Origin of the sequence: Fenollaria sporofastidiosus (assembly GCF_943169635.2) — a bacterium.
Taxonomy (GTDB): Bacteria; Bacillota; Clostridia; order Tissierellales; family Peptoniphilaceae; genus Fenollaria; species Fenollaria sporofastidiosus.
On sequence record NZ_OW968186.1, the window covers coordinates 1,557,131 to 1,614,801 of the forward strand.

The following is a 57,671-nucleotide window of genomic DNA, read 5'->3' on the forward strand; positions in this document are numbered from 1 at the left end:
AGTATTTAAAACCCTTCCCCCTTTCTCCATTGTAAAAGTACATAAGTACAAAGGCACTCATCTGATAGAAGAAGCCATAGAAGTAACGTGTCGATATTCCTACTAAAAGGTTTTGGAACTTATTAAATCTCACAAAGTACATAAGGACTATCAAGATAACGCCAAACATATCATAGTCTGTTTTTAAAAACTTCGCTGCAAAGATGCAAAGAAGTACTCCAGCTATCCTTATTAATGGCTGATTAGCAAACTTTTCTATGATGATAAGTGCTGCTAGGCCTAAGAATAATGTGAAGAAAACGTTTTGATAGTTTGGATCAAAGACTACGTTCGAGCTTACTAAGTCGAATGGCACTTCTGATATAAGCGCAAAGATAAACAGTCTTAGTGCGTACTTCATTCTGTTTCTTGTATGTATAAAGCCTTGCACTATAAAGAAGCAGAAGAGTGGAAAGGCGATTCTACCTATCACTATCCTACCAATAAAGTGAATTTTATCCATCATTGCGCCTGTTACATATGAACCGGCTATGGTGATATTTGCCGCATTGATTATGTTTTGGTACAAACCCACTTCGAAGATGCCATATACCAAGTGGTCAACAAGCATCGAAAGTATGGCTATGAACTTAAGCTGTGTTTGATTAAGTCCCCAAACTTTTTTCTCTTCTAATAATTTTGTTTCTGTTTCCATTTTACTCTCCATAATTTAATTTGTTTATGATAGGAAAGCCATCTACTACTTCAATCTCGCATATCCTTGCGTTCTCTACTTTGAAATTGTAGTAAGCTTCAAGCTTGTCCACTACTATTGATAAGATTGTCTTGATAAAACCTTCATGCGTTATGACAACAATGTCCTCATTAAGTTTGGCCTTCTCTTTGTAAAAGTCCTCTGCACGCTCTCTTAGATCTGTGAATGATTCGCCGCCAGGAAACTTAAATGTGAAAGGCTCTTCAAAGCGCTTCTTCGTCTCTTCTGGATAAAGTTTTTCTAACTCTTCGAAGCTATGTCCTTGAAAGTCACCAAGGTCTATCTCTCTAACCCTCTCATCTACTTCATAAGTCTCAACACCAAGTAAGTCTGCTGTCTCTTGTGCTCTCAATAAGTTAGAGACTATGACTTTTTTATCTTTAAGCTCTTTATACTCATCTCTTAAAGTCTTAACCTGTGCCTTACCATTTGCTGATAGCTTAGTATCAACACGCGATGTGATCTTCTTTAAATTGTCTTCTGACTCTCCATGTCTTATTAGATAAAATTTCATATTACCCCCTCTAGATTATGAATAAAGCGATAGTCTCAGCGAGTTCTATGGATGCTCCCATAGTGTCACCTGTCGCTCCGTCTATCTTCTTAAGTGAAATGATGTAAATAATTATAAAGATAAGCGCCTCTACTAATAAGTATAAAAGCACTTTGTAATCATAAAGTATGCTTGCAATTATAATTACAAAGTTTGCAAAGTTTATAAGAAAGGTGCTTCTACTCTCTTTAAATGTTTTAAACAAGGTGCTACTGTCCGCGCTTTTAAAGTAGATAAAGGCATTCATGGCTATCAACTTTGAGTATATAAATACGAATGTATAGTCCCACTTGAAACCTTGCAATGCAATCTCTTTAAAAGCAAAAAACTTTGCTGCTAGGACTATGACTATGCTTATGACGCCAAAGCTGCCAACGCCTGGGTCCTTCATTATGGCCTTCATCCTGTCCTTGCTTCTGTTCGATAAAAAAGCATCAGCTGTGTCGGATAAGCCGTCCATATGTAGTGCGCCTGTTATGATTAAATAAAAAATGATGTTTAATAGAGCGACTAGCTCTGCAGAAATTTTATCACGTAAAAAAATGCTTGGAATAAACGTAAATAAAGCAATTAAAAAACCAATAAGCGGAAAGAAAGTAAGCATAGCCCCAATATTCTTCTTATTGAAGTCTATGCCTATATTTATTGGAACTCTTGTCATAAATTGTAAAGCTAGTATAAGTCCTTTCACTTTATCTTCACTCCTATGGATGCGATGACATAGTAAACTTCATCCGCGATTCTAGCAATGTATTGATTAATCTTGCCGTGTATGTCTCTAAAGAGCCTCGATAGTTTTGCTTCTGGCACAAGACCTGCACCTAGCTCTGAGGAGACTATAATTATGTCTGCATCCTTTTCTCTTAGTCTTTTGAATAAGGTTTCAAGCTCTTTAAGCACTAACTCTTCGACTACGGCAGCATCTTCATCTCTAATGTCCCTATCTTCCAAGTAATCAAAGAGTATGTTTGTAAGCATATTTGTTACATCATCAAGAAAGTAATATTTAGTCTTCATGGCAATGCACGCAAAATCTTTATAAGCTTCTACTGTTTTCCACTGAGTATTGCGCCTTGCTTTATGAATTGCAATCCTTTCTTCAAACTCTTTGTCAATGGCTTTAGCAGTGGCAATGTATGTTACATCGTCAAGGCCTTTATATATGTCCTCGGCGAACTCGCTCTTGCCACTTCTCGCTCCACCCATTACAAGCTTAATCATTGTCTTTATTCATTTCTTTTTCAAGATTAGCAATGTATTCTTCTGCTTTCTTTTGATTGTACTCTCTAAACTTATTGACGATGTAGTCGTATCCCTTTGGTCTATGAGGTAGTAAACAGTTTGAGCAGTCTTTTATACCTGCACTCATCTTGTAGTTGCCGCCGCACTCTTCCATTAGATAAAGTGGGCAGTAGCAGAACAAGCAGTTGAAGTCGTCGACATTGTCAACCTTATGGCATGGCATGTAGGCACACTTCTTGTTATTAAAAAATCTATAAGAATCTTCCATAATTTGCCTCCACATAATTAATTACTTCGTCTATGCTGTGCATAGCGTTCTCTTCTTCTCTTGTAATTATAACACAAATAATATTTGTTTGTAAACATGCATCAAGTTTGGCATCGGTGCCACCGACCTTGCCACTCTCTTTGCTTACTAAGTACTTTATATCGTAGCGTTTAATCAAGGCTACGTTTTCTTCGAGTGTGAAGGGTCCCATCTGCGCAATGATGTTCTTCATCTCTATGTGATTGTCATCGCACACCTTTATGCTCTCAGCACTTGGCAAGACTCTGTATATGAATCTGTTCTTGCCCCTCACCTTTTCAAAATCCTTTATCCTGTTCGAGCCTGTTGTGAATAAAAAATTTTCCTCTCTATCCTTTAGCGTGTCAATATACTTAAAGGCTGCTTCATATGATGGCACTCTGACTATGTTGTTCTTCTCTTCATAGTCCAAAATTCTTCTTGCATAACGAAGGTAGGCTATGCCCATCTCCTTAGCTGCCTCTGATGCGTTCTTTGTCACCTCAACTGCGAATGGATGTGAAGCGTCTATGATCATATCAATGCCGTGCTCCTTTATGAAGTCCTTGAAGCCGTCTTTATTCATCCTGCCCATGATTAAGTCCTTCGATGCATAGAGCTTCTTTCCGCTCTCAGTAGCAACAGATAAGTAGAGTTCGTACTTACCCTTAAGTCTTTCGTATATCTCTTCGCCTTCGCTTGTGCCGCCTATGATTAGTATCATAGCTTGTATCCTCTAGGCGTAATGAACTTGCCGTCCTTGATGTAGCTTTGACTGTTGCCAACTATGACAGTCGTGTTCATCTCGCAAAAATCATAATCCACCTCGTCAAGTGTACTTAGCCTGTAGTCCATGCCATCACGTAAGGCATTCTTAACCATGGCAACAGGTGTCTGCGCATCTCTATACTCTCTAATTATATCAAGTGCTTCTTTTAAATTGTTCACTCTCTTCTTGCTCTTTGGATTGTAAAGCGCGATAACCATATCAGCGTCTGCGCAGTTTCTTACCCTCTTAAGTATAAGGTCCCAGTCTGTTAGTAGGTCTGAAAGACTTATAAGAGCTGTGTCATGCATTAGAGGCGCACCAACAACGCTTGCTGATGAAAAAGCAGCGCTCACTCCAGGTACAACTTCAATGTTTATTGTCGGATCAATTTCATAAACAAGGCCTGCCATACCATATAGTCCTGAGTCACCTGTTGAGATGATGGCAACTGTCTTGCCCTTATTGTACTCATCAATAGCAAGCTGACATCTTTCCTTTTCGCCTGTCATGCCGGTCTTAATTATCTCCTTGCCACCGATGAAGTCCTCTACATAGTCAAGGTACTTTGTATACGCAACGATTGTTTGCGCTTCTTTGATCGCGTCTACCGCCTTAAACGTCATATTCTCTTTTGAGCCGGGTCCTATGCCCACAACATATAATTTATTCATTCTATATCTCCTCTGTTATTGAAAATGTTATTGAATCGATAATCTTCTTAGTTAATATAATCTTGCCGCCAAGTAGTTTAGCAGCCGCCTCACTAACTGCGTATGCACCTGTGATTTTCTTAACGAAGTCGGACTTCTCCGAAACATCCACCTCATTGAGTTCGTCTGCCGTATAAAAAATTAGCTCTCTATCATATTTTTTGCAAAGCTCAAGCAGCGCCTCTTCGTCCTTCTTTATATCAATTGATCCAAAGCGTTTTATCGCCTTTGGACTTATATTCATATCCTTAAGCACTTCATGAAAGGCTTCTTCAAGCACATCTAAGTGAGTTCCACGTCTCAAGCCAATGCCCATATTGTACTTTTTCTTTATAATGTAGAGAGTCTTTTCATTGTCTTGTGCTTCGTAGTCTTCGCTTTGAATTATGAAGTAGTCTGCTTTGCTTTTATCACTTGTGAAATTATCATAGTTAAAGTTAAAATCATTTGCCTTTAGATAAATTTTTTTATTATTTACTATGGCACCCATAATTATGGTAAGAGCTTCTCTAGAGCTATACGCAAAGTCATTGTCCCTTAGGTAAATGTCAAGAGCTTCGAGGCCTCTGTTGTCTGAGGCTGTAGTTATAACTGGCTCTGCACCTATAGTCTTAGCTATATCTATAGCTAGCTCATTGGCTCCGCCTATGTGACCCGACAAAAGCGATATAACGTGTCTTGCCCTGTCATCTATAACAAGGACTGCAGGGTCTGTGTACTTGTCCTTTATCAAGGGAGCAATCTTACGCACGGCTATGCCGCTCGCACTTATGAAGATGATGGTCTCAAGTGAAGACCACCTTTCTTCTAAGACTTTGTCAATATTTTTATCCTTATAAAAAATTTCTACATCAAAATCCTCTGCTATGGACTTAGCTATAGCAAGACCAGCTTCAGTGTAGGTGATTATAATCTTATTCATGTGCTTTTCTGTACTCAGTCGAGAAGCTTGGGTCGTAAAGTTTGCTTCTTTCGTAACGCGCGTTAATAAATTTACCAACAAGTATAAGTGCGTGCTTAGTAATATTGTGCTCCTTGGCATCTTTAACAAGGTTTGCGATATTAGTATAAATGATTTTTTCGTCAGCCCATGTTGCCTTATAAGCAATAACTACAGGCGTATTTGGATCTTCATAGCCCTCAAGTAGCGCCTCTTGTACCTTCTCTGTAAGTGATGCCGAAAGATATATCGCCATAGATGTCTTATGTTTAGCAAGCTCAGCAAGCTTTTCAGTCTCAGGAACCTTTGTTCTTCCTTCCATACGAGTGATGATTAAAGTTTGACTAACTTCAGGTAGTGTAAATTCTTTCTCTATCCTAGCGCATGCAGCTGTTGCACTAGTTACACCTGGTATTACTTCGTACTTGTAGCCAAGCATGTCAAGCGCATCTATCTGCTCTTTAATTGCTCCATATATGCTTGGGTCGCCTGTATGTAGTCTAACTGTGTTTAGACCCGCCTCTTCAGCCTTTATAAACTCTTCTATAACCTCTTCTAATGTCATCTTTGCTGAGTCAAAAACCTTTGCTCCTGTCTTTATTCCAGATAGTATATCCTTCGATACTAAGGAGCCTGCATATATAATTACATCTGCTGCGTTTAATAATTTTAGTCCCTTAACTGTAATTAAATCACTGTCCCCAGGACCTGCGCCTACAAAACTAATCATTCTTTTCACCTCTCACAATAATCACCGGATTCTCAGCTATCATCATCTCTAGCTTCTCCGCCTTAGAAACATTTACCATGTATGTGTCTATGTTCTTATAATTTTTCTTCTTTAGTAAATCTTTAAACTCATAAGCATTGTCAAAGATGATAAAGCTCGCAATAACTGTAAAATTATTATGCTCATCAAGCTTATCCATAATGCTCTCTAAATTTTTACCAGAACCGCCTATGTAGACCTTATTAAAGTCCACTCCGTCCATGCCCTCAGGTGCCTTGCCCTTAATGAGCTTAACATTATTAAGTCCAAATTTTTCAAAATTTTTCTTTGCTACAGCTATGGCCTCGTCATCTCTTTCGATAGTAGTGACCTCTTTACAAATGACTGCCATCTGACAAGTGACACTTCCTGTGCCTGTGCCTATCTCTAAAACTTTGTCATCTTCGCTTACGTCTAATAAGCTCACTATTGCATTTCTCTTTATGAACTTCGTCATTGGTACTTCGCCCCTGATGAAGTCCTCATCTTTAAACCACTTCATTTATAATAATCACCACCGATAAACTATTTTCTATATCAATGTCATCGTCTTCACCATAAGTTTTAATTACTTCACCGCTTTGCGATAAATTTGTGCCAACGATGTACTTTCTCTTTATGTTTTTCTCGTCCAAATACTTTTTAATTGTCCTTGGATTATTATCCTTGTCGCATAGAACTACAAGCTTGGCATTGTTCATTACAATGGTCTTGAAGTCGTCATCAAGCTCTCTACCATGTAGCGAATAAGTCTTTGCCTCATTCCAATTCACAAGGGTCTTGCTCATTAAGTATTGAAAAGCCGTTATAGATGGAATCACTTCGTCAATGGCTATGCCCTCACGCTTTAGATAGTCAACTGCGCCGTAGAAGGATGGGTCGCCTGATAATAATAAAACGCCTTCTTTAATATCTTTTAGATCCTTCACAGAGACTTCTTCTATGCGAGCGAATTCGTCCTCGAGCTCTTCCTTAACTCTTTTAAACGCATAAACTTTAGTAGCATTTTTAATCGCTTTATATGCCCTCACGCTCATATATTCACTTTTGCCTGGTCCTACTCCAACAACTATTAACAATCTAATACTCCTTTTTCAAACGAATATACTTTTACATCTACATCAAGCGAGTCATCTTTTAGGTAAGTCTTGACTCTCTTTGCACAGCCTTCCTCCATAGCACATAAAACATCTTTGTAGCCTGCATCATAAAGGTAGTTGTAGCACTTCTCAGCTGTTATAAATTCATCAACTTCTTTAATTACTTCATACGGCTTATTCATCATCGCAAGGTAATACACGAAGGCCTCCATACGCGTATCGGCGTTCTTTGAATGCGTGTTAAAGACACCTATCGATAACTTTGCAAACTTGCCTATGTGACCAATAAGAGTCATCTTTCTAAAACCGATTTCGTAAGCCATCTTTAGTGAGTCGCCAATGTAGTTACTAGTTAAAACGACATTTTCATTTATACCAATACTCTTTGCTTCTTTAAGGCCGTGACTACCCGGTGTAAGAACTATCTCCTTCGCACCCTTATCAAGATAAAGAGTTTTTATCTCCAAGTTTATGGTCTTTAGTAAAGCGTCCTCACTCATAGGCTTGACAAGACCTGTTGATCCAATTATTGATATGCCGCCTTCTATACCAATGTTTGGGTTGAAAGTCTTCTTACCGATTTCAACACCCATAGGCGTAAATATAGTAACGTCGGCTCCCTTATCTGTTAAGAGCTCAACCTCTTTAGTAATCATCTCTCTTGGCACCTTGTTTATCGCATACTCACCCTTCTTACCGAAGATGGAGTCATTAGTATAAATGCCAACGCCTACGCCACCTTTGATAATGACCTTGCCGTCATTTCTTAAAGATACTTTAGAGAAAATCTCTATGCCATTGGTCTGGTCTGGGTCATCACCTGCGTCCTTTATAACTGAGCTTATGGCATATCCATCACCCTTCTCATTAGAATTGATGGCGACGTTTATGCACTCCTTGCAAGGCAGTACTATGTCGTATTCACCTATAGGTCCATCTAAAAGGTTTGTAAGCGCTGCATGTGTTGCAACTGCTGCACAAGTGCCTGTCGTATAACCATATCTAAGGCTCTTGCCATCAACTATATCGTACTTATTCATTTTCTGTATAAGATATATAAAAGTGCGTTGATTATGGACGCTGCTACGTTTGAGCCGCCCTTGTTACCAACTGTCGATATTTGAGCAATTCCTACTTCTCTAAGTGCTTCCTTCGACTCAGCTGCTCCTACGAAGCCTACTGGCACGCCAATAACAGCCTTAGGATGAATTTTTTCTTCCTTGATCAGTTCTATGATTCTATATAGAGCTGTTGGCGCATTGCCTACTGAGTAGATGGCGATGTCTTCGCCTATAGTCTTATCTATGGCTTGGTAGCTTCTTGTTGTGCCTTTTTCCTTAGCAAGCTCCCTTACGTCGTCGTCCTTGATGTGATTAATGATCTCACAGTTAAGCTTTTTTAAGCTAGTTTCATTCACGCCTGCCATAGTCATCCTTGTGTCAGTATAAATCTTGGCGCCGTTCTTAAGTGCATCAAGTGCTTCATCAAGGAAATTATTTCTTATATCGATTATGTTTTTATAATCAAAGTCGCCTGTCGAGTGAATCATTCTCTTCACTATAAGCTTTTCAGTATCAGTAAATTTTGTTCCTACAAGCTCCTTGTCGATTATGTCCATACTTGTGTTTTCTATGTTCATAGGGTTGTTATCGTAATTATACATCCTTTTCACCTCTTAAACTATCTATCTTTTTATAAAAATACTCTTCATCTTGAACAAAGGAAATGTTTTGCTCGATTGCAACTATGTTATCATCTGCAAAAGAGCTTGTCCAAGTGTCATCTCTATATGGCTTTTCTACCTTAAATAAATTAAACTCGTTATCATTTAAGCTGCTCTTATGAAATTCTTGTGAATAAAAAATTTTATCCGTATCAAAGAAAAAATTCTTTCTAAGTGGCTTTAGATATGCATAACCAAAGTTATGAAGCCTCTTTTCGCTCACAGCCTTGCCCTTTATAAGACCAAGCATCTTGTGCTCATTAAAGCTTTCTGCTAAGAAGTATGTTGCCTCTCCTTCGGTAAATATCTTTCCTCCGTCTTCATAATATTTCTTTATGCTTGCTAATGATTTAGATTTTTCTATTATGTCTAAGTGATCTTTTAAATTTCCACTGCCGATATATAATAAGTCAGCTTCAGGCACTTCTTCCTCGTCTAGCACCGAAAAGTACTTCACAGTAAAATATTTTTCTAGAAAATCAATATTCTCTTTGTAATAGAAGTTAAATACCTTGTCATAGGCAATTGCCACAGTAGTCTTTGACTTTGGAAAATCTATTTTATCTCCTGTCTTTGCCACTTCGAAATATTTTAAAAGTTTCTCAAAATCAATTGCCTTTTCTAATTTCGCAGCTATCCTATCGAGCTTCTCATCAAAAGCCTTAATATCGCTTGGAAGCTCTAGTCCAAGATCCTTATCCTCTATGACAAAGTCCTCGTCAACTTCGATATTGCCAAAAACTTCTAAACCAAGTTCCTTCTCGACTAAGTCTTTGTATATTGCATAAAGCTTTGCATGCGTCTTATTAAATATAACGCCAACTATATTATCAGCGTAGCACATAAAGCCTTTTAGCTTTGCAATAAGTGAGAACATCTCGCCCTTTGGTGTAAGCACTAAAACTGTTTTTAGTCCCAAGGCCTTTGCGTTGGCATATGACGATGCCTCCATGGTGTTATATATGCCGTCAAGGTAGCCCATGACGCCTTCTAATACGCAGTAGTCTGCACACCCCATACCTACTTCAGTAGCGCCACTCTTTTGCATAAAGATGTCGACATTACCATAGTCCCCCTTCGATGCAAATGAGCCAAGCTTTGAATCGATAAAATCGGGCCCACTCTTAAGATACTTCACCTTATTATTTTTATTTGCAAGCAGTCTTGCTAAAGCTAAACTTATAGTTGTCTTGCCGCTATTTGAATTCATAGCAGCTATGCATATGCCTTTCACTTCTCTATCTCCCTTAGTTTTTCAAGTAAATAATCATTCTCTTCACGAGTTCTTATTGCAAGGCGCACATAGTCGTTACTTATGTTCTTGTAACCTTGCATCCTTCTTATTAATATACCCTTTTCAAGCATAATCTTATACATTTCTTCGTCACTATGTTTTTTTAATCTAAGCAAATAGAAATTGGCATCGCTATCACTCATCTCAAAATTGTCATAGCTCTTATATGCTTCTTTAAGTCTTTCTCTTTCGTTTTTATAATACTCTTTTGTTTTTGCTATATAGTCCTCGCTTCCCTTTAATAGCCTCGATGCTTCGTTTTGTATAAAGCCTATAGACCAAGCAAGGCTTAGCTCATCGTAGTAGTCCTTAAAATCCTTTGGTACATAGGCAAAGCCAAAGCGTACTCCCGGTAAGGCAAAGGTCTTAGTCATCGCTCTAAGAACAATCACGTCCTCGTCCTTAAACAAGTCTATGCTGTCATACTCATGCATAGTAAACTCTATAAAGGCCTCATCGAGTAAAAGAGTCGCGCCATGCTCCTTACAAATCTCTTGAGCTTTAATTAATTCTTCCTTCTTAAGCAGCCTTCCATTAGGATTATTTGGGTTAGTTAGTATAATTAGGTCGCCCTTCTTTAATATATCAAGCTCATCATAGTCAATCATAAAGTCTTTATAATTTATTCTAATCAAATCTTTTTTATAAACACTTGCTCTAAGCTCATACTCATAGAACGAAGGGTCAAAAATAACCACTCTACTTGCCCTGTATATCGCCTTATCAATTATCTCTATAGATCCATTGCCCAAGATAATGTTAGACGCATCACAAGCCAAATAAGTGGCTACATTGTTAATCGCTTCCCTCTGTTTTATATCAGGATAGACATTGACATAATCAAAGTCTTCCTTAATATTAGAGAAAAGTATTTCGTTCATATTAAATACATTGATGTTAGAGCTGAAATCTATGAGTTTTTTGTCATAATCATAAAAATTTGCTCCGTGCATAATTTACTTCCTTTTCTTTAAGTAGAATAGCGATATATAATCGTTATCCTTACGTATTTCGTCCTCATCCGTAAGATACATTTCGTTTGGCATCGATATCCTCTTAAAATATTCTGCTTCGTAAGTATCTTTAAGTTCTAAAACAGCTTCCTTGTTAATGGTGCCCTTAAGTATAACAGCTCTGTCAGGCTTTGCTGCCCTAACTAGCTCTGTGTTGTCACTTATCACAAGACTCTCGCCCTTTTCAATAAGCGGCTCTTTATTCATTGCACTTAATGCTACAAAAGATGGCATGCCATTAATAATATTTATATTTATCTTCTTATCAAGTATCTTTGTTAAGTTCATAGGTGTCGAGAAAACTGCTGCATCACCTATAGTTACAAAGCTTACGTCTCTATACTCTTTAAGCGCTTCTTCAAGTTTTGCCTTTAGCTCCCTATATAAAGCATCTGTAGCATTCTTCATGTCAAATGGCATCTTTATGATAGGTTTATCTTCTACATAGCTCATAACTGTGTCAAGAGCAAGATTGCGGCCTCTATTGTCAAGAACGAAGACAGCATTTGTATTTTTCAAAGTAAGTATAGCCTTAACAGTTAATAAGTCTTCATCGCCAGGACCAACACCAACTATATTTAGTAGCGGCTCTTCCATGGCCTTAACTTTTTCTATGCAGTCGTTTAAGATATAATCTTCTTCGCCAAGACCCTTATCTATAAGCTTCACTTCGTAGCCAAGCTTTTCTAGTTTCGACTTTATTGAGTCATCATCGTCAGGAGCAATGTCTTCAAGCATATGAACGCCTGAAACTAGCATGAATGGCCTTAGATATAAAGTTTTTGTGTCTTTAGCTAAATTTTTAACAACGCTATCAAGATCAAGATCACCCTCTATACTCATCATGTGATATTTATTGTTCTTTTCTCTAAAAGCTTCGTCAATATCTTCATATATCCTATCGGCTACATGATAAGTACCATGACCAACGTAGATGAACTCTTCGCCTTCATTTAATTTAAAGGCTGTCATGCCATCAATAAGCTTTGCTATATCCTTAGCGTTACTGATAAATGGAGTAGTAAGTCTGTTAGAAACATCTTTTAGCTTCTTATACTCTTTACCTGGAATGATGTTTGTCGAAACGACTCTTATATCGTTATATCCAGCCTCTTTCAATTCCTTGATTGCTTCGCACTCATTATTAAAAGACATGCCTTTCTTCTCTAGTATCTTCTTAACTATCCTAGAAGTAAAGCATATCTTTATCTCGCAGTCCTTAAATTCATTTTTAAAGCCACTCACAAACTTGTCAATGACTCTTTCGTGTTCTCTAAGCCTTGTTGTACCAAAAAAGCTTAATAGTATTGCCTTTTTCATAAATTCCTCCATTATATGTACACGAGAGGAAAAGAAAAATAGGAGAAGCGCGCCTTTTCCTCTCGTCGGTTTTTTGGAAAATAAAAATCCTTGAATAGGGGTATCAAGGATATAAAACATACATATTTAGTAAGTTTTTCCTTCCCACCGAAGAAGTAACTTTATACGAACGTTCTAAAGATATCCTGACTTATAGATCAACCTCATCTAAACCTTCCCAGTTTCCCAGTGGTATACATAGACTCGTCACTATTTACAGTAGCGGGGGCTGTGCTGGACTTACACCAGCTTCCCTTTATGGTGAACATTCAAAAATTACACATATATGATATCATATATGTGTAATTATTTCAAGTGTATTAATAAATTTTTTTATTTTAATATTAATTTTAAATATATAACAGCGATCACTAATACTAGCAAGGCTAGTGCCTTATACATCGCTTTTATGGTGAAATAAACGCCATTTTTATTTACTTCGCCATCTATGTCGCCAATATATGGTTTATCGACTATCTTAGAAAAATATTTGTGCGGTCCACCTAAACGAATTTTTAAAAGTCCCGCTATGGGCGCTTCAAGGAAGGCACTATTTGGACTTGCGTGTGCATATCTATACTTAAAAAACGTTTTGCACGCGTAGGCGATGTTTTTATTGAAGATGTTAGTAATTAATATAAGAAGCGCACTTAATCTTGCTGGCACTAGATTGACTAGGTCATCTATCTTTGCTGCGAAAAAGCCAAGATCGCCATATTTTTCATTCTTGTAGCCCCACATCGAGTCCATGGTATTGATAAATTTATAAACCAGTCCAAGTGGTGTATATATCGCGATGTAGATAAGCGGTGCTATTACACCATCTGAAGTATTTTCGGCGACTGTCTCTATACATGCCTTAAGTATCTCTTCTTCACTTAGTTCACTTGTATCACGGCCAACTATGTAGGAGAGTCTCTTGCGTCCTCTCTCTAGCGAATGCGCTAGCTCTTTTACTACCATATCTGCTTCGAAGTGAAGTGAGCGTGCTGCAAGGCAGACGTAGACCATGTATGAAGTGTAGATTAGATACAAATATTTATTGATCTTAAATAATATTATTGCAAAGCATCCGAATAAAAATGCAAGGCTAATGTTGAATAATACTGAGACTAGTCCAAGCAGCTTCAAAAAACCACCTCTTGCCCCTGTCCTTCGAATTAATTTTTCTTCAAAGCTAATGACATTACCCATGACCTTAACTGGATGAAAAAAGTTATATGGGTCGCCTAAGATTAAATCAAGCACCACACCTATAAGTATGGCGATGAGCTTATAAGCCAAGTATTGCATTTAATTTATCTATGTCGATGGCTTCTTCAAATACTTTAGCTAGCCTATCGATTTCATTATTCATCGCATCGTGCTCTGCCATGTGAGCATTGACAGCCTTCTCATAATCATGAAGCGAGTCTTCGTCCGCTATCTCAAGCTTTGTATATGGTACTATGCCAAGACAGTCAAGACCTGTTAGCTCGTGAAGCTTTTTGATGCCCTCATCAAGTAGGCTCGCATCGCCCCTAAATTTATTGATGATGTAGCCTTTTATCCTCGCTCTATCTTTTTCATCAAGTATCATGTATGTGCCGTAGATTGATGCAAAGACGCCGCCCTTGTCAATGTCAGCGACGATTATTGCGTTAGTGTCCGCAAGTTCAGCCATGCCAGTATTTACAAAATCATCCTCAAGTAGATTTATCTCAGCAGGTGAGCCAGCTCCTTCTATAATCATGACGTCATATTTCTTCTCAAGCTCTTCAAAAACCTCTTTTACCTTCGCCTTTAGCTCTTTCTTAATCGAGTAATACTCCTTTGTATTCATGTGCTTGTATAGTTTGCCAAGTACATAAACATCGCTACCTGTGTCTGACGATGGCACTAGAAGTATCGGGTTCATGTACTCATCCGCCTTTATGCCTGCTGCGTAGGCTTGTATGGCTTGTGCATTGCTAATAAGTTTTCCGTCTTGAAGCTTAAATGAGTTTCTCGACATATTTTGCGATTTGAACGGACATACCTTGTAGCCCTTGTCTTTATAATATCTGCACATAGCAGTCGCTATCGTTGATTTGCCTGCTGACGATGTCGTGCCGTATATCATTATCTTTGCCATTTAAAATTCCTCATCATTGTATTCGATAGTACCTAAATCAGTTTCTATCGAGATTAAATTTTTCTTCCACTCTCTATATTTAGTCACTTCTTCGCCTATAGCCTTAACTAATATTGAAACGCCAAATATTTTCGAAGCTATGATGAAGAAAGCGTTTTGCTTGTATGAATTTGGATACAAAACTATAAGTAAGCCTGAAATTATAAATAGCATGTTCTTCTTCTCAATGCCCTTGTACTTACCATTGTAATAATCTTTAACAAGATCTAAAAAGTCATTGATAAGTTCTTGGTACTTTGCTAAATCAGTGTTCGTTTTGATGGCTTCGCCGATGTCACCAATCTTGTTCATGGCTTCATCCTTGTCGAAATTACCAATGTTCATGTCTTTTAAAAAATCAAAGTTCATATCTACACTCCCTTTTTTAATACAAAATAAAAATTCGATCCTTTGCCGTAACTGCTCTCTACGCCAAACTCTGCCTTGTGAAGTAAAAGCACCTCACGAGCGATATATAAGCCAAGGCCTGTCGCATACTTTTTGAGCTCATGGTTCGCGCTCGAGATGTAGTAGCGATCCCAAACCCTCTTTATGTCCTCTTCCTTAATGCCGACTCCGTGGTCAATAACCTCGTATCTAACAGCATTTTCTTCTTCTGTAATCCTTACAATAACGTCTTCATCCTCATTTGAATAGTTCAGTGCGTTTGATAAGTAATTATATATAACGCTTCTAATTTTTTTCTCATCAGCCATAACCATGGTATCGCCGCTCACGTCTAATTTAATTCTCTCTCTATTTTCAGCTGTATTTAATTTATCTATAATCTCCTTGGAAATGGCTTCAAGCGAAACTCTTTTTAATTCAAGTTCACCAAGGGCGCTTACGTTCTTTGATGCTTCAAGCATCTCGTTAATCATGCTGTTTAATCTATCTGCCTCATTGATGATGGTGTCAAGATTCTCTTCACGCTTTTCTTTATTATCACCCGTTATGTCCTTAATCATCTCAGCATAAGACTTAATCACGCTTAAAGGCGTTTTGAAGTCATGCGATACATTAGCAATGATATTCTCACGAAAGTCCATAGTCCTCTTTAAATCTGCATTTGCGCTCTCGAGACTCTTCTTAAGCTCCTCAATCTCTTCATAGCCGCCTTCTTCTTCAACAGAAAAGCTCTTTGTACCCAAAAATTTGGACGCTTCCGAAAGATTTTTGATTGGCTTAGTAAGCTTCTTTGCTAAAAAATATGATAAAACTAGAGCCAAGGCTATCGCAACGAGACTTATGTATAAAAGCTCTTCTCTAAGCATCTTTTTAACTGAACCATCTTCATCAAGATTATCAATAAGCTTCATGTATAATTTTGCGTTAACTGTTTCGTATCTCTTTAAAAATACTAAGTACTCTCTATCGTCATGCTTCTTGATATAGTCAACGCTATCTTCATTGCTTTTAACAAAATCTAAGTCTTCCTTGTCAAGCTCTAGTAAATAATTTGGGTACAAGACCAAACCATTCTCATCAAAAATAATTATGCCAAGTCTAGTCTTACTTGATACATCATTCAAAAACTTTACTAGATCTCTTCCAGTATAAGATGAAATTTCTTTTTCTGTATTTTGAATGAGCTCTCTCTTCTTTTGCGTGTATATTTCTTTGAAGAAAACTATATTAAATAGCCACATTGTTGATAGTATCAGTACCGTAAATATTAAAAAATAACTGATTAGCTTTGTGAATAATGATTTATTTTTCATCTTTTTTCTCCAGCTTGTAGCCATAACCGCGAACTGTACTTATAATGTCTTTTTCAGCTCCTAGAGAGTTCCTAAGCATCTTGATGTGTGTGTCGACTGTTCTATTGTCCCCGAAGAAATCGTAGCCCCAAACATTTTCAAGTATAGTCTCACGCGATAGAGCTATGCCTTCGTTTTGAGCTAGATAAGCAAGTAGCTCATACTCCTTTGGTGTCAAATCTAATTTTTTCTCATCAATATAAGCTTCTCTCGCATCAAAATCTATTTTTAAGCTGCCATTAATATATACTTTTGCCTTTGTATCGCTTACATGTCTTGCAAGTATCGCCTTGACCCTCGCCATGACTTCGCGCGGACTGAAGGGCTTAACGACGTAATCATCGATACCTATCTCAAAACCATAAAGCTTGTCATACTCCTCGCCTTTTGCACTAAGAACAAGAACAGGTATGTCTTTTACATCCTTAATCCTCTTGTAAGCCGAGAAGCCATCAAGCTTTGGCATCATTATATCTAAGATGATAAGGTCTATATCGTTATTATTAACTTTGTTAAGTGCATCGATGCCATCCACAGCCTCGATTACATCATAGCCGTTAATGACCGAGTACTCTTTGAGCACGTTTCTTATGTTCTCATCGTCATCAGCTATAAGTATAGTCGCCATATCATCACCTCTATCAATTTTTACCCTTTAATAATCTTTTTAAACAGCATATATATAAAAGAGCCTTGCGTTAACAAGGCTCCCGTTCTTATTTTAAACTGTCTAGGTAGTCTCTAAGCTCATCTATATCCAAGATGGCTCTTTCATTGTTGCCAAGTATAAGAGATGGTATACCTATACGACCCTCATCCTTAACTATATCAAACTCTTTCATAGTGTCTCTTGCCGCTAAAAATTTTTTCATGTTAGCAAGATTTTCTGTTATGTCAAGGTACAAGAAGCGTACCCCTGATTCCTCCATCAAAGCCTTGAATGGTCCGCATCCTGGTCACATAGGACTTCCGAAAACTATCTTCTTCTGTATTTTATTCATATTAATTCTCCTTTTTTGATGTAGTCATCTTCATTGTAATGGTAATGTCAATTTTTGTCAAGAAAAAAGAAAGATCCATATAGATCTTTCTTTATAAACTATTTTATTACTACTGTAAAAATTTTGTTCTTAACATATATTTCCTTAACGATGTTCTTGCCTTGCTTTGACTTTTCAAATAGCTCGTGTGCATAAACTTTTTCTTTTACTTCGTCTTCGCTTGCATCTCTATCAATCTCGATTGTATATCTAACTTTGCCATTGAATTGAACTGGTATCTCTATAGTCTTGATGATGGTTTTGTCTTCATCAAAGCTTGGCCAAGTTGATTTATAAAGTTCTGTATCGAAGCCAACCATCTCATTTATTTCTTCTGTTATATGTGGTGCGATTGGATAAAGAAGTGTGATATATGTCTTAAGCTCTTTTCTTGTGATGCTTCCCTTTGAAGTAATTTTATTAAGTAGCTCCATAAGTTTAGCAACCGCTGTGTTGAATTTTAAGTTTTCAAAGTCTTCTGAGACTTTCTTGATAGTGATGTGGAAGTCTTGTTCTAAGTCTTTAGAATAGTTTTCGTCGTCGTTTACTATATCCATCAAGCGATAAACTCTTTCAAGGAACTTTCTTGAGCCTTGTATACCTGTCTCTGACCACATAGCAACTTTTTCGTAGTCGCCCATAAACATTTCAAAAACTCTAAGTGTGTCTGCACCATACTCTTCAACGATGTCATCTGTATTTATTACGTTGCCTCTTGACTTACTCATCTTTTCTCCGTCTTGAGCAAGTAACATACCATGTGATGTTCTCTTTTGATATGGTTCGCTTGTTGGCACTACGCCTATGTCATATAGGAACTTGTTCCAGAATCTTGAGTATAGTAAGTGAAGTGTAGTGTGCTCCATACCACCGTTGTACCAATCAACAGGCATCCAGTACTTAAGCGCGTCCATGGATGCTGGTGCTGCAGTGCACTTTGGATCAGTGTATCTTAAGAAGTACCAGCTTGATCCTGCCCAGTTAGGCATAGTATCTGTCTCTCTCTTAGCAGGGCCGCCGCAATGAGGACAAGTAGTATTAACAAAGCTATCTATCTTAGCTAGAGGCGACTCGCCTGTATCAGTTGGTTCGTACGCTTCAACATCTGGTAATGTTAATGGTAAATCCTCTTCATTAAGTGGCACCCAACCGCATTTTTCGCAGTATACCATAGGTATAGGTTCTCCCCAATACCTTTGTCTTGAGAATACCCAGTCTCTTAGCTTGTAGTTTGTTTTAACAACGCCAACTTTTTTATCTTCAAAATATTTAATTATCTTCTTCTTTGCTTCTTCAACTGAAAGGCCATTTAAGAAGTCTGAGTTAACTAAAGTGCCTTTTTGCGTATCAGTGTATGCTTCTTTACTAATGTCGCCACCAGAGATAACTTCCTTAATCTCTTCGCCAAAGGCTTTTGCAAAGTCATAGTCCCTTTGGTCGTGACCAGGTACTGCCATGATGGCGCCTGTACCATAAGTCATTAATACGTAGTCTGATACGTAGATTGCAATTTTTTCTCCATTAGCAGGGTTAATGGCAGTAAGTCCATCTATCTTAACGCCTGTCTTTTCTTTAACAAGTTCTGTTCTTTCAAAGTCAGACTTTAACTTTGCCTTATTTTGATATTCATGAACTTCGTCAATGTTTTTGATCTTATCCTTATACTTTTCTATAAGCGGATGCTCTGGTGAGATAACCATGTATGATACACCAAAGATGGTATCTGGTCTAGTTGTATAAACTTTTAGCTTGTCATCAAGTTCATCTATGTCAAAATCAAGCTCCATACCGTGGCTTCTGCCTATCCAGTTAACTTGTTGTGTCTTAACTCTATCGATAAAATCAACTGTGTCAAGGTCATCTATAAGTCTGTCGGCATACTTAGTTATAGCAAGCATCCATTGTGTCTTAACTCTGTGTTCAACAGTGTGACCGCATCTTTCACAGTGGCCTTGAATAACTTCTTCGTTTGCAAGACCAATCTTACAGCTTGGGCACCAGTTAATATTCATTTCCTTTTTATAAGCAAGACCTTTTTTGAATAATTGTATAAATATCCATTGAGTCCACTTATAATATTCTGGATCAGTTGTGTTAATCTCTCTGTCCCAGTCGAAAGATAGTCCTAGTGATGTTAATTGATGCTTGAAGTGAGCAACGTTTCTCTTAGTAACATCCTTTGGATTCATCTTGTGCTTGATGGCATAATTTTCTGTTGGAAGTCCAAATGCGTCCCAGCCCATTGGGTACAAAACGTTGTAGCCTTCAAGTCTTCTCTTTCTAGCAACTATGTCAAGTGCTGTGTAACTTCTTGGGTGACCAACGTGTAGGCCCTCTCCTGATGGATATGGGAACTCAACCATCAAAAAGTATTTTGGCTTGTCTGAATCGTTTTCTGCATGAAACGCTTTATTGTCAGCCCAAATCTTTTGCCACTTGCCTTCTACGTCTTTATGATTATATTCTTTCATCTTGTCCTCCTAGAATTCACAGTGATGAACTGTTCTTGGGAATGGTAGGACGTCTCTGATATTTTCAATACCTGTTATATACATGATAAGTCTTTCAAAGCCAAGACCATATCCAGAGTGAACTACTGAGCCATACTTTCTAAGATCCATATACCAAGTGTATGAATCCATGTCAAGACCCATCTCATTGATTCTCTTTTCAAGCTTTGTATAGTCTTCTTCTCTTTGTGAACCGCCAACTATCTCTCCTATACCAGGGACCAAGCAGTCCATAGCAGCAACTGTCTTGTTATCTGGGTTGAGCTTCATGTAGAAGGCCTTAATATCCTTTGGATAGTCAGTTACGAAGATAGGCTTTTTGAATACTTGCTCAGTTAAAAATCTTTCGTGTTCTGTTTGTAGGTCCATGCCCCATTCAACTTTAACATCGAACTTTTCTTCATGCTCTTTTAGTATATCTATAGCTCTTGTATAAGTAACTCTTTCAAAGTCTGAGCTTCTTACGTGGTTAAGTCTATCGATAAGTCCTTTATCAACAAAATTGTTGCAGAACTCAAGTTCTTCTTTTGCATTTTCCATTACATAGTTAATAACGTACTTAAGCATAGCCTCAGCTACATCCATGTTTTGATTGTTGTCCATAAATGCCATCTCAGGCTCTATCATCCAGAACTCTGCAGCATGTCTTGTTGTGTTAGAGTTTTCTGCTCTGAATGTTGGTCCAAATGTATATATCTTTGAGAATGCTAAAGCAAATGTTTCACCTTCAAGTTGGCCTGATACTGTTAAGTGTGTTGGCTTATCAAAAAAGTCTTTGCTGTAATCAACAGCGCCTTCTTCTGTTCTTGGTGGATTATCGATGTCAAGTGTAGTTACTTGGAACATCTCACCTGCACCTTCAGCGTCTGATGCTGTAAGTATAGGTGTGTGTACATATATAAAGTCTTGTTCATTGAAGAATTTGTGTATAGCAAAGGCTGCTAATGATCTAATTCTATAAGCTGCTCTGAAAAGGTTTGCTCTTGGTCTTAAGTGAGCTATGCTTCTTAAGAATTCCATAGAGTGTCTTTTGTTTTGTAGTGGATAATCAGCTGTAGAGTCGCCTAAGACTTCTATCTCTTCTGCTTTGATTTCAAAAGCTTGCTTATTGTTTGGTGTAAGAACTACCTTACCCTTTACTCTTATGGACGCGCTTAAATATAGCTTTGATACTCTTTCAAAGTTTTCTAAGCTGTTGTCATAAACAACTTGAACACTGTTAAAGAATGAACCATCATTAATTTCGATGAAGCCAAATTCTTTTTGTGCTCTTAAATTTCTTATCCAAGCTTGAATCTCAACTGTTTTACCATCAAGCTCTTTGTAGCTCTTATAAAGTTCTCTAATATCCATGCCCTCACTCCTATTTATAATCTTCTACTGTAATACTTTCGATTACAACATCCTCTACAGGTTTATCATTTTCGTTAACTTTTGACTTTGCAATCTCATCAACTACATCCATGCCTTCGTAAACTTCGCCAAAAACTGTATGTTTGTAGTCTAGCCAGAATGCTCCGCCTATCTTTTTATAAGCATCGACAACAGCCTTTGGATAACCTTTTTCTTCTCCTGCTTCTTCCATTTGTTTTATAAGGTCATCTTGAACAGCTTGACCTTGCACTATAAAGAATTGTGATCCGTTAGTGTTTGGTCCTGCATTTGCCATGCAAAGTGCACCTCTGAAGTTTCTAGTCTTAATATCAAACTCATCTTCAAATGAACCACCCCAGATACTTTCTCCGCCAGTACCATTGCCGTTTGGGTCTCCACCTTGAATCATAAAACCGTTTATAACTCTATGGAAGATTAGATTGTCATAATACTTATCTTCTGCGTGCTTAGTAAAGTTTTCAACCGCCTTTGGTGCAACATCTGGAAGTAGTTTTACCTTGATGTCTCCCTTATTAGTCTTGATAGTTGCCACCTTGTCTCCTGCTTTAGGGTTTTGTAGCTGAACTAGTTCAGCATCATCAGTAGTAACTTCGCTTTCGCTTCTTTCTTTTTTCATTTCTCCCTCACCACCATTGTCATTTTTCTTGCTACATGCAGTTAAACTAAAGCACATAGCCATCACTAATAATAATAAAATTATCTTTTTCATAATTCCTCCTACTTAAGTATTCTTTTTTGACTAACTATATTTACATCCAAGTCTAAAATATTTTCCTTTATCACATCGCCTACATTGATAGGTGCTTTTGCGCGTAAATTAAATATTTCTTTTAATATTGCTTGGTGATAAATTTTCTTTACTTTTTTATCAGTCTTTACTGGCAAGCCTGAAACCATCTGACTATCTATCCTAATCTTACCATATACATAGTCATCTTCCTCTTGAAGAAGGCTCTTCGCATAATTGTAGCCTCTTCCGCAGCGATTGCCAGATATTTCATCGCCATTGATTCTTATCTTGCAACAAACTGGGCAGCATACACACTCTAATATCATGCAATCACCTTCGGTTCTATCTCTTTTTTAAGTATAAGCTTAAACCAAACATAGGCAACTATACCCTTAAGTATTGATGATAATGATATCGCTATCCATACGCCATCTAGTCCGTAGTATTTCATAAAGAATATTGCAAATGGTATACGCATTAGATTTAGTACTACTCCAGAGTATGATGGTTCTTTCGTCCTGCCTATGCCGTTGAAAAATCCTGTTACACCTATCTCTATAACCATGAACAATTGTGAATATCCAAGTATCCTTAAGTAGTCAGCGCCTGCTTGCATTGCTACTGGATCTTTTGGCAAGAACGCTGAGAATATTGGTCTAGCAAATACTATAAGTAATAAAGATGTTGCTGTACCAAGTGTCGCCATGATTCTCATCGACTTTTTAAAGCCAAGTATAATTCTATCATATGTACCTTTACCGAAGTTCTGTCCGGTAAAAGCAGTGTTTGCAAATGAGAAACCATTTGCTGTCATCCAAGATATTGACTCAATTTGCGAACCTATGGACATAGCTGAGACCGCATAAGCGCCTAGCTTTGTTAAGTAACCTGTTAGTATCATCGAAACGGATGCGTGGCAGGCTTCCATAAGTGTCATCGGCACTCCTAGTTTTAGTATATGTCTTGTAATCTCCGAAGGCACCTTCTTTAGATAGTTTACTCTAACATAGATTAGGTCGTTCTTAATGCCTATGAAGACATATATAAGAAAAATCACTAAAGTTGCAATAACTGAAGCTATGGCTGTGCCCATCGCTCCCATATGAAACACGAATATGAATAGTGGGTCTAAAACCATGTTTACTACTAATCCGATAGAGCTTATTATAAATGGTGTCTTGCTGTTACCCATGCTGTTAAATGTTGCTGCAAAGAGTGGATTTAAGAACATAAAGCCTAAGCCAAAGGCTATGGCTACCATGTATTCACTCGCAAGCTCTTGAACTGCCGCATCGCCTTCTTTGAATGAGTAGAGGCCTATAAGTTCATTATGAAAAATTATAAATATTGCAGCGATTGTCATGGAGATTATAAAGCCTAATCTAAAGCCACCGCTTATATAGTTTTTCGTGCTTTCCAGGTCGGATTTGCCAAAGCTTTGCGAAACACCAACAGATAGTCCCACTTGGCACATGATTATCAGTGAGCTAATCAGCCAAAGATATTGACCAACTATGCCGACGGCCGCAACCGCCTGTGTACCAACTTTGCCAAGCCAGAACATGTCTGTGATTTGATAAGACATTTGCAAAAGTGAAGTGCCCATAAGTGGTATAGCAAGTTTAAAAAGTATCGGCGAAATCTCCCCTTGTGTTAAGTCTCTCGATTCCCTCATCTATACATCACCCTGATCAGTAGTTATTATTACACCATTGTCAGTTAATACTAGTGTGTGTTCGAATTGCACACACTTGCTGCCATCCTTTGTTCTAGCAGTCCATCCGTTCTTGTCAAGCTTCATAGCCGCAGAGCCCATGCATATCATTGGCTCGATAGTAAAGGCCATGCCCTTAACAATTCTTGGTCCTTTAACTCCAGTATTGTAGTGGAACACTTGCGGATCTTCATGCATGTTCTTGCCGATTCCATGACCAATGAACTCTTTAACTATTGAGTAGCCCTTTGGTCTAGTAAAATCTTCTATGCACTTACCTATCTCGCCTATCCTAACGTTCTCGTCAACTATGCTGATAGCTTTGTACATAGCCTCTCTTGTGTGGTCAAATAATTTTTGATCCTCTTCAGAGATTTTACCTACTGGATATGACCAACATGAGTCAGCCATCCAACCCTTGTAGTTAACAACCATGTCGATGGAGATGATGTCTCCGTTCTTAAGAACAACGTCCTTACTTGGAAAGCCGTGGCATATCTCATCATTGACTGATGCACATATGGCAAATGGAAAGCCTTCGTAACCTTTTTGCTCTGGGTATGCTCCTTGACTAACGATGAAGTCATCAACAAAGTCATTAAGCTCCATAGTTGTTACGCCTTCCTTTACTTTGTCTCTTAGCGCATGATGAACGCTTACAAGTATCTTGCCTGCATCAATCATCTTATTAATTTGTTCTTTTGTCTTTAAATATATCATATCTTACTCCTTTTAAGTCTATTCTATTATTATATATATTTTAGCCTAATATGTCAAGAAGTTCACAGCCATATAGACACCTATAAACCGTGAACTTCTTAAACATAATTATATCTTATTAAATTATCTAATCCTCAATGTGTTTAGTATAGATATAAGTGTCACACCAACATCGCCAAAGACTGCTAACCATAGTGGCAATTGTATAAATAGTGATAGTATAATGATGGCTGCCTTAACTATACCTGTGAATATAAGATTCTCTAGTATGATCTTATTAACGAACTGAGATGTGTCAAATATGTTTACTATCTTTTCAATCCTGTCGTCCATGATAACAATGTCTGATGCTTCGATGGCTGCGTCTGAGCCAAGTGCTCCCATGCTTAGACCAATGTCTGCTCTCTTTATAACTGGTGAGTCATTTATACCGTCACCAACAAAGGCAACAAGTCCATCGTGACCTTGTTCCTTCTCAAAGAATTTTATTTTATCTTGAGGAAGTAGTTCTGCCTCGAAGGAATCAATGCCTAAGTCGTGTGCAACTTTTTGTGCGTATATCTTAGTATCTCCTGTAAGCATAACTGGCTTTATGTTTCTTTCTTTAAGTTCAGTAACAAGTTTCTTTGTTTCATCTTTAATCTCATCTTCAATATAAAGGTGAGCTATAAGCTTATCGTCAAGATATGTGTCTAAGACCTTGTACTCACTTTGCATATCGCTTGTAACGACCTTTACACTGCCGTATTTTGTTTCGGCTGCTACTCCATTAGAAAGGCTTGTGTAAGAAATGATTTCGTCTTTATCAATGTCTTCTCTCTCATCAACTATAGCACTTGATATAGGGTGCTTAGAATGATACTCTGCAAGTCTTGCTAAGTGAAGAGCCTTGCCTTCATCAAAATCAATTGCTTCAACATTGACAAGTTTGAACTTACCACTTGTTAGTGTGCCAGTCTTGTCAAAGCAGAATGTCTTTATATTTCTAAATCTATCTAAGAATTTTGTTCCCTTGAATAATATACCAATCTTACTCATCTTACCTATACCTGAGAAGTATGCTAATGGTACTGAGATGATTATAGCGCAAGGGCAAGATACTATTAAGAAGGCAAAGCATGTATGAAGTGCTTCCTTAAGCGGCATTATTTTTAATACTGGTGCAATAAGACCAATCATTGCTGCGATGAATACGACTATAGGTGTGTAGATTCTAGCAAATTTAGATACACTAGTTTCAAGCTTCGCTTTATCACTTTGTGAGCTTCTAACAAGCTCTTGTATCCTTGCAGCCGTTGAGTTCTTTGCAAGCTTTGTTGTTTCTATGATAAGGTAGCCTTCTTTAACGATGGCTCCTGAGTATACATTTTTATCTGCATCTACATAAACAGGTTCTGACTCGCCACTTATGTGGGCGTTGTCTACCTTAGCTTTTCCTTCAAGAACCACTCCATCTATGGCGATGGACTCGCCTTCACGAACTATGATTCTTGAGCCTATACTAACTTCAGATGGTTCTGTCTTAATCTCTTTACCGCCATCCAAAACAGTAGCGAAGACTGGTGACTTAACTATAAGCTCTTTAATCTTGTCCTTCGACTTATCAACTGCGATGTCACTAATGATTTCTCCAATTTGATATAGTAGCGAAACTAGTATTGCCTCTAGGTGCTCACCTATCAAGATGGCGCCGACAGTTGCAACAGTCATTAAAAACTCTTCAGCTAATACGCCATGTATAGCTCCTTTAATGCCATGTATAATGATGTCGTATGAGATAACCAAGTATGAGATGATAAAGAAGACCATCTTATATGGGCTGTCAATGAATAAATATGCTCCTAAGCATATAAGCGATACTAGTATCCTTATTAAAAATAGTTTTGAGAAGCCTTCCTCCTCTTCCTCTTCAGACTCGTCCTCGCCTCTTGTAACTAAGACATCTGGCTCTAAGTTGTTTACGTAGCTCGTAATCTCTCTTAGCACAAGCTGTGCATCACTTCCCTCTTTTACCTCTATGCTTAGAGTTGAGTTAATAAAGTCAAGGCTCGCACTCTCAACTGAGTCATGACTCTTTGCAAAGCTTTCTATCTTTTGTGCGCAGTTAGCACAAGTAAGTCCGTTTAAAATTAATTTTTCCATAGCTGCCTCCTCTGTGTCATATTGCATTTAATTAAATATATGCTTCATACGTTTTATATACAAACGCATAAACATATATTTATATATCAATATTAATATAACACATCGCTTATAAGAATGCAATAGTTTTTTTAAATATTTTTTCTCTTTTAACACTTTTGTATACATTGTTAATATGATATATGTTATAATTAAGCTATATAGTAAAGGAGGAAATATGCAAGAAATTATCGAACTGAAAAATTTAAAGAAAGCATTTAAGATCGGTAAAGAAAGTCTTCTTGTACTTAAAGGCATTAACTTGACTCTCTATAAGGAGCAAGCGATATGTATTGTTGGACCATCCGGTTCAGGTAAATCTACTCTATTGAATATGATGGCTGGACTCGAAAAGCCATCTTCGGGTGAAATAATTGTCGGCGGCATACACATTGAGAATCTTAATGAAGATGACCTAACAAAGTTTAGACAGCTAAACATTGGTTTTGTGTTTCAGTCGTATAACCTCATCCCTACCCTAACCGCACTTGAAAATGTAGGTTTAGGTTTAATATTTAAAGGCATATCTAAGAAAGAAAGAGATGAGCGTAGTGCTTATCTACTTGAAAAGGTAGGCCTAAAAGATAGAATGAAGCACAAACCAAGCGAGATGAGTGGTGGTCAGCAGCAAAGAGTAAGTATAGCTAGAGCTTTTGTAAACAAACCGAAGATAGTCTTTGCAGACGAACCGACAGGTAACCTTGATACTAAGACTAGTGTCGAGATTATGGAACTAATGACTACTATGACAAAGAAAGACAAGCAAACGCTTATCATAGTAACTCACGATTTAGAAACAGCAGTCTACTCTGACAGAATCGTTCACGTGCGTGACGGTATGATTGAGAAGGATGAAATGAACACAGATAAAAAGGAGGCACAATTAAGTGAAGAAGATATTTAGCATTTTATTAATTGCTATAATGATAATAAGCACCTTGAGTGTGAATATGTATGCAGGTAAACCAAGTGATCCAAGTAAACCTGGTGAAACACCAACACCAACACCAACACCAGCACCAGCTCCTACTCCAGTTGTTGAAGATGATTTATTTTTGGTGTCAACATCTACTGAAGAAGTGAAACCAGGTGATGAGACTACAATATACTTTGAACAAGATAATCCTGGTTACCGTAGATATTATAATTTTGCTGGCAATTATGAGATTTACTCAGTAAGAGCAACAAGCGATAGTCCTAATAACTGCTACGTTATTAATTCATACGGCGGGATCAATGGTGCCGAGGTAAGAGTCAGAATTCCTGAAAATGCCGAAGCAGGTACTTACAGAATCAGCCTTGTAGGTAAAGCAAAGCGTAGAGGCGACGATACTGCTTCACCTGTTAAAGTTGAGGGTGAAGCTTATATAAGAGTTAAGGAGGGCAGCCAAAGAAAGGCACAACTAAAGATTAACAGAGTTGATATCTTGCCAGATAATAACGTTGCCCCTGGTGGATCTTTAGCAGTTGGCTTTGAAATTGAAAATATTTCTGATATCTTAGCAAGAAACGTTGAACTAAATATCTCAGGTCTTGCAGAAGCAGGCCTTGCATTAAGAAACGGAACTACTACTCAAAAAGTTAGAAGCATTGAAGCAGGTAAGAAAACATATATTTATTATGAAATGAACGTCTCTAACACAGCAAAGTTTGGTTCATACGAACTAAAAACTGCTCTTAGCTATGAGAGTGAATTTAATAAAGAGACTATAAAAGAAGATACTTCTGTCTTTGTTAATATTGGTGGCGACGCTTCACAAAGCTCACAGCTAATCATACAAGACTTAAAGTTCCCTTCTGCAACTCTTGGAGTAAATAACACATTCGAAGTAAGCTTTAAGCTTAGAAACCAAGGTCAATCCGTTGCAAAGAGGATCAGAGCTACTGCTAAGAGCGAAGACCCAACAGGTGTTGTTTCAAGAACCGTTTCTGAAATACTTGTTAGAGACCTAGCTCCTGGCGAGGAGGAAACAGTTAGCTACAAATTCTTTACAACAAAGGGCGGAGCTACAAAGAACTACCCTATCAACATCAAGATTGAATACTTTGATGACTTCACCGATACAAAAGAGCCAAAGACTGTTGAACAAATTGCTGGAGTTTTCCTAAACAATCCAGACAATGCTGGCGATGGCAAGGACGCAAAGAAGTCAACACCAAAGTTAATCATAGACAAGTATGAATTCACTCCAAAGCTTCCACTTGCTGGAAACGAATTCGAGATGAATCTTTCATTCTACAACACAAACGCTAAAAAGGCTGTTAAGAATATTAAGATAGACTTAACAAGCCAAGACACAAGTAAAAGCGATTCAAACACAGCTGGCTCATCTGTTTTCACACCAGTTGACAGCTCAAATACATTCTATATAGGAAGAATACCTCCAAATGGCAAGGTTGAAAAGACTATAAAGATGTTTGTTGTTCCAGATGCAACAGCTAAAACTTACAATATAACAGCTAACTTTGAATATGAAGATGACGAAAATAACGAATATAAATCAAGTGAAAATATCGGTGTACCAGTATATCAAGAGTCAAAGCTTGATATAGACCCAATAAACTATCAAACAAACGCTATGGTAGGCGACAACATCCCTATCACTTGTAACTTCTACAACACTGGTAAGGTTACTCTATATAACTTCAAGGTAACTTTAACAGCTGACAACGCAACAGTTAATAACGGCACATACTACATCGGTAACTTCAACCCAGGCGGACAAGATGTTTATGAAGGCACCATCATGCCAAATGAAGCTGGTGAGTTAAAGGCTAAGGTTAAATTTACTTACGAAGACTCAACAGGCGAAGTTAAGGAAAAGGAAGAAGAGCTTAACATAACAGTAGAAGAAGCTCCACCAATGGATCCTAACGCTGGACCAGACGGTATGCCAATGCCAGATGGAGCTATGGGAGAGACTCCTTGGTTTAAGAAGCCACTATTCTATATTCCAGTAGCTTTAATAATCTTAGGAGCTATAGGCTTTGTAGTATTTAAAAAGCTTAAAAACAAAAAGAAAGAAAAGGATTTGAATATAGATGAAAACTAAAGATCTAATATTGATGAGTTTGAGAAATCTTAATAGACGTAAATTAAGAACATTCTTAACAGTATTAGGTGTAGTTATAGGCTCAATATCCATCATCATGATGATATCCTTAGGCTTTGGTATGACAGACTCAACTAGAAAGCAACTTGCTGCAGCAGGTTCGTTAACCCAAATCGACATCTACCCTGCCAATAGATATGGTGGCGATATGGATGAAGATGGCAAAAAGAAGCCAAAGACTGATAAGGTCGCAAAGCTTGATGATGCTACTGTCGAGATGCTTAAAAAAATTCCTCATGTAGATGCAGTTTTAGCTACTGAGCAGTTTTCAGCACAAATTAATGTCAAGAACCTACAAGGTTACGCTACTATCTTAGGTGTTGATCCTAGAGAGTATGCAAAGTTCGACATAAAGCTAGATAGCGGTAGACTTCTACAAGAGGGCGATATGAACCAAGTTGTTATGGGTAGAGACGTTCTTAGATGGCTAAGCAATCCGCAAAGGCCTCGTATGAATGGACCATCAAAAGATGAAGAAAGAGATCCTCTTACAACTAAGATGTTTCTTACTTTAGACACAGGTGGCAGCTACGACCCAGAAGGTCAAAGTGACGAGCCTAACAAACCTAAGCAAAAATACCCAATAGAAGCTGTTGGTGTATTTAGAGATGACGACTATGAAAATAATTATTACATCGTAATGCCGATAGAATACCTTAGAAAAATAAAAAAGGATGCCAAAAAATTACAATCTGGTGCCAATCAAAATATGTATGGCGGATATATGATGGGCGGTCGTGATGACAAAGAGAACAAATACAACAACATTAAGGTTAAGGTAGACAATTTTGACAATGTTCAAAAAGTTCAAGAGCAAATCGAAGCGATGGGACTTAAGCCTCACTCGCTTAACGATATCTTAGTCGAAATCAATAACTCATCTAAAACACAAAGACTAATACTTGGCGGCATCGGTGCCGTATCATTACTAGTCGCAGCCATAGGTATCTCGAACACCATGGTTATGAGTATATATGAAAGAACAAAAGAGATTGGTGTCATGAAGGTTATAGGTGCGAGTGTCTCTGATATAAAGATGATGTTCCTTACAGAATCAGCCTTCATAGGTCTACTTGGCGGTCTCGCAGGTATAGTCCTCAGCTACTTGATAAGTGCCCTAATTAACTACTTGGGCGTAAAGTATGGCTTTGCAGGTAATATGTCAGGAGGAGGCTTCTCACCAGACTTTGATCCATCTCAATTAAAGATGTCAATCATACCTGTATGGCTTGCACTAGCATCCCTTGTCTTCTCAGCACTCATAGGTATAGTATCAGGTTACTTCCCTGCTAAGAAAGCAACTAAGCTAAGTGCACTTGAAGCGATGAGACAAAACTAAATATATATTAAGAGTGAGCAAAATATACCTGCTCACTCTTTTTTTGTGTAGTTCCTATATAAATTTATTGCTACAAACAAAATAGCGATGAACTTCTAGATGTCCATCGCCATATACATTATGCAAATTAAATTATTTAGCCGGCTTAACTTGGTCTCTAATGACTAAGACTGTGTTAAGTGCTCTACCTGCTTTTCTTAGATACTTACCGTTTGCATACATAGCACTTGATGCTCCTCCATCAAGGTTAAATGCATCAGTACAGCCAAGGTCTTGCATTATACCTGCAACTTGGCCCATAGTACCTGATGTTGTAGCTAAAACCAACTGTCCGTTCTTATTTATACCTATAAGGCTTCTTGCGCCTGCTCCCTTTGTCATCTTTGCTTCCATACCAGCTACATGCTTTTCATATACAAGTTTGGAGTTTTCTATAAGCATAGGTGATGCTGATATAATTTCGCTAAGTTTAGCAAATGGAACTTTTTCTCCCTTGTAGTCAAATGTCTTGTCTTCAACTGTATTACCATCAACTACGTGACTAAGAACTAGTTCAATCTCAACAGTTCTTCCTTCTTTGAATCTATCAGTAACATATGTGTTATTACTAAAGTCACTTCCGTAGTAAATAAGGTAGCCGTCCTTAGGCACTGTTAGCTCGCCATTGGCCTTGTAAACCTTCTTTACTGTGTTATTAACCACTTCTATAGCATAGCCGCCTGTAACTGTAGTAGGAGCGTTTCTGAACGAATTAAATATATATACACCGCTAGTATCTGTTGGCTTAACATTTACATACCAAGCGTCAAATAGATTAAAATCCATGCTTTGTGTTCCGTTGTTCCACTCGTTTTTTCTCTTGCCATCTAAGTAGCCTTTGTACTTGAATGTTCCGTGCACTATCTTCGCCTTGTTCTTATCGAATACAATAAGGTTTGCATTAGCGCCTTCCATGTTAATCATTACTCCTCCAGTCATTTGTGTTCCATATGGGAACTTGCCGCCATTGTATGCTTCAAAGTAATTTGCATTTATGGCTGCCTTCGGTTTATATGAGTTCACAAAATCAGTAAATGCTGCTGTACCAACTTGCTTTCCATTTGGCTTTGCAACCTTTATTTCAGTTTTTTCATCTAAATCGATAGTCGTAACATTAACACTTTTGCCTCTAAGGTTAACTGTTTTCACTTCAACCTTTGCAAAGGATGTAACTTGAGATATAAGTAGCATCGCTGCAAAAGCTAGTGCCATAATTTTTTTCTTCATAATATCTACCTCACTTTATATTATTTATTATATTATATAAGAAAGAAAAAATAATTGCAAGTAAAAAGCCAAGATTCATCTCTTGGCTTTAATTATATTCTTTATTGCCTTTTAAATACTCTCTATACTTAAGTAGCACATCATGTATCTCGTCAAAGCTCTTGCTCTCGCAGATGGCGTTCTTTACCTTCGCCGCATTCCTTAAACCCTTAATGTACTGCAAGAGCTGCTTCTTCATATTGTTTTTTAGTAGCTCCTTTGGATATAGTTCTAAATCAAGGTCCATGTGCCTTAGTGCGACGTCTATCTTTTGATATTCTTCCGAGGTATACTCTTCGCCCCTTAGGTAGCTTTCAATCTCTTTAAATAAGAATGGATTTGCGAGCGCGCCTCTGCCTATTGCGACTCCACTTGCCCCTGTCACTTCAAGTATCTTCTTGTAATCATCAAGGCTCGTAACATCACCATTAGCAATGACAGGTATCTTGACTGCGTCCACAACTTTTTTGATGTAGTCCCAGTTTGCGCATCCTGTGTAGAAGGCCTCTCTCGTCCTTCCGTGAACCGTGATTGCGTCTGCTCCTGCTTCTTCTATAGCCTTAGCGTTCTCTACGCCATTTAAGTGCTCATCGTCCCAGCCTATACGTATCTTAACTGTGATGGGCTTAGTCGAGGCGCTCTTTGCAGCCTTGACCACCTTATATACTTTCTCTGTGTCTTTTAAAAGAGCACTGCCGTCACCATTCTTTGTAATCTTTGGCATAGGGCAGCCCATATTAATGTCGATGATATCCATGTCCATAGCGTTTAAGTAATCTTCTATAGCTCTTTTGTAGTCATCTTCATCGCTTCCAAATATCTGCACCGCGTATATAGCCTCGTCCTTTATCCTCTTTGTTAGATCTAAGGTCTTCTTGTCATCGTGAATTATGCCCTTGACGTTTACCATCTCAGAGACCGTCATACCTGCTCCAAGCTCGCAGGCTATGTGCCTAAAGGCGTAGTCTGTAAAGCCTGCCATAGGCGCTAGTACAAGGCCGTTTTTTATCTCATAGTTTGCAATCTTAAGCATGATTCATCTTATAAATTTCATATAAACCTAATAATGTTAGGTTTGGCTCGATTAGGTTCACATAATCACTGTACTTGGCAACTTTCTCTGCAAGTCCGCCTGTTGCGACTATCAAAACCTCTTCCTTAGTCTTGTTTATCTCTTCCAAAATCTTCTTTATAATGTAGTCCATCTCACCTATCTTTGAGTTCATAATACCGCTTTTGATGCTCTCAACAGTGTTCTTACCAAGCACGTGCTCAGGCATTTCAAGCTCAACTCGTGGAAGCTTCGATGTCCTCTCTGATAAAGCATCCATCGATATCTTAAAGCCAGGTGTGATAACTCCGCCAAGGTAGTCGCCCTTTTCGTTTAAGTAGTGGTATGTGTTTGCTGTGCCAAGATCTATGACTATGGCTGGCTTACTAGTGATGGCTCTTACGGCAACAGAGTTTACGATATTGTCAGAGCCTACTTCCTTTGGATTATCCATAACGATGTTGATCTTTGTCTTTAGGTTCTTGCCTACAAGCTCTGCATCTACACCAAAATATTTTTTAATTGAATCAATAAGTGGACCTGTCACAGGCGGAACAACCGATGAGATTATGGCTGCGTTTACTTCCTTTGCATCAACTTTGGCAAAGTTCAAAAAGTCGTGGAATATAATGCCATACTCGTCCAAAGTTTTATCCTTATCTGTCGATAGTCTAAAGCTTTCTATCATATTGTTATCGTCGAACAAGCCTAAAACTATGTTAGTGTTGCCGACATCCATTGCTAATAGCATAATTATCTCCTCTCAACTGATAATACTCTTGAAGCTATAACCGTAACAGCGACTATGGATATGATGAGTTCAGGTATTGCGTTTGTAGTTGCGATAGCGAGTATGTAGCCCTTCGCAGCACCTGCCTCAAGTCCAAGCGCTCCCTCTATAAAGCTTCCATAAATTAAGTACATAAAGGACAAGACTAGTCCTGTGTTTGCTATAGTACCAACGAAGGCTGGAACAACTATGTCAAGTCTGTACTTCTTAGAGCCCATCATGATAAATGCGATTATCATAAGTGTAATTACTAAAAATCCAAGATTTACTACTTTTACTAGCATTTTAATATCGGGACTTCCTATATTTAGAAGAAGCCACCTTAAGTAGTAGATGAATATCAGTGCAAATACCCCAAGTGTGATGATCTTGTTTGTCCTTTCTTCTCTTTTGCTCATAAACTTAAAGACTAAGCCCGACAAAAGACCTATAAGTACTCTTGGCACAACCGCTATCACGGGGTTAAGAAAAACCAAAGATATAGGATTTGGCTTAAGTACTGCGTTGATGATGCTTGTTATACCAAAGACAAAACCGACTATGGCCCCAATAAGTGGACCTTCTAGTATGCCTGCAAGTATAACAGGTATATGTAGTGTTGTTGCATTCGTAAAGCCGACTGGCACAAAGCCTATAGGCGTAAATGCAAATAGTAGTACTATAGCTATGTAGATAGCTGCGAAAGCGATGCGTTTCGAGTTCTTGCTCGTATTCATAATATTACCTCCATTCCGGTTCACTAAGGATACCGTTTGTTTACGATAAATATTATAGCACAAAACTCTCTATCATTACAATGTTTATGGATAAAAAATAAGCAGCCATACAAGACTGCTTAAAGTGAAAATATTTACTTAAGTATAGTTCCGACTATAATGCCGTACCAGTTACCTAGGACATAACCTAGTGTGCCTACTAGTAGCGCAGGAGCAATAAGACAATCCCAAGACTTAGATACCGCCATGGCAGCTGCTGTAGTTGGACCACCAACATTGGCGTTTGACGCGATGATGATCTCTTCTATGGAGAACTTAAATAGCTTTCCAAAGATAAGAGATATGATTAGGTTAACTAGGACTATAATCGCTGCTAATAATAAGAGCAGTGGCGACTTTTCTATGATTAACTTTAGTGAGGCAGGCGCACCTATCACCGCAAAGAATAAATATATAAGGAAGCTGCCTATCTCTTGACTGCCGCTCATGCGTTCAAAGTAGGAGCTAAAGACTGATGAAGCTAGCATGGTCATAGTTGTCATGATGAGGTACTTGTTAGAAAGCAAGGCATTTACTAGCTGCATAAAGACAGTGGACTTTGGCACAAGGTATGAAAAATATCTTGCTATAGCGTCTGAGAGAGTAACTATGAAGAAGGCTGTCGCTATAACCTTAGCGATGTCTAGAAGCGAGATCTCCTTTGCCTTCCAAAACTGCGCCGCCTTTGTCTTAGTCTCATCGCTCTTTTCTCTCTCAAGGCCATCGATATATGGATGAGTGAAGCGCTTATATATAAAATTTATACTTGGCAAGGCTATGAGCACAAAGAAGTATAAAGCCATGAGCAAGTTGTCTGCAACGAGTGCCGCGCTCGTTATGGACTGATCGACTTTATAGTTATCCGCCATCGCAACAAAGTTCACGCTGCCACCTGTGTATGTGCCGGTAAACATCGGCATAATCTTCGCAAGATCTTTTATTTGGCCACGCAAGATGTAGAAGGCTATGAAGGATCCTAGTAAGGTGCCGATAGAGCTTATTATATAGATGAAAAATAGTCTACCTGAGTCCTTCGCTATCTTCTTAATATTTGCTTTGAATAATAGCATAGGTACTGCTAAAGGAACGACATAGTTCCAAACCGAATCATATACAGCTGCCTTTGTAGGTATGATGTTTAAGTTTGACAGTATAAGTGTTGTAAAGATTGAGATTATGCAAGCTGTTACTTTGTTTGCCCACTTGTACTTTTGCTCTAAATATATAGCTAGGGCCGCAGTACACGATAGTACCGTCCACAGAGCCCATGTGTTGTCTTGTGATATTAATGTTGTACTAAACATATATTAACTCCTTAAAATAAATTACAAGACTTAGTATAACACGAAGTTTTAATTTTTACAAGAAAAAAAAAGCGTCTGAGTAAACAAACGCTTTGTATATTATTCTCCAAGAACTTCTAAGAATTCTTTTCTATTGATTGTTTCTTTTTCAAGAAGTGTTTGAGCTAATCTTTCAAGCTGCTCTTTGTGTGTAAGAAGAATTTGTGTTGCTTCTTCCTTCGCCTTTAATATGAAGTCTTTAATCTCTTGGTCGATGGCATATTGAACTTCTTCTGAGTAAACCTTTGTTCTGCCATAGTCCCTGCCTATGAAGACGTTCTCGCCTTCGTTGTCATAGCAAACTGGTCCAAGCTTTTCACTCATACCATAGACAGTAACCATGCTCTTGGCAATGTCTGTCGCTCTTTCTATGTCGTTTGACGCTCCTGTAGATATATCTTTGAAGATAATCTCTTCAGCGATCCTACCGCCAAGTAAGGACTTAAGCATATTCTCCATCATGGACTTAGTTGTGTAATTAAAGTCTTCTTTTGGAAGATACTCTGTGAAGCCGCCTGCTCTACCTCTCGGTACTATAGTAATCATATTGACAGGATATAACTCATCTGTGTAATGGCTAACTATAGCGTGACCTGCTTCGTGATATGCAACTATCTGTCTTTCTTTTTCTATAACAGTTTGTGATTTCTTCTCTGGTCCCGCAACCACCTTGATGGAAGCTTCTTGAACAAGTCTCATTGGTATTACATCTAAGTTTTCTCTAGCAGTTAGTAGAGCCGCTTCATTAAGAAGGTTCTCAAGATCTGCCGGTGAGAAACCAACTGTCTTCTTTGCAATATTCTCCAAGTCTACATCATCAGCAAGCTTTTTGTTTCTTGCATGAACTTCAAGTATTGCCTTTCTTGCCTTCACATCAGGAAGCGATACGTAGATATTTCTATCGAATCTGCCTGGTCTTAATAAAGCTTTATCAAGTATGTCTGGCCTATTAGTTGCAGCCATAACGATGATGCCTTCGTTTTGAGAGAAACCGTCCATCTCAACAAGTAATTGATTTAGTGTTTGCTCTCTTTCGTCGTTGCCGCCGCCAAGGCCTGCGCCTCTTTGTCTACCAACAGCGTCGATTTCATCGATGAAGACTATGCATGGTGCGTTCTTCTTTGCTGTTTGGAATAAATCTCTAACTCTTGAAGCACCAACACCTACAAACATCTCTACAAAGTCTGAACCGGATATAGTGTAGAATGGAACGCCTGCTTCGCCAGCAACAGCCTTTGATAGATATGTTTTACCTGTACCAGGCTCACCAACTAGCAAAACGCCCTTCGGTATTCTCGCGCCAAGCTTGATATACTTCATTGGGTTCCTTAGGAAGTCAACTATCTCAAATAGTTCTTCCTTTTCTTCGACAAGTCCTGCTACATCAGCAAACTTGATAACTTTACCATTAACCGCCTTTGACTCTCTAGCTCTTGACCTGCCAAAATTTTGTGGGCTCCCTGTATCTTGTCCTCTTGGTGCAAGCAGCGCACGCATAATGAATATAAAGAATAGCATGGATCCTGCCATCATGATTATATTCATCATCATAGAGTTGTCCCTTGGCATAGTAACGTCGTATTGAATCTTATTAGCTATGACTCTATCCTTAACGTAGTCATCATATATAGACTGCCAAACATTAGGATCCACTTCTACATAATCATTCTTGCCGTCGTTCTTTGTATATTTAAAACCATAGCCCTCTTGGCTAATCCTTTTTACTTTTCCATCTTTAATATCGTTTATGAAAGTATTGACATTGGCCTTGTCATCAGAAAAAAATCCATCTGAGAAGAATCTCAATGAAAAAAAGACAAGTATCAATATCAGTGCATAAACAATAAGATTTCTATATAAAGATTTCTTCAAATTATTCCTCCTCACCTAAACAAGTCTCATCTAAGACTCCTATGTACGGTAAATTCCTTAAGTGTTCGTTGAAGTCTAGACCATATCCAATGATAAACTTATCAGGTATTTCAAAACCAACATAGTCAACCTTTATGTCTACAACTCTTCTTTCGCTCTTGTTAAGAAGTGTTGCGATCTTAACTGACTTAGCACCCTTGTTTAATAAGTACTCGTGAAGGCACTTAAGAGTGTAGCCAGAGTCAATAATATCTTCAACGATAAGTATGTCCTCACCCTTTGGATCAAACTCCATATCCAGCTTTATATTAACCTTACCATCAGACTTAGTCTTAGATCCATAGCTAGATGCTCTCATAAAGTCAACTCTAAGCTCATGATTGTCGATATTTTTAATTAAATCAGCCATAAATACAAAACTGCCCTTCAATATCCCAACAAATATCGGATTCTTGCCCTTGTAATCTTCAGTAATTACCTTTGCTAAGTCTAAAACTTTTTCTTGAATTTGTTCTTCTGTGAACATAATTTCTTTAATTCTATAAGCCATCATTATCCTCCATTATAATGTTTAAATACTTTTTAGTTTTATCACTCGCTCTATACTTATTGGCAATGTCGTAGCCAATAACGCAAGCAATTTCGTCATCATTTGTAAGGAATAAAACTTTACTTCTTTCCTCACTAGATACCTTCTTATCTATGAAGTAGTCTTTAATCTTCTTAGAGCCCTGCATGCCGAAGGGGTTGAATCTGTCGCCACTTCTTCTATTCCTAATCATAAGCCTACCACTTAATAAGTCGTAATCTAAATACTTCTTGCTAAGCACTCTATCGCTTAAAACGAATTTAAACTTAGTCCCATAAATATTGTATGCTTTATCTAATTTAAAGTCAAGAGATATTTCTTCTACTTTCTCATTGCTACTAGAGTCTTTGAGAGTAGTTTTATCAAAATCATTCATAAGATAAAACTTGCCATCTATGTCATACTTTTTACCCGATTCAAGCGAAATTAAATTAATCATATCTTCAATATTGTCCTTGCTAATGTTGTTTAGATACTGAAGATGCTCTTTTAAAAATTTTCTAAGAACTAAAGTTTTCTCATAGTGATCAAGTTCATTAAATGCATCTCTAATAATGCTCTTCTCAGTAACTATAGCTTCATATTTGTCCTTAAGTATAGCATCTAAGTAAGAGTTATTCTCCTTTGCAATAGATGCAAGCCTTGTCATAGATGAGATGATATTATCATTGAAGTCCCTCTCTATAAGAGGCAAGATTTCGTTACGAATGATGTTTCTCTTGTAATCATTAGTAAAGTTAGTAGAGTCGTCTACATATCGTATGCCCTCATCCTTTATATACTTAAGTATCTCTTTCTTGTCAAAGCAAAGTATCGGCCTTATATAAAAGTCCCTTCTCAGAGGTATGGACTCAAGACCATCAAGGCCTGCTCCTCTAAATATATTTAGAAACATAGTCTCAACAACGTCGTTTTTGTTGTGAGCTATGGCAACTGAATTAGCCTTGTATTTATCCTTAAGCTTTTCAAAGAAGATGTACCTAAGCTTGCGACCCGCCTCCTCACATGTAAGCGAGTGACTCTTAGCATAGCCTTGCATATCAATGTGCTCCACCTCATATATAAGGCAGTTCTTCTGTGCGAGCCCCCTTACAAAGTCTTCATCCCTTTGTGCCTCTGCACCTCTAAGCCCATGGTTTACGTGGCACACTATAAGATTAAGATTATACTCATCTTTTATACTTAAAAGCATTTCAAGCATAAAAACAGAGTCAGAGCCACCAGAGACCGCGCTGACTATAGTATCATTTTTAGATATTAAATTGTTTTCTTTAATGAAATTTTTGAACTTTTCTAAACTATTCATAAGAAACCTCTGATACAATACATTTATTTAAAAGTAAAATTAAAGGCTGAACTAAACCCGTCCAACCTTGAAAAATCATATTACATCGAAAAAACGATTAATTCTTGTAGTCACCTTTCTTTGCATGATAACTACTTCTTCTGTTCTCTTTAAACTTCATTTGATCCATCTTCTCAGTGCTTTCTTTTAAGAATCTTGAGATCTTGTCTTCGAAGCTTAAATTTTCTGTTTCTGTTTTTTCTCCTTCCCAAGTATATGGCTTTCTAGCTTGAGATTTAGAAAAATCTTTTTTAGCCTTTGGGAAATCTTTTTTATTATTAAAATCTCTTTGCTTAGGAAATTCTTTTTTTGGAAGAGTTTGTTTAATTGACAAACTTAGCTTTCCGTTTTCATTCGATAAAACTTTAGCCTTAACCTCTTGTCCCTTCTTCAAAACGTCTGAAACATTTTCAACATAATCGTTCGATATCTCCGAGATATGTACAAGACCGTTTTGGCCACCTTCTATCTCGATGAAAGCACCAAATTTAGTTATATTAACTACTTTTCCACTCACGATGTCTCCAACTGAAAGCGTCATAAAAAACAAAATCCTCCTTAATTATTATTTGTTTTCCTTAAATATGTCAGTGTCGACTTTGTCAACAACCTTTATCTCTTTAGGCTTAATCATACCTAATTCATCTCTTGCTATTAGCTCAATAAATTCTTGAGTTTTAGACTTAGAAAGCAATACCTTTACGTTTGATATCTCATCCTTTAGTTCTGCAATCTCTTCTTGCTTTGCCTTATCTTCTTTCACTAATTTATTGTAAGTTACAATTTGATTATAAAAATGGATTGACACGATTAGAAACAATGAAATAAGTCCTAATTTGAATGCCGTGATTCCACCTTTTTTACTTTTTTTCATAATCACCACTCCTTACAAATCATAGCTCTTTATACATCAGCTTAGCTTGATCTTTGTTTGGACTCTCCATCAAAGATACTACCTCATAGCTTCTGTGGTCTTCATTAAATGTTGTTGTTATAATGTCTCCAACCTTTAAATCATCACCTGGCTTAGCTACTTTTGAATTTATAAGTATCTTGCCGCTTTTCGCAGCGTCATTAGCTACTGTTCTTCTTTTAATAATTCTCGATAGTTTTAAAAACTTATCAAGTCTCATAAAATCACCCTTATGTACATTGTAGAAAGTCAGGCATAGCCTGACTTTTTACTTATTGTGTCGTAAAAATCTTACTTGATGAAAAACATCAAATTAGATTATTTACATTTCTTTTTGCATTTAGTGTTAACTGTTTCTTTTAAAGTCTTACCAGCTTTGAAAACAGGTGCCTTAGATGCAGGAATTTTTATTTTTTGCTTAGGATCTCTAGGGTTTCTTCCTTCTCTAGCTTTTCTGTCCTTTACTTCGAAAGTACCAAAGCCTACTAGTTGAACCTTTTCGCCTTTTTTAAGTGTGTCAGTAACAACACCTGTGAAAGCGTTTAGACAAGCTTCAACATCTTTTTTAGTCATTTCAGTTTTTTCAGCCATAGCTGCAACTAATTGAGATTTGTTCATGATAAATCCTCCTTTTAAAAAGTGCTTGAAAAGCCATTCGTGGCCCTTCTATACTTATATTATAACCTATTTTCTCTAAAAATCAAGGTTTTTTTACATTTTTTTGTAATTTTATTGAAAAAATAGCGATTTTTTTGCTATTTTGATATAAAATCTTCAATTTTTACTAGTTTTAGTAAGAGTACGAGGCCTCCATAAACTATTATTCCAAGCAAAATTGATATTGATATTGATATTAAAAGTGAGAACTTAATGCTCAATATATCATATGAAACTTTAACTGCTAGTGCCATAATTATACTTACAGCTAAAATTTTAAGTGCATATGAAAGCAAATTGTATTTCTTATCAAGTATTTTTTCAAGGTCTATATAGTTTAATACCATTGCAAGAATGAAGGCAATGTTTGTACTAATTGCTGCTCCTTTTACATTAAAGAAGCTTATGCCTGTTAGTACATACGTTAAAACTACTTTAACCGCTGAACCTATGAAAAGATTTTTAACCGGCTTTTCAGGTCTGCCTACTGCTTGAAGTATTGCTGTTAGTATCTGTATCATACATAGACAGATAAGACTTACAGATAGTATGCTTAGTAGCTGTGCTGTTCCTTCTATGGCCTCAGGAGAGTTGTTGTAGTATATCAAGCTTATGATTGGTTTACTTAGCGCTATAAAGCCAAGTGTGCATGGAAATGCAAAAAGACAAGTAAACTTAAGTCCTGAATATATTGTTTGATGCATCTTATCAAAATCTTTTTTAACCATGCAAGCTGATACTAAAGGCACTATACTCATCGACAAGGCTATGGATATTGCTTGTGGCATATTAATAAGGGTAGTTGCCATGCCTTTAAGCCAACCGAACATATCGTTTGCTTCGCTTATAGTGTAACCTATATCAGTAAGTCTCATAAAGACAAGCTTTGTATCTATAAAGTCCATGATTGGATTGATTGACGCGCCTATGGTGATAGGTACTGCTATGGATAGTATGTTTTTTATAACTTCACTATCGCTGTACATAAAACCGCTTTGGTCTAATTGCTTTTCATTCTTATAATCTTTATACTTTAATAAAAATACTGCAAGCAAAAATAAAAAGCCAAAAAAGGCTCCGATCGAACCACCTGATTGCGCAGCGCCTGCAGCAACTGCAACTCCATACATATTAAGTGCATACTTTGTTAGTATTAGTCCAAAGATGAGCTTGAAGAGCTGCTCTATAACTTGTGAGATTGCTGTTGGCACCATGTTGTCCTTACCTTGATAAAAGCCTCTAAATGATGACATAAGAGGTGAGAATACAAGGGCAGGTATTAGTGCAACTAATGAGTACCAACTGTTTTCATTTTGCAAAAAGCCAACTATTTGATGGCTAAACACGTATACAAAGAGTGCACTTATTATGCCTAAGGCAAACATAAGTTTTGTCGACTCTACGAATACTTTGTGTGCTGCTTTTATCCTACCCAAAGCATAGTTTTCAGATACAAGCTTGGCAACTGCCACAGGTAGGCCTGCTGTCGATATAGTCAGCAGTATTAGATACACTGGATAAGCCGCTTGATAGTAGCCTATCCCTGTATCCATGATGATGTTTGTTATTGGTATTCTGTACACGGCACCTATGATTTTAACTACGATGCCTGCTAATACAAGTATAAATGTATTTTTAAAAAATTTACTAGTTTTCTTCTTTTCCATATATTAATCTACGAAGTAGTAGCCTACCCCCCATTTAGTCTTTAAAAATTTTGGTCTCTTGCTGCTCTCTTCTATCTTGTTTCTAAGCCTTCTTATGTGAACGTCAACAGTTCTTTCATCGCCATAGAATTGATAGCCCCAAACCTTCTCCAAAAGGTCCTTTCTCGAGAACACTTGTTCTTTATTCGATGCAAGTATATATAAAAGGTCGAACTCCTTGCCTGTAAGCGAAATTTCAACTCCATCTTTAAAGAGTTTTCTGCCTATGGTGTTGATTGTGAAGTGATTAAACTCAAGCATGTTGTTCTTTGCATCATCGTTTGCGCCTTGCACTCTTCTGAAAAGTGACTTCATCCTTGCCTTTAGCTCAAGTATATTGTAAGGCTTAACTAAAAAGTCATCTGCGCCATATTCAAGTGCGAGTATCTTCTTAATCTCTTCCTTATTGTTAGTTGATATGATGATGGCAACATTCGATGCTCTTCTTATATCTTGGCATAGATTTAGACCGCTCTTGTCTGGCAAATCTATCTCCATAATTATTAAATTGTACTCGTTCGGCTTAAGAAGTTTTGATGCTTCTTCAGCACTATATGCAGTATCTATCAGATACTCATCTTGCTCAAGACTGTATTTTAGCCCCTGAACAAAGGTTTCATCACTATCTATAAGTAAAATCTTTTGCATATATACCTACCTTTTTAATACTCTCTTATCGCCAAGCCTCTTTGTTAAGTTTGTCTTATCAAAGTCCTCTAGCAAAGCAAGCGATATCTTCCTGTTTGACGAGATAAGGTCTCTGTACTCAGCAAGACTTATCTCTTGATTCTTATTTAAAAACTTAATTAGCTCTTCTCTTGCATCTAAGAAGGCCTTGTAGCTTATGAAGTCATCTTGAAGCCTGTATATGCTCTTGCTTGCTTGCAAGTCTTGCAAAGCTTCGGATAAAAATTCATTATTGATCTTCATCTTCTCTTGGATTTCATCCTTTGTTATGCCTTCATATTTGCTGTCTTCAACCAATTTTAATACCATGTCCATGGACTTTTTGTCCTCATCTGAAAGACTTGGTGCGTAACCCTTGATTGAAACTAGCTCGCCATTTAACTCTAAGCTGTCTTCCTTAAGTATAAGATCAAGCACATTCTCATAAAGTTTTTGATTGTTGTTAAGCTTCTTAAAGAATCTGTTCTTTATCTCTTCTTTGAATATTCCTCTTCTTAATGGATATTTTTCGTAATATTTATTTAAGTGAAGTATAAGTTCTTCATTTATATCGTGAATGTATCTTAATGAGATTGGATATAAACCGTTCTTTAGTTCGTAAACAACTATAGTTCCTTCATTTGCTAAATCTTTTAACTCTGAGTCTATTGACTCTTCTGACTTGCTAAGTAGTTTTGCAAGCTCTTTCTTGTTCAAGAAGTCTGTCTGTCTTGTGTAGATAAGATTATTTAGAACGTCTGTATCCGAACCTGTTTCGTTTATCTTAAACTCTTCAACTGCATCTTCGTCAAAACGTTTCTTCTTCTTTGGATTAGTCTCTAGCACAACGCCGCCTGCTATAGTCGACATTGGTGAGTAGAACCTTAGTATGAATCTATCAAGTCTCTTGCAAACTGTTTCGCTCTCAAGTATTAGCTGTGCGTAGCCTTCTTCTCCTGGGTTAAGCACCTCTTTATCTAAAAGCACCACTCTTGCAAGTATCTCTTCAGTTCCTATATATAAGAAGACTCTCGATGCATTCTTTATGGATCTGTCTTGGTCTTTAATACATTCAATCTTAACGTCTATAAGGTTGGTATTTTGAAGTGCATCAGGGTAACTAATTACGCTGCCCCTATGTATATCTTCCTTCTTAACACCAGGGATATTTAGTGCGCATCTTTGTGAAGCATAAGCCACGTCTTCAGACTCTTGATGCACTTGTATAGATCTAATCTTAGTCTTAATTCTCTCAGGATATATCTCTATATCATCTTGTAGAGATAGCTGTCCATCCATAAGCGTGCCTGTTACTATGGTTCCAAAGCCAGATATAACAAAGACTCTGTCGATAGGTAGTCTCGGTGTATCGTTCTTCTCTTCCTTTTCAAAACTATCTGCATGCTTTTTAAGTATCGCTTTTATATTATCAATGCCTTCTAAGGTCTTGTTAGATACTCTAACTATCTCAGAGTTTTCAAGGAAAGTTCCTTTTAGTGAGTCTCTGATGTCTGATGTGACAAGCTCTATCCACTCCTCATCAACTAAGTCTGTCTTAGTAAGAGCAACAAAGCCATGCTTTACGCCAAGCATAGTAAGTATGTTAAGGTGCTCTATAGTTTGAGGCATAATACCCTCATCAGCAGCAATGACTAGCATAACAAGGTCCATGCCGCTAACGCCTTGCACCATATTTCTGATAAATTTCTCATGTCCTGGCACGTCAACTATACCTACTCTTAAATCCTTTTCAAGATCGAAGTAAGTAAAGCCAAGCTCTATCGATATTCCTCTTTTTTGTTCTTCCTTAAGTCTGTCAGTTTGTCTGCCAGTTAGTGCGCGTATTAAAGAAGTCTTGCCGTGGTCAACGTGACCTGCAGTTCCAAGTATTAAATGTTTCACTATCTCTCTCCTAGTATCCCCTTAAGTTCGCTTACAATAATTTCGTATTCTTCCTCGTCTATAGTTCTTAAGTCAAGAAGCACTTTGTCCTTATATATCCTTACAATTATAGGTATTTCAAGATGTCTAAGTTTTTCTTCAAGCTTTGCAGTAGATATATTCTTTGGCTCAATTTCAATTGCTTTAGACTTGATGAATTGATTTGGAAGTGAGCCTCCACCTACTTCTGATGCTGTTTCAACTACGCTCAGTTCAGCTCCTTTTATGCCTTCAAGCATAGCTAATAGCTTTTGCGCTCTCTTATCTATGGATACATAGCTTTCTGTTATCATCTTTATAGTCGGTATTTCAAATGTTTTATTCTTGTCTATATAATAGTTTAGTATCGTTTCAAGAGCTGCTATAGTCATCTTGTCTACTCTAAGTGCTCTAAGCAGTTGATTCTTCTTGATTTGACTGATGTATTTTTCTTTGCCGACTATGATGCCCGCTTGTGGACCACCTAAAAGCTTGTCCCCACTGAAAGTAACAACATCAACGCCACTTGCAACCGATTCCATAACAGTTGGTTCATGCTCAAGACCATAGTCCTCAAGATTGATTAAAACTCCTGAACCAAGGTCTTCTATAAGTGGCAAGTCTCCCTTTATACTAGCAAGTTCACTTGCATTAACGCTTTCAGTAAAGCCTAAAATTTTGTAATTTGATGTATGAACCTTTAGTATAGCTCCAGTCTCTTCATTTATAGCGTTTTCATAATCTCTTAGATGAGTCTTATTAGTTGTGCCGACCTCTCTAAGTGTCGCTAAGCTTCTTTCGCAAACATCAGGTATTCTGAATGATCCACCTATCTCTATTAGTTCGCCCCTTGAAGTGATAACTTCCTTGTTCTTGCTAAGTGTGTCGAGCACAAGCATAACGGCTGCAGCGTTATTGTTAACTACAAGTGCCGCTTCTGCTCCAGTAATCTTCCTAAGCTTTTCTTCAATGTGGGAGTATCTTAGACCCCTTTCGCCTCTTTCAAGGTCATACTCAAGATTAGAGTAGCTTGATAAGAGCCTCACAATATTTTCTTGAGCTGATTTTGGAAGCTTTGACCTACCTAGATTGGTATGTATGATTACACCTGTCGCATTTATTACGGGTCTTAGGCTATAGCTTAGCTCATCTTCAAGCCTTTGTGCAACAGACTTTTCAATGTTTTTAAGCCTCTCTCTAAGGCCTTCTTCATCAAGACCATTCTTTATCGCTTCTCTCATCTCGTCTAAGATATTTCTTATAGTATCGTTAATAAGTCCAGCGTCGTGAACTTCGAATAATTTCTTAATCTCTTCATTCTCCATAACTTGATCAACGCCTGGTATCATTCTAAATAAATTCATATCACACCTACTTAATTAAAATATATTTATCGTCGAATTTTTTTGCTTTTGCAATTATGCCAACTCCAAATGGAAGGTCTATCCTTTCCATGTATGTCTTTGCATCCTCTTCTGACAAGGATATTAGTAGTCCTCCAGAAGTTTGTGGGTCGAATAAAAGGTCCTCCATCTCCCTTTTTATCTCAGAATCTATCCTAAAGTTTTCACCAACGAAAATTCTGTTGTCATATGCACCTGCTGGTACAAGACCCATCATCGCATAGTCAAGAGCTCCCTTTAGTACAGGTAATTTCTCTGTATAGATCTCAACGGTAACGTCAGTGTTTCTAAGCATTTCGTATACGTGACCCATAAGTCCAAAACCTGTAATGTCTGTGCAGGCATGCACATCAAGTCCTTCCATAGCGTCCTTTGCCTTCTTGTTAAGAGTCTTCATTACTAAAGTTGCTTCATCCAAAGCATCCTTGTCACAGATGCCGCCCTTAACAGCAGTGTTAATTATTCCAAGGCCAAGTGGCTTTGTTAATATAAGGACGTCTCCTTCTTTAACTCCAGTATTCCTCAAAACTTTGTCTGGATGAACAAAGCCTGTAACGCTCATGCCGTACTTAAGCTCATCATCTTGAACAGTGTGTCCACCTATTAGCAAGGCACCTGCTTCCTTAACCTTGTCAAAGCCGCCCTTCAATATTAGCTTTAATACTTCTGGCGATAGACAGTTTGGAAAACACGATATATTCATCGCAAGTATAGGTTCACCGCCCATAGCATAAACGTCAGATAGTGAGTTTGCTGCTGCAATCTGTCCAAATGTGTATGGGTCGTCAACTATTGGAGTGAAGAAGTCCAAAGTTTCTATGATCGCTCTGTCTTCACTTACCTTGTACACAGCTGCGTCATCACTAGTCTCCAAACCTACCAATAGATTTGGATCTGGTGCACTCTTTTCTAGTCCCTTTAATATTTGATCTAAAACCTCCGGTTTTACCTTAGCCGCTCAGCCAGATGTCTTAGCAAAACTTGTTAATTTTACGTTTAAGTCATTACTCATATAATCACCTTCCGTTTACACTTATATAGTCCTTAATATTTTTAAATTTATTCTCTCCAATGCCTTCTATGTTCATCACGTCTTCAATCTTTTTAAACTTCTTCTGCTCTCTGTAATCAATAAACTTCTGTGCAGTCTTCTCTCCGACACCAGGTAGCGTCATTAGCTCACTTAGACTCGCTTTGTTAATGTTGATCTTCTTAGTCTTAGCATCTATCGCCGCGCTAGTTATGCCTTCTTCGCTAGCTTCACTCTTTGATGGAACTATGATCCTCTCCTCATCAACAAGCTTTTCAGATAGATTAATCTGATTAATGTCAGCATCATCAGTCAAACCGCCCGCCTCTTTAACAAGGTCGTCCATACGAGTGCCCGCCTTCATCTTGTATACACCAGGCTTTTTAATCTCGCCCGTGATGTGAGTGTATATGTATCCACCGTCCTCATCACTCTCGTCATTTAAAGAGTCCTTCGCGCTTGAGTCATAAGCCTTTTGCACAGTAATACCATCATCACTAGTGCTAAAAAAGTCTGTATTCATTACCTTTACAAATATTATAATAAGTGCGACTATAAGTACTATCTTAAGTCCCCTCTTAATTTTATCGATGTCCATAGAATCACCAGATATATTATACCATAAATTTGATAAAAATGAAACAACTTTGTGAACTTTTATTCATAAAGCTTTGCAATGCTTGCAATCACTTATACTTATATGCACTTACTGTCCATATTAAACATTGACTCGCAGGGCATATGCTTAGAAGCCACATATATAGTGTATGGCTTGGCATATAGTGAGTGGCTTGCTATATATAGAGAGGCTTAGCATATGATGAGTGGCTTTCTATATGGTGAGTGGCTTGCTATATAGTGACAAGCTTGGCACCATAAACATAAAAAAAGGCTATAGACCAAGTCTATAACCTATGTGGTGGAGATGATGGGAGTCGAACCCATGTCCGAAAACCCTTCCTAAAGAACTTCTCCGAGCGCAGTTTCTTATAAAGTTTCACTAAGACCAATTTAAGAAACAAAACAAGTCTTAGCTAGCTTTAAAATAATCTTTTAACTTTTAAGCTTGGCTAAAAGATCTTCTCGTCTAAGTTGACCCAATATAAAGCCGTACGAGAAAACTCTATATTGAGAGCTAGCCTAACTAGGCAGCGTATGCAAAATTATTGTTTTCTGCGTTTATATTTTTTTGACAGATGTAACGTATCCATCAATCCGGCTCGCTATTCTAAATTCCAAATCCCCGTCGAAACCAAATTCATCCCCGTGGTATTTTATTATTACCCAGTAGGCTCTAATACATAACAAGGCAGCTTAAGGTGCACAAGGCACCCATAGCTATATTTCCTTTTGATATATTCTGTATGTTATATTAATCTTTGCTCCAAAGCTTTCAACGTCGTTCATCATGTCTCTATTGTACTCCCAAATTGTCGAACCTTCAAGCTCTGTGTAGCCTTTCTTAAGTGCGTTAAGATATGTCTTTAGGTACATCACACTAGTAACGCCCTTCTTTCTATACTCTGGTACTACGAATAAAACAAAGAATCTAATTCTGTTTATTTTTCTTTTGTAATACAAGAATTTTAAGAAACCAAATGGGAACATCTTTCCATTCATCTTCTTAATAGCTTGATTATAGTCTGGCAGTGTTATATTAAAACCGATTGGCTCGTTTGTCTTATTGTCTCTAGCTATGAAGATAAGCTCCGAATCGGCAAATGGCACTAGCTGCTTAACTATCTTTCTTATCTCTTCTTCTCTTGGTGGAGCAAAGTCGTCCCACTCGCGCGGTAAGGCTCTCTCTAGCACATGCATTATGTCCATAGCGTCCTTATCGACATTCGTAAGGTCTATGTTGTCTACTCTAAAGTCGAATTTTTTCATTGCATATGGAACTAGCTTTTCATATCTATCTATGTCGGCGTTGCCTATAGTGTCTTTGTATGCGTAGCAGTCAAAATACTTCTCAAAGCCATACTTAACGAAGTAGTCGTTGTAGTACTTTTTATTGTATGTGTTCATAATGAATGGTTGTGCGTCGAAGTTATCTATGATGAAGCCTCTGTTATCTTCTCCGCCTGGTAGTGATAGAGGCCCCTTGACCTTTGTCATGCCATGCGACTTTAAAAACTCTATGGCCTTATCAAGAAGCGCCTTTGCATACTCGTAATTCTCCTTGCATTCAAATAATGAGATGTAGCCTTCCTTGTATCCATGATGCTTATTAAGAATATTGTTTACTCCAACTAAAAGTCTGCCTACCACCTTTTCATCATCGTAGCAGATGTACTTTGTGTTTGGGCCTGCTTCGTTAAGGTCGTTGTCAACGCCTTGAACGTACTTTTTATAGTCCGCTCTTAGTGGCGGCACAAAATTTTTATCTCCTTCGTAATTTTCATAGATAAAGTCCACGAAATCATTAAGTGTTTTCTTATCGTTAACCTCTTTAATCGTTATCAAGGTAAGCACCTCTTCTTTCTTTTAAATAATCATACACGTCTTGGCTCAAAAAGTTCTTCACAGCTATAAAATCTGTTTTAAATTCCTCTCTAACTTTTGATGCGCTGACGTATTCACCGTCAATCATTTTTCTATCTATAAATACAGCTTCAAGGCCGTATTGTGAAAGTATACTCTTCATCATCTCATTGTACTTTTCAGTAACTTTGTCAGTGGGCTCAGTACCGAAGTACCTCTTTTTAATATTTAAGTCCTTCGCAATATGCCTTGCAAATATCTTTGCATCAAGCTCTGTATATACCTTTAGCTTATCTGTATCCTTCTTTAAAAAATATGTTGGAAAGGTTAATCTAGATATGATGTAAGGCCCTGATTTAAAGACGTGAACTCTTTCATTGTCTTGATAGTGCTTTTTCACTATCTCGTATCTATCCTTAGTACTAAAGTATGATGCATCTTCTTCTAAGACGAAGATGATTAAGTCTCTATCGTCTTCCAAAGCCTTGTCTACTAAGTACTCATGACCAAGTGTTAGTGGATTTGCATTCATAACGATGGCGTTATACTCTTTATTGTCAAGCTCACTTCTTATGCTTTGAGTCCAGTCTTTGTACTTAAAGAAGCCGCCTTCTAGCAAAACAACGTCTTCTGTCTTTTCTATCGCATCCATAGACAAGGAAGTGAATATACCCTCGTTCTTTGTCTTTGTAAATACAAAGTAGTTTCTATATCCCTTATTAATAATCTCTTCAAGAGCGCTATTAATTAGATCGATAGCCAAGCCCTCGCCTTGATATTTATCGTCAATGTAGAAGAATTTAATTAGATTCTTCTTTACTGATACAGTCGCAACTATATTAGCATTGTCTCTTATGATAAAGCTCGCATCAACGTCTTCATAAGTCACATCACGCAAGGCTAAGAAGTCAATAAGTTCTTTCTCGCTTGACGAGCCTTTTATTAGTCTATCTACATAAAACATAATTAGTCCACTATAATGCCGCCGCCTACAACAGTTCTGCCGTCGTATATAACTAGGCTTTGCGAAAGAGTGATCGCTCTTTGCGGCTCTTCAAAATTAACTGTGTAAGTTCCGTCGTCATTTTTCTTTACTTTTGCTCTCTCGTCGCTAGACCTATATCTAACTTTTGCAGTGTAGACCTTGTCTTCATCAATCTCATCAATAGAGATAAGGTTCACATCTTTTATAAGAGCAGTCTTTTTGAATAAGTCCTCTTCTGGTCCAAGAATGATCTCGTTATTTACTGGATCAATCTTTGTTACAAAGGCTCTTTGTCCTAAGGCGACATTAAGCCCACGCCTTTGACCTATGGTGTAGTTTCTAATACCATCATGCTCACCTAAAACTTTTCCACTTTTGTCCTTAATAAGACCCTTCTTGCTAATATTTTCTGAATATTTATTTAAAAATGCCTTATAATCATCATTTGCAATAAAACAAATCTCTTGCGAATCTTTCTTATTGTATACAGGTATGCCAGCTTCTTTGGCAATGGCTCTAGTTTTATCCTTATCCATAGCTCCAACTGGGAATATCGCATCCCTTAACTGATCTTGCTTAATATTGTATAGAAAATAGCTTTGATCTTTTCTGATATTAGATGATTTTTCTAAGTAGTGAATTCCGCCTTCGTCGTACTTCTCAACATAATGGCCTGTTGCAATAAAATCAGCATCAAAGTTTTTCATCTCATCGTGAAATCTCTTAAACTTAATGTTCTTGTTGCAGAATATGCAAGGGTTTGGTGTATGGCCAAGCTCGTACTCGCGTATGAAGGGTTCTATAACCCTCTCCTTAAAGTCATCTTTATAATCAACGACATGGTGCTCTATGCCAAGGTAATCAGATACTCTCTTTGCATCCTCTATCATCTTTCTGTAATTATCTTTAATAATATCGTCGCACAAATTAAACGTAATAGCTACAACATCGTAACCTTGCTTTTTTAATAAATATGCGCTAACGGAGCTGTCGACCCCGCCCGATAAAGCTATTAAAACTCTCTTCAAACTATTTCGTCTCTCTTTCTATCAAATCAACTAAATCTTTAGCTAATCTTCTAAGTTCATCCTCATCTTCGCCTTCAAGCATTACTCTTAGAAGCGGTTCAGTGCCTGATGGTCTAATGACAACTCTCATGTCTGGATTATTCTTTGTTAAATCATCTATAGCACTCTTAACGCTTGCTATGTCTAAAACTTTATTCTTAATATCGTTACTTACTTTTGCATTTAAAAGTACTTGTGGATATGTCTTCATAAGGCCGTTTAGTTCAGCGCAAGTCTTTTTAAGCTCGGTCATAGCATTGATTAGGAAGATGGCGCTTAGTAGACCATCACCAGTATTTTGATAATCCTTTAATATTATATGTCCAGATTGCTCTCCGCCAAGTGATAAGTCGTCCTTAATTAGTTCAGCTAAAACATATCTATCGCCAACACTTGTCACATCAAGCTCTACGCCAATAGTATCAAGATACTTCTTAAGGCCAATGTTTGACATTATAGTCGCAACAAGTTTATTCTTCTTAAGCTTATCATGCTTTTTCAAATATGTCGCAAGCGCCGCAAGTATATGGTCCCCGTCCATGATCTTGCCTTCATTATCAACTACTTGCAATCTATCCGCGTCTCCATCGAAGGCTATGCCGATATCAGCTTTCTCTTCTTTAACAGTCTCTATAAGTGACTCAAGATGTGTTGAGCCGCAATTCAAGTTGATGTTTCTGCCATTTGGCTCGTCATGAATATATATCATCTCAGCTCCAGATCTATCAAGAACTTCCTTAGCAGTCACGTAGTTCGCGCCATTAGACATATCGCAAACTATCTTTAGACCTGTGTAATCCTTCATAAGCGAGCGCAAATAATCAGTATAAGCTGTCTTATCTAGCTCGTCAGTGATATATCTACCAAAGTGGTCCGCCTTCTTAAGCTCCTTATCCTCAAGCATATTCGTTTCAATAGCTTCTTCAACTTCGTCGGCAAGCTTGTAACCATGCTTATTAAAGACTTTGATGCCGTTGTATTCATATGGATTATGTGAAGCAGATACAACTATACCGAATAAAGAATCATTCTTGCTGATTATATAGCTTGCTTCTGGTGTAGATGTTACGTTTAAATCGTATACATCAAGTCCCATAGATGTGATGGCAGCTGCAAGTGATAGCTTAATCATATCCTTTGATTCTCTTGTGTCAGTCGCTATAAAAACTTTTTTGCTCTCTCCATCCATAAAATAGTCAGCTATATATTTTCCAAGTTTGTATGAAAATTCACTCGTTAAAAACTCTCCAGCGACGCCTCTAACGCCGTCTGTTCCAAATAATTTCTTCATTCTTCTTCCTCCATATATTGTTTAAGAAGTGGGAGCAAAGTTTCTCTATCGTTCTCAAGCTCCCCAAGACTCACTTTCTCCTTAATTTTGCCAAGCGCACTTTTAAATTTCTTACTTGGCTTGTATCCCATGGCAATCAAATCATCACCACTAACCGCAAGTTTTAACACACCACTGTCGTCCAAACTTGCCTCTATCTCTTTTATGTAAGATGTAAATTTATTTATATTGTCAAGCTCCCTACCAGGTCTCGTAGCAACAGTATCAGCCCTAATTAGGTCAAGGTAGCGATAGATATTATCCTTGCCATAATAATTATAAAGCCTTCTTACAGCCTTGATACCAAAGTTTGGGTCCTGCTTCATATGCTTTAAAATAAGGTCATGAACTAGTTTTATAGTCTTTTTATCATAATTAAATTTTTTCAAAATATCAACTGCCATCTCGGCGCCGACCTTGTCGTGATCGTAGTAGTGCGACACAGACCCATCTTCAGAGCGTGTTATTGGCTTTGCAACGTCATGAAATAGAGCCGCAAGACGTGTAGCAAGGTCCTTTTCAGTAGCTTCCACCGCCTTCATAGTATGCGTAAATAAATCATAGCTATGATAAGGATTGTTTTGGTCGTAATTAAACTCTCTATCTATATCAGGTAAAACTTCCTTTAATAGTCCCAAATCATGCATAAGAGTAAACGCGTAATGAGCATTGTCAAGAAGCAAAATCTTATTAAACTCCTCTCTGAACTTATCCATAGAGAGAGTTTTTACATAAGGTGCATATTTCTTCGCAGCCTTAAAAGTCTCTCCTTCTATCTCAAAGCCGAGCTTTGCAGCAAAACGCACTAAGCGAAGTATCCTTAAGTAGTCCTTGGCAAAGCTTTCATATGGATCAATCACTGTTCGCAAAATTTTAGCATCGAGGTCCTTCTTAGCATCCAGAAAATCATATATCTTCTTGTTCTCATCCATGAGCATGGTGTTGATGGTGAAGTCGCGCCTAAGAAGGTCTTCCTTGACATCACTAGTAAAGCTTAGAATGCTAGGGTGCCTACCGTCGCGGTAGCCAGCCTCGCGTCTAAAGGTAGTAATCTCAATCGAAGGCTCGCCCTTGATCTTAACAGAGCCGTAGTTCATAAACTTAGTATCAAGCTCATAGTCACTTAAAAGACTAGCCACTTCATCAGGCTTCTTTGCAGTACATATGTCGATGTCATAGACGTCCTTGCATAGCAAATAGTCCCTCACAGCACCTCCAACAATGTATGAGGAACCCTTCAAGCTTTTCAATACATCAATCGCGTAGTCTAAATTTTTCATAATATAAAGAATTATACCATATATGTAAGAAAAAATCAAAATTCATAGCTGTTCAATAAAAATAACAGCTATGATGTTTGATACTAAATTTTATCATCCATTGTACCCAATCTCTCTTTCAAAAATTGTGCCATTTCAAATGTTTTTGATATTTTAGCAGCATCATTCATATTTCCTTCAAAACCAGATTTAATATACCACTGACCATCTATTTGAACAAAACTCTTTTCAACACATTTCATAAGTGCCTGTTTGGCATCTTTATAAAAATTTTGCAAATTTTCATTATAAATTTTTGTATTTTCAGCTGTAACCTCTGTACCATGTCTCAAATCATTTACATTTGGTGGTATAACTTGTCCGTTTTCCTCTATAGCTGGTGTGACTGGTATCAATGCATCAGCTCGAACATTACCATCACCTTTATTTGTAACTGTCAATATTGAACCGTGTAAATTATCACCATCATATGTCTTAGATTGTCCTTTATTTGGTGGAATATCTGCTCGTGTTAATGGAACTGCACTTATTTGTGGTTCTCCACCTACAGTTGTTCCAGTAGATCCTGTATTATCTATTGTTGGAGTGTCATTAGCATGTACAACAGTTTCTGCAATTAAAAAGAGCGCTAGAAAAACGCTCAATACTTTAATAATATTTGATTTTAACTTCATTATTTATCACCTTCCAAATTATTTTTCTGCCATTATTAATTTATTATCGTTATTTGATATTACAGCTCCACCCCATGGTCCAGGATTTTTATATGGATTTCTAACTTTAAATTTTGTATTTGGAACATCTATTACTAACCATTTTTTTCTAAATGCTACTAGTATTTTATCTACTTCATATTCTCCTACTTTATCTCCTGGCATAAATAATCTACCATCTGTAGTTAATACTAATGCTCCTCTATTATCAGTTTCAATAAAATATGGTGTGTAGAAATATCCTTTTGAGTAATTTAAATAATTAAAGCTAGGATCTATTATACCTGTGGCATCATAAAACTCATCATCTTTTTTAAAAAAGTTTATAGCTTTACCCCAAGAACCAGTAAGTTTAGCTTTTTTATTGAATTCATCTACATATTCTTTTTTAATCTCTCTACCAATTAAAAATTTTTCTACTTTTGCATATGCTTCATCATTAGCAAAAAATGTTCTAGTAGGTGATGCTTTAATATTTTTTTCTTTATTTAAATAATTAAAAGTATCTGAGTTTGGATTAAAATTATGCATATCATTCCATGCTTTTTCCCAATACTCTTCTCCTTGACCAAAGACATAGGTTCCGATTCTATCATCTGGTCCATTGTTTCCTACGATTTTAAAGTCTGTATGGGCTGGAGATGATTCTACTCTTCTATATTGTTTAGGAAGTGTTGCTTCCCAAGGAGTTCCCTTGGCAAATGTTTCTGTTCCGTCGCCATTATCAATAAAGTCTGCTTCACTCAACTTATATCTAGCTTCATTAGGTGGGTTATTAAAGTCTGGTAGTGCTTCTCCACTAGATAATATAAATTTACCGTTTTTGTTTTGTGTTGTTGTTGGTTTTGTTTGTTCTGTTGTTGTTATTCCTGTGCCTGCGCCTGGTGTTAGGACTACTTCCTTTGCTTTGTTGTCCCAATCAACTTTATAGCCTAATGTTTCTGCTATGTTTCTTATAGGCAAGAATGTTTTTGATATTTGTGGGTCGATTTGTGCTGGCACGTCTATGGTTACTGCTTTGCCATCTGCCCACATAAGTGGTTTTCCTACTGGGTATGATATTATCTTGTCAGCATATGTGATGTCAACAATGTGGTTAGTGCCGTCCCACTCAACTTTTGCTCCTTCGATTGCGTTTACAAGGTCTCTTACTCCTACGCATGTTCTTCCATTAACTACTCTTAAACCGTCTGTCATCTTTTGATCGACTCTCACTTTTTCTCCGTCTTTGATGATGAATAGTTTTACTTCGCCTTGGAAGTGTTTAATCTCTTGTTTGATTGCCGGAACCTTGTTAAATTCTT

57 protein-coding genes, 1 other RNA gene and 1 riboswitch (2 of these 59 running past the window's edge) are annotated in these 57,671 nt (G+C 37.5%); of the genes, 3 read left to right on the top strand and 55 right to left on the bottom strand.

All coding sequences use genetic code 11. The features are described from left to right. The 29 genes from KO172_RS07725 to KO172_RS07865 all read right to left on the bottom strand — a co-directional run. A protein-coding gene (locus tag KO172_RS07725; RefSeq protein WP_215493192.1) for a TraX family protein crosses the window boundary here: on the bottom strand, positions 1 to 694 show its 5' portion. 86 nt of this gene lie to the left of the window's left edge; 694 of the gene's 780 nt are visible here — the first part of the coding sequence; its start codon is at positions 692 to 694; its stop codon lies beyond the left edge, outside the window. A gap of 1 nt (position 695) precedes the next feature. Then, positions 696 to 1,268: a histidine phosphatase family protein gene (locus KO172_RS07730; RefSeq protein WP_215493195.1), complete on the bottom strand. Its 573-nt coding sequence runs from the start codon at positions 1,266 to 1,268 to the stop codon at positions 696 to 698. A gap of 10 nt (positions 1,269 to 1,278) precedes the next feature. Continuing rightward, positions 1,279 to 1,998 (bottom strand): adenosylcobinamide-GDP ribazoletransferase, encoded by a 720-nt coding sequence (gene cobS / locus KO172_RS07735; RefSeq protein WP_215493197.1) that lies wholly within the window; start codon positions 1,996 to 1,998, stop codon positions 1,279 to 1,281. After that, positions 1,995 to 2,528 carry a bifunctional adenosylcobinamide kinase/adenosylcobinamide-phosphate guanylyltransferase gene (gene cobU, locus KO172_RS07740; protein ID WP_215493199.1) on the bottom strand — a complete coding sequence of 178 codons (534 nt, stop codon included), beginning with the start codon at positions 2,526 to 2,528 and terminating at the stop codon, positions 1,995 to 1,997. Before cobU ends, cobS begins: the two co-directional genes overlap by 4 nt. Next, the gene (locus KO172_RS07745) at positions 2,521 to 2,817 is read right to left on the bottom strand and encodes a cysteine-rich small domain-containing protein (RefSeq protein WP_215493200.1); all 297 of its coding nucleotides are present in this window, start codon (positions 2,815 to 2,817) and stop codon (positions 2,521 to 2,523) included. Before KO172_RS07745 ends, cobU begins: the two co-directional genes overlap by 8 nt. Beyond that, complete coding sequence (cobK, locus tag KO172_RS07750) at positions 2,801 to 3,559, bottom strand: precorrin-6A reductase (protein WP_215493202.1); 759 nt, start codon at positions 3,557 to 3,559, stop codon at positions 2,801 to 2,803. Before cobK ends, KO172_RS07745 begins: the two co-directional genes overlap by 17 nt. Then, on the bottom strand, positions 3,556 to 4,275 hold the full coding sequence (gene cobJ / locus KO172_RS07755; protein WP_215493204.1) for a precorrin-3B C(17)-methyltransferase: 720 nt from the start codon (positions 4,273 to 4,275) through the stop codon (positions 3,556 to 3,558). The genes cobK and cobJ overlap by 4 nt, the downstream gene beginning before the upstream one ends. A gap of 1 nt (position 4,276) precedes the next feature. After that, on the bottom strand, positions 4,277 to 5,236 hold the full coding sequence (locus KO172_RS07760; protein ID WP_215493206.1) for a cobalt-precorrin 5A hydrolase: 960 nt from the start codon (positions 5,234 to 5,236) through the stop codon (positions 4,277 to 4,279). Then, a complete protein-coding gene (gene cobM, locus KO172_RS07765; protein ID WP_215493208.1) occupies positions 5,229 to 5,984 on the bottom strand; it encodes a precorrin-4 C(11)-methyltransferase in 756 nt (251 codons plus the stop codon). Before cobM ends, KO172_RS07760 begins: the two co-directional genes overlap by 8 nt. Continuing rightward, positions 5,977 to 6,525: a bifunctional cobalt-precorrin-7 (C(5))-methyltransferase/cobalt-precorrin-6B (C(15))-methyltransferase gene (locus tag KO172_RS07770; RefSeq protein WP_215493210.1), complete on the bottom strand. Its 549-nt coding sequence runs from the start codon at positions 6,523 to 6,525 to the stop codon at positions 5,977 to 5,979. The genes cobM and KO172_RS07770 overlap by 8 nt, the downstream gene beginning before the upstream one ends. After that, positions 6,512 to 7,102, bottom strand: coding sequence for a precorrin-6y C5,15-methyltransferase (decarboxylating) subunit CbiE (cbiE, locus tag KO172_RS07775; RefSeq protein WP_215493213.1), 591 nt, complete (start codon positions 7,100 to 7,102; stop codon positions 6,512 to 6,514). The genes KO172_RS07770 and cbiE overlap by 14 nt, the downstream gene beginning before the upstream one ends. Next, complete coding sequence (cbiD, locus tag KO172_RS07780; RefSeq protein ID WP_215493223.1) at positions 7,096 to 8,163, bottom strand: cobalt-precorrin-5B (C(1))-methyltransferase CbiD; 1,068 nt, start codon at positions 8,161 to 8,163, stop codon at positions 7,096 to 7,098. Before cbiD ends, cbiE begins: the two co-directional genes overlap by 7 nt. After that, positions 8,160 to 8,786 (bottom strand): precorrin-8X methylmutase, encoded by a 627-nt coding sequence (locus tag KO172_RS07785; RefSeq protein WP_215493225.1) that lies wholly within the window; start codon positions 8,784 to 8,786, stop codon positions 8,160 to 8,162. Before KO172_RS07785 ends, cbiD begins: the two co-directional genes overlap by 4 nt. After that, positions 8,779 to 10,080, bottom strand: coding sequence for a nucleotide-binding protein (locus KO172_RS07790; protein ID WP_215493227.1), 1,302 nt, complete (start codon positions 10,078 to 10,080; stop codon positions 8,779 to 8,781). Before KO172_RS07790 ends, KO172_RS07785 begins: the two co-directional genes overlap by 8 nt. Further along, entirely contained in the window at positions 10,077 to 11,093 is a 1,017-nt protein-coding gene (locus KO172_RS07795; protein ID WP_215493229.1) for a pyridoxal phosphate-dependent aminotransferase, read from the bottom strand. The genes KO172_RS07790 and KO172_RS07795 overlap by 4 nt, the downstream gene beginning before the upstream one ends. A 3-nt stretch (positions 11,094 to 11,096) precedes the next feature. After that, complete coding sequence (locus KO172_RS07800) at positions 11,097 to 12,473, bottom strand: sirohydrochlorin cobaltochelatase (protein ID WP_215493242.1); 1,377 nt, start codon at positions 12,471 to 12,473, stop codon at positions 11,097 to 11,099. Positions 12,474 to 12,633: 160 nt separating this feature from the next. Continuing rightward, positions 12,634 to 12,799, bottom strand: a riboswitch (cobalamin riboswitch). Between the two features lie 46 nt (positions 12,800 to 12,845). After that, positions 12,846 to 13,805 carry an adenosylcobinamide-phosphate synthase CbiB gene (gene cbiB / locus KO172_RS07805; RefSeq protein ID WP_215493247.1) on the bottom strand — a complete coding sequence of 320 codons (960 nt, stop codon included), beginning with the start codon at positions 13,803 to 13,805 and terminating at the stop codon, positions 12,846 to 12,848. Further along, positions 13,786 to 14,625: a cobyric acid synthase gene (locus KO172_RS07810; protein ID WP_215493250.1), complete on the bottom strand. Its 840-nt coding sequence runs from the start codon at positions 14,623 to 14,625 to the stop codon at positions 13,786 to 13,788. The genes cbiB and KO172_RS07810 overlap by 20 nt, the downstream gene beginning before the upstream one ends. Next, the gene (locus tag KO172_RS07815) at positions 14,626 to 15,033 is read right to left on the bottom strand and encodes a hypothetical protein (RefSeq protein WP_215493252.1); all 408 of its coding nucleotides are present in this window, start codon (positions 15,031 to 15,033) and stop codon (positions 14,626 to 14,628) included. A gap of 2 nt (positions 15,034 to 15,035) precedes the next feature. After that, the gene (locus KO172_RS07820; RefSeq protein WP_215493254.1) at positions 15,036 to 16,385 is read right to left on the bottom strand and encodes a sensor histidine kinase; all 1,350 of its coding nucleotides are present in this window, start codon (positions 16,383 to 16,385) and stop codon (positions 15,036 to 15,038) included. Beyond that, positions 16,375 to 17,052: a response regulator transcription factor gene (locus tag KO172_RS07825; RefSeq protein ID WP_215493256.1), complete on the bottom strand. Its 678-nt coding sequence runs from the start codon at positions 17,050 to 17,052 to the stop codon at positions 16,375 to 16,377. The genes KO172_RS07820 and KO172_RS07825 overlap by 11 nt, the downstream gene beginning before the upstream one ends. An 88-nt stretch (positions 17,053 to 17,140) precedes the next feature. Further along, positions 17,141 to 17,266 (bottom strand): hypothetical protein, encoded by a 126-nt coding sequence (locus KO172_RS07830; protein ID WP_309557690.1) that lies wholly within the window; start codon positions 17,264 to 17,266, stop codon positions 17,141 to 17,143. A gap of 257 nt (positions 17,267 to 17,523) precedes the next feature. After that, positions 17,524 to 19,935, bottom strand: a complete 2,412-nt coding sequence (leuS, locus tag KO172_RS07835) for a leucine--tRNA ligase (RefSeq protein ID WP_215493258.1) — start codon at positions 19,933 to 19,935, stop codon at positions 17,524 to 17,526. Between the two features lie 9 nt (positions 19,936 to 19,944). Then, positions 19,945 to 21,327: an asparagine--tRNA ligase gene (gene asnS, locus KO172_RS07840; protein WP_215493260.1), complete on the bottom strand. Its 1,383-nt coding sequence runs from the start codon at positions 21,325 to 21,327 to the stop codon at positions 19,945 to 19,947. Positions 21,328 to 21,337: 10 nt separating this feature from the next. Further along, entirely contained in the window at positions 21,338 to 22,078 is a 741-nt protein-coding gene (locus KO172_RS07845; RefSeq protein ID WP_251320160.1) for a peptidylprolyl isomerase, read from the bottom strand. Between the two features lie 8 nt (positions 22,079 to 22,086). Next, positions 22,087 to 22,425 carry a DUF1667 domain-containing protein gene (locus KO172_RS07850; RefSeq protein ID WP_215493262.1) on the bottom strand — a complete coding sequence of 113 codons (339 nt, stop codon included), beginning with the start codon at positions 22,423 to 22,425 and terminating at the stop codon, positions 22,087 to 22,089. After that, a complete protein-coding gene (locus KO172_RS07855; protein WP_215493263.1) occupies positions 22,422 to 23,774 on the bottom strand; it encodes an MATE family efflux transporter in 1,353 nt (450 codons plus the stop codon). Before KO172_RS07855 ends, KO172_RS07850 begins: the two co-directional genes overlap by 4 nt. Next, positions 23,775 to 24,533: a type I methionyl aminopeptidase gene (gene map / locus KO172_RS07860; RefSeq protein WP_215493265.1), complete on the bottom strand. Its 759-nt coding sequence runs from the start codon at positions 24,531 to 24,533 to the stop codon at positions 23,775 to 23,777. 123 nt (positions 24,534 to 24,656) lie between these two features. Beyond that, positions 24,657 to 26,675: a heavy metal translocating P-type ATPase gene (locus KO172_RS07865; RefSeq protein WP_215493267.1), complete on the bottom strand. Its 2,019-nt coding sequence runs from the start codon at positions 26,673 to 26,675 to the stop codon at positions 24,657 to 24,659. 217 nt (positions 26,676 to 26,892) lie between these two features. On the opposite strand from KO172_RS07865, the gene KO172_RS07870 reads away from it, so the two are divergent. From KO172_RS07870 to KO172_RS07880, 3 genes are read left to right on the top strand one after another with little or no spacing between them, the layout of a single operon-like run. Beyond that, positions 26,893 to 27,618, top strand: a complete 726-nt coding sequence (locus KO172_RS07870; protein WP_309557691.1) for an ABC transporter ATP-binding protein — start codon at positions 26,893 to 26,895, stop codon at positions 27,616 to 27,618. Further along, entirely contained in the window at positions 27,602 to 29,767 is a 2,166-nt protein-coding gene (locus KO172_RS07875; protein WP_215493269.1) for a COG1361 S-layer family protein, read from the top strand. The genes KO172_RS07870 and KO172_RS07875 overlap by 17 nt, the downstream gene beginning before the upstream one ends. Continuing rightward, entirely contained in the window at positions 29,757 to 31,166 is a 1,410-nt protein-coding gene (locus tag KO172_RS07880) for an ABC transporter permease (RefSeq protein WP_215493271.1), read from the top strand. Before KO172_RS07875 ends, KO172_RS07880 begins: the two co-directional genes overlap by 11 nt. 132 nt (positions 31,167 to 31,298) lie before the next feature. Here the strand turns inward: KO172_RS07880 and KO172_RS07885 are convergent, their stop codons facing one another. The 26 genes from KO172_RS07885 to KO172_RS08010 form a co-directional block, all read right to left on the bottom strand. Next, positions 31,299 to 32,432, bottom strand: a complete 1,134-nt coding sequence (locus KO172_RS07885; protein ID WP_215493273.1) for a phosphodiester glycosidase family protein — start codon at positions 32,430 to 32,432, stop codon at positions 31,299 to 31,301. 88 nt (positions 32,433 to 32,520) lie between these two features. Then, positions 32,521 to 33,504, bottom strand: a complete 984-nt coding sequence (gene dusB, locus KO172_RS07890) for a tRNA dihydrouridine synthase DusB (RefSeq protein WP_215493275.1) — start codon at positions 33,502 to 33,504, stop codon at positions 32,521 to 32,523. Beyond that, positions 33,497 to 34,273 (bottom strand): type III pantothenate kinase, encoded by a 777-nt coding sequence (locus KO172_RS07895; protein ID WP_215493277.1) that lies wholly within the window; start codon positions 34,271 to 34,273, stop codon positions 33,497 to 33,499. The genes dusB and KO172_RS07895 overlap by 8 nt, the downstream gene beginning before the upstream one ends. A gap of 2 nt (positions 34,274 to 34,275) precedes the next feature. Then, positions 34,276 to 35,028 (bottom strand): ECF transporter S component, encoded by a 753-nt coding sequence (locus KO172_RS07900; RefSeq protein WP_215493279.1) that lies wholly within the window; start codon positions 35,026 to 35,028, stop codon positions 34,276 to 34,278. Between the two features lie 134 nt (positions 35,029 to 35,162). Further along, positions 35,163 to 36,371 carry a DUF819 family protein gene (locus KO172_RS07905; protein WP_215493281.1) on the bottom strand — a complete coding sequence of 403 codons (1,209 nt, stop codon included), beginning with the start codon at positions 36,369 to 36,371 and terminating at the stop codon, positions 35,163 to 35,165. Between the two features lie 99 nt (positions 36,372 to 36,470). After that, positions 36,471 to 38,282 carry an ATP-dependent zinc metalloprotease FtsH gene (gene ftsH / locus KO172_RS07910; protein ID WP_309557692.1) on the bottom strand — a complete coding sequence of 604 codons (1,812 nt, stop codon included), beginning with the start codon at positions 38,280 to 38,282 and terminating at the stop codon, positions 36,471 to 36,473. 1 nt (position 38,283) lies between these two features. Beyond that, a complete protein-coding gene (gene hpt, locus KO172_RS07915; RefSeq protein WP_215493531.1) occupies positions 38,284 to 38,832 on the bottom strand; it encodes a hypoxanthine phosphoribosyltransferase in 549 nt (182 codons plus the stop codon). Further along, positions 38,822 to 40,177 (bottom strand): tRNA lysidine(34) synthetase TilS, encoded by a 1,356-nt coding sequence (gene tilS, locus KO172_RS07920; RefSeq protein ID WP_215493285.1) that lies wholly within the window; start codon positions 40,175 to 40,177, stop codon positions 38,822 to 38,824. The genes hpt and tilS overlap by 11 nt, the downstream gene beginning before the upstream one ends. Before the next feature lie 97 nt (positions 40,178 to 40,274). After that, positions 40,275 to 40,757, bottom strand: a complete 483-nt coding sequence (locus KO172_RS07925; RefSeq protein WP_215493287.1) for a S1 RNA-binding domain-containing protein — start codon at positions 40,755 to 40,757, stop codon at positions 40,275 to 40,277. A gap of 24 nt (positions 40,758 to 40,781) precedes the next feature. Then, positions 40,782 to 41,090, bottom strand: coding sequence for an FtsB family cell division protein (locus tag KO172_RS07930; protein ID WP_215493288.1), 309 nt, complete (start codon positions 41,088 to 41,090; stop codon positions 40,782 to 40,784). Positions 41,091 to 41,109: 19 nt separating this feature from the next. Next, positions 41,110 to 41,349, bottom strand: coding sequence for an RNA-binding S4 domain-containing protein (locus KO172_RS07935; protein ID WP_215493291.1), 240 nt, complete (start codon positions 41,347 to 41,349; stop codon positions 41,110 to 41,112). Positions 41,350 to 41,447: 98 nt separating this feature from the next. Beyond that, positions 41,448 to 41,747 carry an HU family DNA-binding protein gene (locus tag KO172_RS07940; RefSeq protein WP_215493292.1) on the bottom strand — a complete coding sequence of 100 codons (300 nt, stop codon included), beginning with the start codon at positions 41,745 to 41,747 and terminating at the stop codon, positions 41,448 to 41,450. A gap of 137 nt (positions 41,748 to 41,884) precedes the next feature. Continuing rightward, positions 41,885 to 43,453, bottom strand: a complete 1,569-nt coding sequence (locus KO172_RS07945) for a putative polysaccharide biosynthesis protein (RefSeq protein WP_215493294.1) — start codon at positions 43,451 to 43,453, stop codon at positions 41,885 to 41,887. 3 nt (positions 43,454 to 43,456) lie between these two features. Continuing rightward, complete coding sequence (locus KO172_RS07950; RefSeq protein ID WP_215493296.1) at positions 43,457 to 44,140, bottom strand: response regulator transcription factor; 684 nt, start codon at positions 44,138 to 44,140, stop codon at positions 43,457 to 43,459. Positions 44,141 to 44,146: 6 nt separating this feature from the next. Continuing rightward, on the bottom strand, positions 44,147 to 46,060 hold the full coding sequence (gene selB, locus KO172_RS07955; RefSeq protein ID WP_215493298.1) for a selenocysteine-specific translation elongation factor: 1,914 nt from the start codon (positions 46,058 to 46,060) through the stop codon (positions 44,147 to 44,149). Then, a complete protein-coding gene (gene selA, locus KO172_RS07960; protein ID WP_215493300.1) occupies positions 46,060 to 47,442 on the bottom strand; it encodes an L-seryl-tRNA(Sec) selenium transferase in 1,383 nt (460 codons plus the stop codon). The genes selB and selA overlap by 1 nt, the downstream gene beginning before the upstream one ends. A gap of 7 nt (positions 47,443 to 47,449) precedes the next feature. Beyond that, a complete protein-coding gene (gene selD / locus KO172_RS07965) occupies positions 47,450 to 48,493 on the bottom strand; it encodes a selenide, water dikinase SelD (RefSeq protein ID WP_215493301.1) in 1,044 nt (347 codons plus the stop codon). Between the two features lie 4 nt (positions 48,494 to 48,497). Further along, a complete protein-coding gene (locus KO172_RS07970; protein ID WP_215493303.1) occupies positions 48,498 to 49,109 on the bottom strand; it encodes a helix-hairpin-helix domain-containing protein in 612 nt (203 codons plus the stop codon). Positions 49,110 to 49,428: 319 nt separating this feature from the next. After that, positions 49,429 to 49,777, bottom strand: a transfer-messenger RNA (tmRNA) gene (gene ssrA, locus KO172_RS07975). A gap of 72 nt (positions 49,778 to 49,849) precedes the next feature. Continuing rightward, positions 49,850 to 50,974: a GNAT family N-acetyltransferase gene (locus KO172_RS07980; RefSeq protein WP_215493305.1), complete on the bottom strand. Its 1,125-nt coding sequence runs from the start codon at positions 50,972 to 50,974 to the stop codon at positions 49,850 to 49,852. Then, positions 50,961 to 51,956 carry a nucleotidyl transferase family protein gene (locus tag KO172_RS07985; protein ID WP_215493307.1) on the bottom strand — a complete coding sequence of 332 codons (996 nt, stop codon included), beginning with the start codon at positions 51,954 to 51,956 and terminating at the stop codon, positions 50,961 to 50,963. The genes KO172_RS07980 and KO172_RS07985 overlap by 14 nt, the downstream gene beginning before the upstream one ends. 2 nt (positions 51,957 to 51,958) lie before the next feature. Continuing rightward, complete coding sequence (gene mnmA, locus KO172_RS07990) at positions 51,959 to 53,005, bottom strand: tRNA 2-thiouridine(34) synthase MnmA (RefSeq protein ID WP_215493308.1); 1,047 nt, start codon at positions 53,003 to 53,005, stop codon at positions 51,959 to 51,961. A gap of 1 nt (position 53,006) precedes the next feature. Then, the gene (gene glmM, locus KO172_RS07995; protein ID WP_215493311.1) at positions 53,007 to 54,335 is read right to left on the bottom strand and encodes a phosphoglucosamine mutase; all 1,329 of its coding nucleotides are present in this window, start codon (positions 54,333 to 54,335) and stop codon (positions 53,007 to 53,009) included. Further along, positions 54,332 to 55,582, bottom strand: a complete 1,251-nt coding sequence (locus KO172_RS08000; protein ID WP_215493313.1) for a CCA tRNA nucleotidyltransferase — start codon at positions 55,580 to 55,582, stop codon at positions 54,332 to 54,334. The genes glmM and KO172_RS08000 overlap by 4 nt, the downstream gene beginning before the upstream one ends. A 155-nt stretch (positions 55,583 to 55,737) precedes the next feature. Further along, positions 55,738 to 56,328, bottom strand: coding sequence for a hypothetical protein (locus tag KO172_RS08005; RefSeq protein WP_215493315.1), 591 nt, complete (start codon positions 56,326 to 56,328; stop codon positions 55,738 to 55,740). A gap of 18 nt (positions 56,329 to 56,346) precedes the next feature. Beyond that, a protein-coding gene (locus tag KO172_RS08010) for a copper amine oxidase N-terminal domain-containing protein (RefSeq protein ID WP_215493317.1) crosses the window boundary here: on the bottom strand, positions 56,347 to 57,671 show its 3' portion. 88 nt of this gene lie beyond the right edge of the window; 1,325 of the gene's 1,413 nt are visible here — the last part of the coding sequence; its start codon lies beyond the right edge, outside the window — the gene reads right to left on this strand; the stop codon is at positions 56,347 to 56,349.

What these genes read in the sequence shown, in the direction of transcription:
- KO172_RS07885 (WP_215493273.1), bottom strand. Translation starts at nt 32,432, where the DNA reads ATGAAGAAAAAAATTATGGCACTAGCTTTTGCAGCGATGCTACTTATA.
- cobU (WP_215493199.1), bottom strand. Translation starts at nt 2,528, where the DNA reads ATGATTAAGCTTGTAATGGGTGGAGCGAGAAGTGGCAAGAGCGAGTTC.
- KO172_RS07760 (WP_215493206.1), bottom strand. Translation starts at nt 5,236, where the DNA reads ATGAATAAGATTATAATCACCTACACTGAAGCTGGTCTTGCTATAGCT.
- leuS (WP_215493258.1), bottom strand. Translation starts at nt 19,935, where the DNA reads ATGAAAGAATATAATCATAAAGACGTAGAAGGCAAGTGGCAAAAGATT.
- KO172_RS07895 (WP_215493277.1), bottom strand. Translation starts at nt 34,273, where the DNA reads ATGCTATTAGCAATGGATGTCGGCAACACTAACATAGTTTTAGGCTTG.
- KO172_RS08005 (WP_215493315.1), bottom strand. Translation starts at nt 56,328, where the DNA reads ATGAAGTTAAAATCAAATATTATTAAAGTATTGAGCGTTTTTCTAGCG.
- glmM (WP_215493311.1), bottom strand. Translation starts at nt 54,335, where the DNA reads ATGAAGAAATTATTTGGAACAGACGGCGTTAGAGGCGTCGCTGGAGAG.
- asnS (WP_215493260.1), bottom strand. Translation starts at nt 21,327, where the DNA reads ATGGATATTAGAGAACTTTATAAGAGCTACAAAGAGCTTGATGGTAAA.
- KO172_RS07800 (WP_215493242.1), bottom strand. Translation starts at nt 12,473, where the DNA reads ATGAAAAAGGCAATACTATTAAGCTTTTTTGGTACAACAAGGCTTAGA.
- KO172_RS07925 (WP_215493287.1), bottom strand. Translation starts at nt 40,757, where the DNA reads ATGACGCTTTCAGTTGGAGACATCGTGAGTGGAAAAGTAGTTAATATA.
- KO172_RS07745 (WP_215493200.1), bottom strand. Translation starts at nt 2,817, where the DNA reads ATGGAAGATTCTTATAGATTTTTTAATAACAAGAAGTGTGCCTACATG.
- KO172_RS07880 (WP_215493271.1), top strand. Translation starts at nt 29,757, where the DNA reads ATGAAAACTAAAGATCTAATATTGATGAGTTTGAGAAATCTTAATAGA.
- KO172_RS07810 (WP_215493250.1), bottom strand. Translation starts at nt 14,625, where the DNA reads ATGGCAAAGATAATGATATACGGCACGACATCGTCAGCAGGCAAATCA.
- tilS (WP_215493285.1), bottom strand. Translation starts at nt 40,177, where the DNA reads ATGAATAGTTTAGAAAAGTTCAAAAATTTCATTAAAGAAAACAATTTA.
- KO172_RS07950 (WP_215493296.1), bottom strand. Translation starts at nt 44,140, where the DNA reads ATGCAAAAGATTTTACTTATAGATAGTGATGAAACCTTTGTTCAGGGG.
- KO172_RS07785 (WP_215493225.1), bottom strand. Translation starts at nt 8,786, where the DNA reads ATGTATAATTACGATAACAACCCTATGAACATAGAAAACACAAGTATG.
- cobK (WP_215493202.1), bottom strand. Translation starts at nt 3,559, where the DNA reads ATGATACTAATCATAGGCGGCACAAGCGAAGGCGAAGAGATATACGAA.
- dusB (WP_215493275.1), bottom strand. Translation starts at nt 33,504, where the DNA reads ATGCTTAAGATTGCAAACTATGAGATAAAAAACGGCCTTGTACTAGCG.
- KO172_RS07795 (WP_215493229.1), bottom strand. Translation starts at nt 11,093, where the DNA reads ATGCACGGAGCAAATTTTTATGATTATGACAAAAAACTCATAGATTTC.
- selA (WP_215493300.1), bottom strand. Translation starts at nt 47,442, where the DNA reads ATGAATTTATTTAGAATGATACCAGGCGTTGATCAAGTTATGGAGAAT.
- KO172_RS07945 (WP_215493294.1), bottom strand. Translation starts at nt 43,453, where the DNA reads ATGGAAAAGAAGAAAACTAGTAAATTTTTTAAAAATACATTTATACTT.
- cobM (WP_215493208.1), bottom strand. Translation starts at nt 5,984, where the DNA reads ATGATTAGTTTTGTAGGCGCAGGTCCTGGGGACAGTGATTTAATTACA.
- KO172_RS07850 (WP_215493262.1), bottom strand. Translation starts at nt 22,425, where the DNA reads ATGATATTAGAGTGTGTATGCTGCCCAGTTTGTTGCAAGATAAGAATC.
- KO172_RS07905 (WP_215493281.1), bottom strand. Translation starts at nt 36,371, where the DNA reads ATGTTTAGTACAACATTAATATCACAAGACAACACATGGGCTCTGTGG.
- hpt (WP_215493531.1), bottom strand. Translation starts at nt 38,832, where the DNA reads ATGGCTTATAGAATTAAAGAAATTATGTTCACAGAAGAACAAATTCAA.
- KO172_RS07830 (WP_309557690.1), bottom strand. Translation starts at nt 17,266, where the DNA reads ATGAAAGAGTTTGATATAGTTAAGGATGAGGGTCGTATAGGTATACCA.
- KO172_RS07970 (WP_215493303.1), bottom strand. Translation starts at nt 49,109, where the DNA reads ATGGACATCGATAAAATTAAGAGGGGACTTAAGATAGTACTTATAGTC.
- KO172_RS07825 (WP_215493256.1), bottom strand. Translation starts at nt 17,052, where the DNA reads ATGGCGACTATACTTATAGCTGATGACGATGAGAACATAAGAAACGTG.
- KO172_RS07855 (WP_215493263.1), bottom strand. Translation starts at nt 23,774, where the DNA reads ATGAGGGAATCGAGAGACTTAACACAAGGGGAGATTTCGCCGATACTT.
- KO172_RS07870 (WP_309557691.1), top strand. Translation starts at nt 26,893, where the DNA reads ATGCAAGAAATTATCGAACTGAAAAATTTAAAGAAAGCATTTAAGATC.
- cbiD (WP_215493223.1), bottom strand. Translation starts at nt 8,163, where the DNA reads ATGAATAAGTACGATATAGTTGATGGCAAGAGCCTTAGATATGGTTAT.
- KO172_RS07935 (WP_215493291.1), bottom strand. Translation starts at nt 41,349, where the DNA reads ATGAGACTTGATAAGTTTTTAAAACTATCGAGAATTATTAAAAGAAGA.
- KO172_RS07820 (WP_215493254.1), bottom strand. Translation starts at nt 16,385, where the DNA reads ATGAAAAATAAATCATTATTCACAAAGCTAATCAGTTATTTTTTAATA.
- KO172_RS07865 (WP_215493267.1), bottom strand. Translation starts at nt 26,675, where the DNA reads ATGGAAAAATTAATTTTAAACGGACTTACTTGTGCTAACTGCGCACAA.
- cobJ (WP_215493204.1), bottom strand. Translation starts at nt 4,275, where the DNA reads ATGAATAAATTATATGTTGTGGGCATAGGACCCGGCTCAAAAGAGAAT.
- KO172_RS07930 (WP_215493288.1), bottom strand. Translation starts at nt 41,090, where the DNA reads ATGAAAAAAAGTAAAAAAGGTGGAATCACGGCATTCAAATTAGGACTT.
- cbiB (WP_215493247.1), bottom strand. Translation starts at nt 13,805, where the DNA reads ATGCAATACTTGGCTTATAAGCTCATCGCCATACTTATAGGTGTGGTG.
- KO172_RS07770 (WP_215493210.1), bottom strand. Translation starts at nt 6,525, where the DNA reads ATGAAGTGGTTTAAAGATGAGGACTTCATCAGGGGCGAAGTACCAATG.
- KO172_RS07900 (WP_215493279.1), bottom strand. Translation starts at nt 35,028, where the DNA reads ATGAATACGAGCAAGAACTCGAAACGCATCGCTTTCGCAGCTATCTAC.
- KO172_RS07940 (WP_215493292.1), bottom strand. Translation starts at nt 41,747, where the DNA reads ATGAACAAATCTCAATTAGTTGCAGCTATGGCTGAAAAAACTGAAATG.
- KO172_RS07845 (WP_251320160.1), bottom strand. Translation starts at nt 22,078, where the DNA reads ATGAAAAAGATAATTTTATTATTATTAGTGATGGCTATGTGCTTTAGT.
- KO172_RS07985 (WP_215493307.1), bottom strand. Translation starts at nt 51,956, where the DNA reads ATGTTTTATGTAGATAGACTAATAAAAGGCTCGTCAAGCGAGAAAGAA.
- KO172_RS07815 (WP_215493252.1), bottom strand. Translation starts at nt 15,033, where the DNA reads ATGAACTTTGATTTTTTAAAAGACATGAACATTGGTAATTTCGACAAG.
- KO172_RS07730 (WP_215493195.1), bottom strand. Translation starts at nt 1,268, where the DNA reads ATGAAATTTTATCTAATAAGACATGGAGAGTCAGAAGACAATTTAAAG.
- map (WP_215493265.1), bottom strand. Translation starts at nt 24,533, where the DNA reads ATGATATATTTAAAGACAAAAGAACAAATTAATAAGATGATTGATGCA.